Genomic DNA, 57,671 nt, shown 5'->3' with positions numbered 1-57,671 from the left:
TCCATCAGGTTCGACAGGCGGACGTTGGACGGCCGTTCAAAGCGCCCCAGCGCCTTCTGCTCCTTCGAATAGTTATCCAGGAAGGTGCGGTAATCGGCGGCCTTGTCTGCGCTTTGCAGTTGTACCCAGAACTGCAGCCATACGCAGGTGGCGACTTCGAGGTGTTCATCGTCGTTGCCGCCGCCCTTGCCCCAACAATTCCTGCTGCCGTTTCGCGCAAGGTTCAGGTCGCGCGATGTGGCAAGCGGCAGAAATACGTCCTCGGCAACGGAGTATTGGCCCATATTGAGGTCGTAGAAATGCGGATTGGGGCGCCAGTTATCGAGCACGCCGATCACTCGGAACGCCGTGTCCTTCATGCGCAGTATCTGATTGGTACTGTCCTTGCCGTCGAATAGCTTGTCGTTGAGCGACCTTGAAATCACTGCCACACGAGCCTTGCCATCGTCTTCTGCCTCGCTCCAGCCGTGACCATAGAGAAACGGTGTCTCGAACATCGGAAAGAAATCGGCCGTGGTATAGCGCGCATCGCTGAAGAACGGGTCCATGCTCGATTGCGTCGGCTGTACCGGCACTGCGCCACCCGTCATCAGCGCCTGCCGTTCGCCGCGCTTGGCCTTGAGCAGGTTCATGCCGTCGATCCAGGTGACCTGCCGCTCTGGCTCCTTGCCGGCCTCATAGCCGTCCATATCCAGCGGGTCGACCTGCGGATAGAACAGTCGCGCGCTCTTGTCCGGCAGCGGATCGCCAGACAGCACATGCAACACGGTGAACGTGGTCATGCAGGCGCCGATGCCGAGCGCGATCGCCAGCACCATCAATGCGGTGAGCATCTTGTTGCGCCTGAGGCTGCGCAGCGCCAGGTCCAAGTAATAGCCGAACATTTACATCTCCCAGGACGCCCCCTCCGCTTATTAAGAAGAGGGCCAATAGTCTTTACACCGTTCGCGTAGCTTCCACTGGCGACACCTGTGCAGCACGCATGGCCGGCGCCAACACCGCGCACTGGCCGAGCAAGAGCAAGATCGCCACCCCTATAAAGACGTACAGAAGAGACAGATGCTGCATTTCAAAGCGAATGACCAGCCAAAGATTCATGGTGACGGCGAGCAGTACGCCCAGTAACGCGCCGCCACTGCTTATCAGCAGGTTCTCAGTCATGAAGTAACTGAGAATGTCCCGGCGTGTCGCGCCCAGCGCACGGCGCACACCGATTTGCCGCCGGCGCTGGCCGACCCAGAAACTGGTCAAGCCGACGATGCCTGCTGCGGTGATCGCCAATAGCACGACGCAAACAATGCCCATCAACACGGCCATGCCATAGTCGCTGTCATAGGCGTGGGCACGAACCTCGGCGAAGCTCAGCAGGCCATCCTTATCGCTGATGACCCGCTTGCGACTTTGCGCAAGCAACGTCGGCTCGGCGGCATGCATGGCAGCGTCAAGCTGTCCTGGCTTCGCCTGAATCAGATAATAGGTGCCTTGCGGCGACACCAGGCGCAGCGGCACTAACACCGACCGATGCGCGAAATCGGCCGCCCAGCGCGCCACACTCTGCGATTGCAGTTGATCGACGATGCCGATGATGGTGGTCCGATTGCTCATCAGGTAAACGGTTTTACCCAGGGCCGCATTCGCATGACCATCCACTGATGGGAAAAGCTTTTCCGCCAGTGCCTTGGTGATGACGATGACCGGTGGCGCCAATGCATCGCGGATGCCCATATGGCCGATTTCGTCAGCACGAAAATTGCGCCCGGCGATCAGCTTCAGGCCCAGGGTCGCCAGCATGTGCTCATCGGCGAAATAGATGGCCGCTTCAGTGGTGGCGTTAGCCTGGTCGGGCTTGAGCTTGAGGCCATCGTCCCAGCCACCGCCGTGTAGCGGATAAGAGTTACTGACCGATGCATCCTGCACGCTGGATAGTTGCCGCAGCGCACTCAGGTCGGCGCGTATCTGCGCATCGAGCTGGTCAGGCGATGGTTTGCCTACCCACTGATTTTCGACCACGAAAAGATGCGTTTCGTCGATGCCGCTGGGCTCGGACAAATGCGCGAGGCGCTGCTGGATAATAAACAGCGCATTGCAGACGATGGCCAGGGTCAGGGCGATCTGCATGGCGATCAACACTGTGCCGGCCTTGTGCTGGCGCAATGCGGAAAGAATAGGTTTGATCTGCATGATCGATCCCTCAGTTGGACTTGAGCTGCCAGGCCGGCTGCACTTGCGCCGCCCGCCAGGTGGGATAGAACGCCGCCAATACAGTGGCCCCTATGGCGACCAGCAAAGTCAGCGCGACCAGCGACATATCCAGATGCGCCAGCCGAGCGATCTGAGGCTCGAACACCATGCCCGCTCCCGCCATGCCAAGGCCCGTCAAGAACAGCCCCAAGACACCGCCCGCCAGGCCGACCATGCCCGCCTCAGCCAGAAACTGCCGATAGATGTCCGCGCGCGATGCACCCAGCGCGCGGCGAATGCCGATCTCCGGCGCGCGGCGCATGAACTTGGCCAACAACAAGCCGATGGTGTTGACCAGGCAGATCACGAAAAAGCCCAATGCAACCGTCAATGAAAGGCGGCTCTCCGGCGGTACTGCATGCTGGAATTCGAGCCATGCGTTGACGTCGCGCAAGCGCACATTGGGTGCCCAGCTAAAGCGGCCGGCACGTTGCTGCTCCTGCGCATAGGCATGCAAGAACTGCAGGTATTCATCGGCATCGGCCTTGCTGTCCAACTCCACCCAGGGGCTGATCCACACGCACTCGCCGCGAATCCAGCCATCCCAGCCGACACCGCGATTGCCGACACCGCTGCAACTGTTATTGCCGCCGGTATCCATCTTCAAATCGATGGCGTGAGTGAACGGGATGTAGACCTCCGATGCATCGGTATACGCATTGCCGTTGAACATGTCGAAGAAGCGCGGCTTGGGATCCCAGTGCTCGGTAACGCCGACAATGCGATAGGTTTGCTCTTCCAGCTCGATCTCCCGCCCTACGCTGTTGGCGCCGCCGAACAGCTTCTGGTTGAGATCGCGACTGATGACCGCCACCGCGGCGCGGTTATCGTCGTCTTGCGCATTCCAACCCTGGCCGTATTGAAACGGCACGTCGAACATCGAAAAGAAATCGCCGTAGGTGGCGTAGCCCGCCGACTTGAATGGAAGGCCGGAACCCTGTGTCGGCATGACCGACATCAGCACCTGGAACAACACCGTTTGCCGCTTCGCCTTATGTGCATGCATCAAGGCCATCGCGTCGGTATAAGTCATGGCCGAAGCCGGCTCGCCCTTGCGGTTGTACTGCGGCCCCCAGTTATCCACTTGCGGAGCGAACAAGTGCGCCGATTTTTGTGGAATTGGATCACCCGACACCGCCCGAAACACCGCATAAGTGACCATCGATGCCGCCACGCCGAAAGCAATCGACATAATCATCAAGGCAGTCAGCAGCGGGTTGCGACGCAGGCTGAGTAATCCGAGCTGGGCATAGTGCACAAACATTCATTGCTCCGTGATGCCCCCCTTGCAAGCAAGGGAGGAGGGAAAACTAAACCGACCGGGTGGCTTCTACGGGGGATACGCGCGCGGCACGCATCGCCGGCGCCAGCACCGCGCCCTGACCCAGCAACAACAGCACGATCACGCCGGCGATCACATACACCGGCGACAGGCGGGCCATTTCAAACTGCTGCATCAGCCAGAGATTCATCCCTACCGCCAACATGGCGCCCACGACCACGCCGCCGATGCCGATCAGCAGATTCTCGGTAAGGAAATAACTGAGGATGTCGTGCTTGGTTGCGCCCAGGGCACGGCGCACGCCGATCTGCTTACGCCGTTGCCCGACCCAGAAACTGGTCAAGCCGACGATGCCCGCGGCGGTGATCGCCAGCAGCACCACGCAGATGATGCCCATCAATATCGCCATGCCGCGATCGCTCTTATAAGCCTGCTCGCGCACATCTGCGTAAGTACGCACGCCACGTTCGCTCGGAATCACCCGCATGCGATTGGCTTTGAATAACGCCGCCGGTGCTGCCTTGAGAACACTGGCGAGCTGGCCTGGTTTGCTGCGGATCAAATAGGCGCTGAAGTTGCCGCTGAGCTGTATGGGCAACAGTGTGGAGTTGCCTTCGAATTTGTTGGCGAAATTGCCATTCCACGGCACCTGCAGACGCTCGACGATGCCGATCACGGTGCTTGAGGGTGCGCCCTCGGTGATATAGATCTGCTTACCCAGCGCCGAACCATCAGGAAAAACTTTGTCGGCCAGCGCCTTAGTGATAATGACGACCGGCGATGACTCGAACACCTTGGGATCTATCGTGACTACTTCGTCGGCACGGAAATTACGTCCGGCGATCAACTTGGCGCCCATCGTGGGCAAGGCATGATCGTCGACGAAGTAAAGCGTGGTCTGCGTTATCGGCTTCTTCGCCGTGGGATTAAGGCGAACACCCATCGACCAACCGCCGCCGCGCAGCGGAAACGAATTGGTCGACACCGCATCTTCCACACCAGGTAATGAGCGCAGTATCTGTATATCGGCCTTGACTAACGGCGCGGTCGCCTCATCGTCGATGCCCACCCAGCGGTTCTGAATCGCCATCAGATCGGTCTCGATCATGCCGGTGGGCCGCGACAGTCGATCCACGCGCTGTTGAATGATGAACAGCGCATTGCAGACGATCGCCAAGGTCAGGGCGATTTGCAGGGCGATAAGAATGGTGCCGGCCTTATGACGTTTGAGCGCGGCGAGAATCGGTTTGATCTGCATCATGGTCGTTTCGCGCTCAGTTGGATTTCAGTTGCCAGGCGGGCTGCACTTGCGCCGCACGCCAGGTCGGATAGAACGCCGCCAATACCGTGGCCAATACCGCCACCAGCATGGTCAGCGCCACCAGCGAAGCATCGAGCGTGGCCAGTCGCGCGATCTTCGGGTCGAACACCAAGGACACACCAAACACACCCAGGCCGGTGAGCAATAAGCCGAGCAGGCCGCCGGCCAAACCGACCGTGCCGGCCTCGATCAAAAATTGCCCGTAAATTTCACGGCGCGATGCGCCGAGCGCACGGCGTACACCGATCTCCGGCGCGCGCCGCATGAATTTAGCCAGCAACAAACCGACCGTGTTGACCAGGCAGATCAGCAAGAAACCCATCGCCACCAGCAATGAAATCTTCGATTCGGCCGGCACTACATTTTGATGATCGAGCCAATCCATGACATCGCGGGTACGCACGTTGGGCGCCCAATGAAAACGCCCCGCGCGCTGCTGCTCGGCGGCATAGCCCTGCAAGAACTGTCGATAGGTATCGACGTCGGCCTTGCTTGGCGCCTCGACCCAGAACTGTGCCCAGATGCACTCCGAATGCAGCCAGGCATCCCAACCATCGCCCGGATTTTTGTTGCAGTTGTTGTTGCCGTTGGTGCTCATCTTCAATTCGATGGCACGCGTGAACGGAATGAATAAGTCCACCGGATCGTCAAAACCCGAGGTGTTGACCGGATCAAAGAACAAGGGCTTTGGGTCCCAGCTATCGAGCACGCCGGTGACACGATAGTTGTGTCCATCGAGATTGATCTCGCGCCCTACGCTGTTGGCGCCGTTGAACAATTTGTCGTTGATGGAGCGGGCGATAACCACGACAGCCGCATGACCGTCGTCCTCGGCCGAGCTCCAGCCGCCACCGTAGAGAAACGGCATATCGAACATCGGAAAAGCATCGCCGTAAACGGCGTAGCCGTTGGTACGAAACGGCAACAGATTGGCGTCGGCAGGTACTGCCGCCAGGCCCACCGGATACAGCGCGGTTTGCCGTTTGGCCTTATGCGCCTTCATCAACGCTATGGAATCGGTGTAGTTCAGCGAACTCGCCGGCTCGCCCTTGTCGTTGTCTTCCGGCCCCCAGTTATCGATTTGCACAGCGAATAGCTGCGACGATTTCTGCGGAATCGGATTATTCGACGTAGCTCGAAAGACCGAGTACGTGGTCATCGACGCCGCTACGCCGAAACCGATCGCCATCACCATCAGCGCGGTCAAGATCGGGTTGCGGCGCAAGCTGCGCAGGCCAAGCTGAAAGTAGTAAGCGAACATGGATGATTTCCGAATAGCTGTTGCTGCTTCCCCCAACCTCTTCCCCGACACCGCCGGGGAAGAGGCCCTTCTCGATCAACGGCCGTGCGTGGCTTCCGCCACTTGCGCCACATGCGCGTGGAAGCGCGGGTCTTCCGCCAGGTCGACCACTTGACCATCGATGACATGCACGTTGCGCTGGGCGCGTGCGGCCAGCTCGGGATCGTGGGTCACCATGACGATGGTGGCGCCTTCGCGATGGATCTCTTCGAGCAGCTCCAGCACGCTGCGCGCCATCTGCGTATCCAGGTTGCCGGTCGGTTCGTCGGCGAGCAGCAGGCGCGGCGAACCGGCCAATGCGCGCGCGATAGCTACACGCTGCTGCTGACCGCCGGAGAGTTCGGCCGGATAGTGCTTGGCTCGCGAGGCCAGGCCCACGCGCTCCAGCGATTCCATGATGCGCTTCTTGCGTTCGGCCGATTTCATGCCGCGATAGCGCAGCGGCACTTCGACGTTATCGAACACATTGAGGTCGGGAATCAGGTTGAATGCCTGAAAGATGAAGCCGATTTTTTCGTTGCGGATCTTCGAACGCGCGTTGTCGTTCAAATGACTTACTTCGACGCCATCGAGGTGGTACTCGCCACCGGTGAAGGTTTCCAACAATCCGGCGATGGTGAGAAACGTCGTTTTGCCCGAGCCCGATGGCCCGGTCACGGCGACGAACTCGCCTTCTTTCACATCGATATTGAAATCGCGCAGCGCATAGGTCTCCACTACTTCGGTGCGGTAGACCTTGGACAGGTGAGTCATCTTGAGCATGGCTGAATCCTTCGTGGTGGTTTTAACTCCTCCCCTTGTGCACAGAGGGAGGCTGGGAGGGGGTGAAGGCTTGCCGCAAGGCTCACCCCACCCCAGCCCTCCCCCGCATGTCCCGAAGAGGGGCTCTCTTCGGTCGCAGGGAGGGAGAAATCATTAGCGGCTGATGGCTACGCGGGCCGCGTTTTTGAAACTGTCGGTGCCGGAGGTCACGATGCGGTCGCCTTCTTTGAGGCCATCGAGAATTTCCACTTTGTCGATGCTGTTGGCGCCGACGCGGATCGGGTGTTTCTCGGCGATGCCGTCGCGCACCAGGTAGGCATAGCTGCCACCGGATTCGTCGACAAAGGAACCGCGCTGCACCATCAGTACGTTGTCGCGCTTATCGAGCAAGATGCGCACCGACAGACGTTGATTCTGCCGCAGTTGCTTCGGCGTCTCGCCGTCGAAGCGCAGCCGCGCCGCCACTTCGCCATTGACCACTTCAGGCGAGATCGCACTGACCAGGCCCTTCCAGGTATTGCCGTTGCCGGTGATCTCGCCGCCCATGCCGATGCCCAGATCGCGAGCGAAACTTTCCGGCACTTTCATTTCCACTACCAGCGCGGAAAGGTCGATGACGCTGAGCAACTGCGCATCTTTGGCCACGGTGGCGCGCTCGGCGATAAATAGCTGGCCGACCTGGCCGTCGACCGGCGAACGCACATTGAGGTCGTCGACCTGGCGCAGCAGGTCTTTCACCAGCAGCACCTGGCGATCGTGCGCAAGCTTCTTCGATTCGATATCGAAATTCTGGCTGTCGCCGTCCATGCCCAGATCGGTCGTGGCATGGCGTGTGGTGATCTGCGCTTTTTGCAGCGTGTCTTTGGCCTTGTCTACATCGCGGCTGGGCACGGCGCCTTGCGCGAAGGCCTTCTGGTAGCGCACCAGGTCGCTCTCGGCCGACTTCTGATCGATCTGTGCGTTATCCAGTGCTTTCTGCAACTCGCCGCGCTTCTTGCGCGCGTCGATCTGCGCCCGCTTGTAATCGACTTCCATCGCGTCGGCGGCACTCTGCTCTTGCGCCAGCTTGTTGGTCAGCTCGGGGCTGACGATCGTGGCAAGCACCTGGTCTTTCTTGACTGAATCGCCGGCGTGCACCTTCAAGGTCACCGCACCACCCGAGGTGGCATAAAGCGTGGGGCTTACCGCCGCCACCACTTTGCCCTCGGCGGCGATGTCGCGCACAAATAAGCCGCGCTCGACCACGCCGAACGCCAGCCGCGACGTACTGACCGACGCATCGGCGGAAAACAGGCGACTGGCCTGCGGTAGCACCAGCGCCAGCACGGCAAGCACGGCCACGCCGCCACCGATCATGATTAGACGCTTACGATTTGGCTTGACCTCGACCAGGCGGTCTTGAGCGGAAGTATCGCGAATCATTGAATAGTCCCTAGCCGCGAACGGTGCGGCCCCTGACCAGTATCAGCAAGCTGCGTGCCAACCCGACTCGCTTGCGATAAGTACATTAATTCAATGATTTACAAATGACTCGCACAATGCGGTCACTGTCCGCGGACAGTCTCACGGACAGACGGACATTGTCCGCCGAGGCCAAGCGTCTGCTAGAGCCCGGCTTCCGCGCGAGCCACATCGCGGGCGATGCCCTGGCCCAGGGTAGATAGCCGTGAGGGCGCGATGCTGCTCAAGATGCTTAGACCCGCCAACCGGCGATGCTGAAAAACCATCACCGACGCACTGGCCAGACGCAAAGGTTGTTGTACGCGCCGATGCGGCGGCAACGCCAGCGGTTTGCCCTGGGCAAGCAAGGCATCCCAGGCGAGGTAGTCGGTATCGGGCAACAAATGCAATCGTGCCCGCAGGCATCCCTGCGCATCGATACATTCCAGCCATTCGCGCGGGCCATCCACATTGATCGCACTGGCGGCGATCAACCAGCAGGTATGCAACAGCGGCTCCAGCTCCGCGCGTTCGACCAGCCAACCGTTCGGTAACATTCCGGTCGTCGGGTGTTTTGCGCGCGATGGTAGATACAGCACACTGCCGAGCAAGGGTAGATACGCCAGCAATGACTCCGGCGTGATCCGCAACCAACGCCGACTGGCCGAACCCGCACCAGCATGTGGACAGACCGCAGTAAGCGCATGTGCAAACCAGCCGAACATCGTTGTGCTCCTCTCGAAGGAGACCCGGCTGGCCATGCCTCGGCAACAACCGAAGCACATGGCACTGGCGATAGGCCAAACATGGAGCGTCGGCCATGGCCGGCGACGCGGGGTGCCTCGACTTGAATGAGCGAGGCTCGGGGGCATCCATGCCCCGAGGTATTACTTGGTAAGAATGAGTTTGTCGTTACGGGTCAGACGCAGGTGGTACTCGCTACCCTGGTGTTGGATCACCAGCTCACGCGCGCCTTCCAACAGCACCTGACTGGAAATGCGCCGTGCCAGCGTTACACCGGCAGGGGCTGGTTTAAGGCTGAGCAAGCGCATAAGACGAGCCGGCGCTTCAACGTGTGCAGACGACAAAGACAAAGTAGACATCGACATGAGAGGTTCCGCTATCAGCCAAGGGCGGAGTTGATGATAATGATTCTCATTTGATAGTCAACACCTATAGGCCCCATCGCTTCCGCCCATCGATTACGGCACCCCGCCGGGACCTAGGCCGTGGCTTGCTCGATTCGTTTCAGCACAGTGGCATCGAGCTTCGGCAACAGATCCAGCGCCGCAAAATTGTGCTCCAACTGCTCCAGCCGGCTGGCGCCGAGCATCACCGTGGACACATGCGGATTGACCAGACACCAGGCGATGGCCAACTGGGCCAAGCTGACCCCCAGCTCATCGGCGACCGGCTGCAGCCGGCGCACCTTGGCGATGCTTTCATCGCCCAGCCCCAGCACACCTTGGCGCAGCCATTCGTAACCGGGTTGCGCCAGCCGCGCGTCGCTCGGCACACCGTTGTTGTATTTGCCGGTCAACACGCCCGAGGCCAACGGCGACCAGATCGTGGTGCCCATGCCATAAGCGTCGTACAGCGGCGCGTATTCTTGCTCGACCCGCTCACGATGCAGCACGTTGTATTGCGGCTGCTCCATCACCGGTGCGACCAGGTGATTCTCCCGCGCGACACGATGCGCTTCGTGGATAGCCTCAGCCGGCCATTCGCTGGTGCCCCAGTACAGCACCTTGCCTTGGCGCACCAAGGTATCCATCGCGGCGACAGTTTCTTCGATCGGTGTATCGGGATCGGCGCGATGGCAGAAATACAGATCCAGATAGTCCACGCGCAAGCGATGCAGCGCCTGATGACAGGCTTCGATCACATGTTTGCGCGACAAGCCGCGCTGGGTCGGCAGCGGATTTTTCACCGCACCGAAATACACCTTGCTCGACACGCAATAGCTATCGCGCGGAAAGCGTAGATCGGCCAGCACATCGCCCATCAAGGTTTCGGCAATGCCGTTGTTATAGGTTTCGGCGTTGTCGAAAAAATTCACCCCGCGCTCGTGCGCCAAGGCAAGTAAATCGCGGGCGAGCGAGCGCCCCACCTGTTGGCCGAAGGTCACCCAGGCACCGAAAGACAATGCGGAAAGTTGCAGACCAGACTTGCCGAGGCGACGGTATTGCATGGGAGCGCTCCTGAAGGGGGATGGGACAGCATGCCAACACCGGCGTGTTGTCGTCCATGCATTCCCTACTCTGCCAACATGAAGTGCCTGCATGCGTACGCGGCAAGACCCGGCTCAGCACACCTCGACCGGGCCTGGATGCATACCAGGCCCGGCAAGCGAAGCTCAAATCATCACGGCTGTTGATAGGCACCGATGTCGATGCGGCCATTGCTCATGCGCGGCTGACCATCGTAGTCCACGCTACCCACCACCGTCGCCGGCAACACCAGCCCTGCACCGCGTACCAGTGAAGCCGTACTCACATGCAGATCGAGTGTCGTCGTATTGACGAACTGCGGGTCGGCAACAAGCGTAGCGGCATCGTTTTGGCTCGCATTGCGGTAAGAGCCCACATCGGTATAGGACGTGCCCAGCCAGGTCCAGTTGGCGTTGTCCAAACTAGCCGCCGCGTTATACAGGTTATGGTCGATGGTGCCGGGGTTGCCATAGCCGGGATTCTGCGCCGAACTGGGCCAGAAGTTGACCAGCAATCCATTGCTGTTGGCATAGATCACATTGTTCTCGAAAACGGTGCCGCTGGCGTGGTACTGAATCTGAAACTCGCCGCTGCCGGTGCCTTGGCTATCGTTCTGGAACAGCGTGTTGTTGACGATGGTGGCATTCAACGTGCCACCGTTTTTGCTGCCGGCACCGCCGATCGAAATACCTGCCGAGTTCGAGAGATATACCAGGTTATTGCGCGCGATTACCTCGCTGGTGAGCTTGCCGAGGGTTTCGCTAGCCAGCTCGATGCCGATATCGACGTGATGCACCAGGTTGCGTTCTACGGTGACTCGCGTGCCGCCCTCGACATAGATGCCGTCGCTGGAGAAATCCCCAGGGTGGTATGCGCCGTTGGTCTGCGAGCTGATGTTGTAGACGGTATTGCCTGCGATGACGCCGTCGCGTGCCTGATCGTAGATGACGCTGCCGATATTCGGCGCGGCCTTTTCGAAACCCAGTGCGGCAATGCCGATATTGTCGTTGTCATGCACCACGTTGTTGGAAATCGTCCAATGCTCGACGTTACCGGTGAGCGATAGCGATTCACTGCAGCCGGTGCGCAAATGATCGACTTCATTGCCGCTGATGGTCAGGTTATTGATCGAAGCTGGTGCGCGGCTGCCATACACTTCGATGCCGAATGCGTTGCCGTTAGGGCAGCTCTCGACCGTGTTTACGATGTCGTGGACGCGATTATTGAGCAGGCTGATATTGCTGCCGGCGCCGGAAATATAAATGCCGATCGGCGTCTCGGTGGTACTTGATGCGGTGTAGTAACCCACATCGAAACCCTGGATGGTGATGTAACTGCGGTCGCTGAGATTCCACACCCCGCGCGTGGTACCGGCAGGTACTAGCAGACCCTTGCCGCTGAGCGTGGCCGTTTCGCCGGGATAGCTCGAAAAAGTGATCGGGCCGATCGCCGCGGAACCCGACGTGGGCACATCCACGGTCTCGTTATAAACGCCGCCACGCACATACACCGTATCGCCCGGCACGACGCTGTTGGCCGCGCGCTGCACGGTGAGCCATGGCGCATCCTGGGTACCGGGATTGCTGTTGAGACCGTTGGTGGCCACGTAGTACACATGGCCCGTCAGCGGCACCGCGGACGCCTGACTCAATGACGGATACAGCGCTGCTGCGAGTGCCAAACTCAAAGCTTGCATACCTGCCAAAACGCTTACGTTCTTCATGCAATCTCCATGTCACGTTTGCCTGGGGAGGGGAACCGCGGCAGTCGCCGTCGGCACGCCAGGGTGCGCGTCTTTGGATGGCTATACCGTGACAACGTCAACGAAATGAATGGAGGACCATGCAAGCTTTGAGCAAGCTTTGCCGCGCAGCGGAAAGATTTCCGATGCCGGATAAAGGAGTTATCGAAAGCTGTCGGTCATTAAGCCAGCAAGCGCATCAGCACGCCGAGCACGATGGCGGCAAAGATGCCGGCCACCACATCGTCCACCATCACGCCCAGGCCACCTTTCAGGTGCCGGTCAAGCCAACGGATCGGCCACGGCTTCCACACGTCGAAAAGACGAAACAGCGCAAAGCCTGCTACGACGATCCACCACGGTGCCAACAGTGCCGGTATCAGCGCAATCCATTGACCGATAAATTCGTCCCACACGATGCTGCGATGATCGTCCACGCCGATCGCCCGGCCGGCGACGTTGCAAGCCCATACACCGATAACGAAACCCAACACCAGGACCACACCGTACCAGGGCAGGCTCAGCTCACGCAGCCATAACCATGGCAGCAGCGCGGCCAATGAACCGAAGGTGCCTTGCGCGACCGGCGTCAGGCCCGAACCGAAACCGCACGCCAACCAGCCCGCAGGCGTGGCAAGCAGCGCGCGACGTTGTTCGACGGTGAGAATTTTCTTGGCGCTCATGCGGCGAAATGATCCCAGCCTTGGCGGGTGGATTCCAGCCACTGGCCGTCGACATCGCGCACGCGCACGCCGCTACCCTCGACGATGCGGCCGATGCGCGTGGCGCCGCAGCCGAGCCGGGCCAGGTCGGCTTGCACTTCGGCCACGCGCGCCATGGGCACGGTGAAGCAAAGTTCGTAATCGTCACCGCCGCTTAGCGCGAAATCGCGCGCAGTGGTCTCGTCGAACAAACTCAGCAAGGCCGGCGAACGCGGCAACAGCACTGACTCAATCTCGGCAGCTACATCGCTAGCCGCGCAAATATGACCTAGATCGGCAAGCAGGCCATCGGATACATCAATGCAGGATGTCGCCCGCTCACGCAACGCCATACCGCTAGCTAGCCGTGGCGTGGGGCGATTTAAGCGTTCGGCAAGAAACCGGTATCGCGCATCGCTTTCATCGACGGGTCCGCCCCGCTGGAGCAACTGCAATCCGGCGGCGGCATCGCCCAGCGTTCCCGTCACCAATACCGCATCGCCAACGCAGGCGCCTGCACGTAACAACGCTTTACCGGGCGCCACGAAACCATGCACCGCCATGCTGATGGTCATGGGGCCGCGTGTGGTGTCGCCGCCGATCAAGGCAAGACGATACGGTTGCGCCAACTGCGCAAAGCCCTCGGCAAAACCTTCGATGAAAACCGGGTCGGGGCTGGGCAAGGTCAATGCCAGCAAAGCCCATGCCGGGCTGGCACCCATCGCGGCGAGATCCGACAGATTTACCGCCAAGGCCTTCCAGCCGATATCGGCCGGCGCGGTACCCGGTGGAAAATGCACGCCCTCGACCAGGGTATCAATCGCCACCGCCAACTCCTGCCCCGGCGGCACCGCGAGCACCGCGGCGTCGTCACCGATACCCATACGCACATCATCGCGGCTTTGCGCGGTATGACGGCGGATCAGGTCGATCAGGTCGAATTCCATTTAAGAGCCGCCCTAAAAAGTTCTTGATTGCCTCGAACTACCCCCTCCCCTCCTGGGACGAGCAGGGGGAGGGGCTTAAATCATTGAGGCTTGAATCATTAGCGAGTGAAAACGAGGGTCGGGTTACCGTGATAAATCGTTTCCTGCCAGCGCCGAAACCCGGCTTTCTCGGCTACGCGAATCGAGGCGAGGTTATTGGGCGAGATGATGCATACGGCACGATGGTCGCCAACATGGGCCTGCCCCCAGGCGGTAACGGCGGTGACGACTTCGCTCGCATAACCTTTGCCATGCGCGTGCGGCGCCAACACCCAGCCGAACTCCAGCATGCCGTGCAGGCTCGGCTCGATGTCGCGTTTGAGATCGGCAAAGCCGACATCGCCGATATAACGACCGCTGTCTTTTTCCTCGACCGCCCAATAGCCATAACCGAGCAGACTCCAGGATCCAGCGTAGCGCAGCAGGCGGTCCCAGACTTCCTCGCCGGTGAATGGCCGGCCGCCTATATAACGAGTGACCTCGGGATCGGACCAGGTCGCCAGGCAGGCATCGAAATCATCGGCCCTATGCGCCCGCAACCGCAGCCGCTCGGTTTCGAGCGTCGGCACCTGCCGGGCAGGCAGCGGTGCGGCCGAACCTTGCATCAGCCGCGCTTCTCGGTCGCGCGCCAACTGCTGGCCAACTTATCCAGCACGCCGTTGACGTAGCTGTGACCATGATCGGCACCGAAGCGCTTGGTGACCTCAATGGCCTCATTGAGGATCACGCGATACGGCACATCAGGGCGAAACTTCAGCTCGTAAGCGGCCAGCCGCAGCACCGCGCGTTCGATCGGGTCGATTTGCGCGACCTCGCGATCGACAAACGGCTTAAGCCCCTCGTCCAGCTCGTTGAGATGCTTGGCAACGCCTTGCAGCAGATCTTCGAAATAACCGAGGTCGGCCACTTCCATATCTTGCTCGTGACGAAACTGCTCGATCACCGCAGTCATGTGGCTACCGCTCAACTGCCAGGCATATAGCGCCTGCAAAGCGCGGCGACGGGCGCGTGAACGCGCGGCAAGATCGATACCTTCGGGACGCTGGTTCATCACTTCAGCCGCGCATAGAGGTTGACCATTTCCAGCGCGGCAATGGCGGCATCGGCACCCTTATTGCCCGCCTTGGTGCCCGAGCGCTCGATCGCCTGCTCGATGCTGTCGGTGGTCAGCACCCCGAACGCCACCGGCACGCCGGAGCTATAAGCGGCCTGGGCCAAGCCCTTGGCGCATTCGCCGGCGACATAATCGAAATGGGGGGTGGAGCCACGGATGACCGCGCCCAACGCGATCACCGCCGCGTATTTGCCGGAGTTGGCCAGCTTATGCGCCGCCAATGCGATCTCCCACGCACCGGGCACGCGAATCAGCTCGATCGCCTCGTCCTTGACGCCATGGCGCACCAGCACATCGTGTGCGCCAGCCACCAGCGGCTCAACGACAAAACCGTTGAAACGGCCCGCGACAATGGCAAAACGGCCTTTCGGCGTGGCGAAATCGCCTTCGATGATCTTCATTGCAGAATTCCTTGAGGGCCACAAACCCATACAGGGTCGGGCATTTTACGGGTTTTACCGCCGCGGTGCCGGATCACTCCCGCCCTGGCGGTTTAGCTAAGAAAAGTGAGGGTAATCGTGAAAGCTCAACGCCGCCTGCCCGCCAGTCACCCGCAATCGTGCCGGCGCGCCGAACGGCAGGGTGAATTTGTTCGGCGCATGGCCGAACGGCATGCCATCGAGCACCGGGATACCAGCCACCCGACGCAACTGCGCGAACCCTTCCGTCAACCCATAGCCGTTGTCGTAAGTGCTGGGCCGGCAGTCGGTGAAGTCACCCAGTATCAGGGCGCGCTGCCGCCCCAGCACGCCGGAAAGGTGCAATTGGTACAGCAAGCGTTCGATGCGGAACGGCGGCTCGCCTACGTCTTCGACAAACAGGATGCCGCCGTCGATACGGGGGAAATACGGGGTACCCAGCAGGCTGCATAACACCGCAAGATTGCCGCCCCACAGCGGGCCCTGCACATCGAGATCCGACTCGCCGCTGCTCTGCCAAAGCGCTTGCGATTGGGCCGAACGTACCGTGCTCCAGAAATGCGGCAGGGTCAGCCCGCTCGGCGCTTCGGCGCCGAAATCCGGCCCCAGCATCGGCCCACCGAAGGTACACAAACCGCTCTTGGCATATAACGCCAATTGCAACGCGGTGAAATCGCTATGCCCCACCAGCACGCTGGACGCACCGCTGAGACGCTCGCGTAGCGCGTCGTAATGCAGGTGTTCAAGCAGTCGCGTGGCGCCATAACCGCCGCGAATCGCCAGCGCGATATCGGGCAGGACATCGCAGGTCGCCAAGGCGTTGATGTCCGCAGCGCGCTCGGCATCACTGCCGGCATAGCGCAGCTCGGTGCGATCAAGAACTTCCAGGCCTTCCAACGTGCAGCCGGCGTCACGCAGTCGCGCGACGCCGCGCGCCATCGCGTCGCGATCATGGGGGTAACCCGAAGGAGCGATCAGACGGACTTTAGTCATGGGTGTCGACTTTGCAGTGATGGGGCTGAAGTATGGCCGGCAGCGTATGGCATCGAGAGGGCGAAAATGTGCCTAAACGTACTCGACCACCTCCAGGCCAAACCCGCCCAGGCCGACCAGCTTGCGCGGCGTGCCGAGCACGCGCAGGCGATGTACGCCCAGGTCGGTGAGAATCTGCGCGCCGAGGCCGTGCTGACGCCACTCCTGCTGCTGCAACTCCTCCGGCGCCTGCGTCTGCGGCTGGCGGCTGAGCCGGCGTAGCAGTGCGTCAGGGGTATCTTCGCCCGACAGCACCAGCAGCACCCCGCGATTCTCGTCGGCGATGCGGCGCAATGCAGCGGTGACGGTCAAACCGAGATCGTCGCGCTGCAGATGCAATACATCCGACAGCGTGTTGCGCACATGCACTCGCGACAATACCGGCAAACCGTCGTCCACCGTGCCGCGCACCAAGGCAAAGTGCAGGCCGTGCCGGATCACATCGCGATAGGCGATCAAACGGAAGGGGCCAAACTCGGTCTGCACTTGCTCTTCGTGCACACGCTGCACGGTCTTCTCGGTTTCCAGCCGATAGCGGATCAGATCGGCGATGGAGCCGATCTTCAGGCCATGCTTTTTCGCGAATACTTCCAGCTCGGGCCGGCGTGCCATGGAGCCGTCTTCGTGCAGCACTTCGATCAACACCGCCGCAGGCTCAAGGCCCGCCAATGCGGCCAGGTCGCAACCGGCCTCGGTATGTCCGGCACGAGTCAACACCCCGCCGGGCTGCGCGGTGAGCGGAAAGATGTGGCCCGGCTGGGCCAGATCCTGCGGCTTGGCATCCGCCTTCACCGCTACTTGAATCGTGCGTGCGCGATCATGCGCCGAGATACCGGTGGTGACCCCTTCGGCCGCCTCGATCGAGACGGTGAAATTGGTGTGGTACGACGAGGTGTTGTCGCTGACCATCGGACGCAGGCCGAGCTGGCGGGTGCGCTGCTCGGTCAGCGTAAGGCAGACCAGGCCACGCGCCTCGCGCACCATGAAGTTGATGTCCTCGGGCCGCACCATTTGCGCGGCCATAATCAAATCACCTTCGTTCTCGCGGTCCTCGTCGTCAAGAATCACTACCATGCGACCGGCGCGAATATCGTCGAGGATTTCGGGAATCGTGTTGAAAGACATGCGTTGTTCCTTGAATGATGTTTCCCCTCCCCTGCGCGCGCCGTAGAGAGGCTTCCTTCGGTCGCAGGAGAGGGTTAGGGAGAGCTGAGCCGGCGGGTAAAGTCAGGCGAAGCCGTGCTGCCTCAAGAACGCCTCGTCCAACCTCGGCGCCTCGCCACTGCTGAGCAGGCGCTCGATATAACGCGCCACCACATCCACCTCGATATTCACCGCATCGCCGGGCCGGCGTGCATGAAACGCGGTGTGTTCGACCGTGTGTGGAATCAGGTTGACGCCAAAACGATTACCGGCCACTTCGTTGACGGTAAGGCTGGTGCCGTCGATGCACACCGAGCCTTTCGCGGCGATGTAACGCGACAGCGTTGCCGGCACTTCAAAGGTCCAGCGCTGCGAACGGCCGTCCGGCGTCACCGAGACCACTTTGCCGAGCCCATCGACATGGCCCGATACGAGATGACCGCCCAGGCGATCAGCCAGGCGCAGCGCCTTCTCCAGATTCACCGGATCGCCGGCCTTGAGCTTGCCCAGCGTAGTCAACGAGAGGGTTTCGTTGGAGACATCGGCGCTGAAGCCACGCGTATCCAGCGTCACGGCGGTCAGGCATACGCCGGACACGGCGATGCTGTCGCCAAGCTGCACGTCGGTGAGATCGAGATCGGCCGTATCGACGGCTAAACGCACATCACCGCCGCGGGGCTCGATACGAGCGATACGGCCGACGGATTGAATGATGCCGGTAAACATCAGCACTCTCCCGGCAGGGAGGCGCGACGACTAGCGAACTGCTTGGTAGACATGAAACGTACTCCGCATGAAATGAAAGCGAGTACGCCCCAAGGCGTATGGCAGGCGCACACCGGCAAAGGCGAACGCCATACCGTCTTCTCTCATCCGGACTATGAGCCGGCCCCGTACAGCGAACCTGGCTTTACCGTCGGCCCCGGCATCAAACCGGATCTGCTGACCCTCCAGCATGTTGCTGGAAGCGCTCGCGGGCTCGTGCTTGCGCACCTACCGCCGGTGGGGAATTCCACCCCGCCCTGAAGACGTCGTATTGTGTTTGCCAGCGAACTGGCCGCCGGAGTTTAGCACCATCGCCAGGCCCGCCCGAACCCCATCGCGGGCATTAAACCGGACAGCGTGTTCCACCCAGCGTGCACAAACCACGGCCTGGCTCACTCCGTAGCCAGCTTCTCGATCAGATAATCGATCAATCGCCGCAAGGCCGGCGCACGGTCGGCGCCGGGCAGCCAAAGCAGGTGAATCGGCGAACGGGCCAGTTGCCATGCCGGCAACACTTCGACCAGGCGGCCGCTCGCGATCAGCGTATCGGCCATATAGTCGCCCTGCAGCGCAATGCCGACGCCGGCCAGCGCGGCATCACGCGCAGCCTGTGAATCATTGCTCGACAGCACCGGATCGATACGCACCGAACGGCGGCGCCGCTGCTGGGTGAACTGCCACAAGGTGCCGGTGCGCAACCCGCTGAACGCGATACAGCGATGAGCCTTCAGGTCGGCGGGATCGGCCAATACCGGCGCCGCGGCAAGATATTCCGGCGAGGCGCACAGATAGCGCCGCATAGTGCCGACCCGGCGCGCCACCAGTTGCGTATCGGCCAACCGCCCCACCCGCACCACCAGATCGATCTTCGCCGCGACCAGATCGACATATGCATCGTCGTAAACCGCTTCCACCCGAATTTGCGGATGCCGCCGCATGAAAGACGCCAGCACCGGCGCGATGCATTGACGCCCGTAGGCACCGGGCAAGTGCAGGCAAAGACGCCCGGACGGCTCTTCGCTACGCGGACGCAGCTCGGTCGCCAGCTCGGCGAGCACCGTCTCCAATTGCTGGCAATGCGCCAGCAACTGCTCGCCGCGTGCGGTCAGGCTCATGCGCCGCGTGGTACGCAAAAACAACTTGCTGCCCAGCGCATGCTCCAGCGCGGCAATACGCCTGCTCAGCACCGATGGCGTGCAACCGGCCTCACGCGCTGCCTGCGAAAAATTCAGTAGCCGGGCCGCAACGGTAAAGCCGCGAAGCTCGCGCAAGCGAGTCGGCGTCAGCTCGAATGATTTGTTCATAGATTGAATAAAAGATATGCCATTTCGATGGATTATCACCTCAAGCGGCCAGGCGGACCATGCCTCCATTCCCACTCAACAAGGACTACCGCCCATGCGCAGCATCCAATTAACCGCGTTCGGCCTGGAGAACCTGCACGCCGTCGACCTCCCCGCCCCACAACCCGGTCCGAACGAAGTACGGGTACGGATGGAAGCCGCATCGCTGAACTATCGCGACTACCTGCTGGTGAGCGGAAAGCTCTATCGCGGCGTGCATTTGCCGATCGTGCCGGTCTCCGACGGTGCCGGCATCGTGGTCGATGTCGGCAGCGCGGTCACACGCTTCAAGCCAGGCGATCGCGTCACCACGTTCTATAAATCACGTTGGCTCGCCGGGGCGATGCGGCCAGAGTGGGAAGGCGCCGAGATCGGCGGCCCTTACGACGGCGTGATGCGCGAGCTGGCCTGTTTCGATGCCTACTCGCTGGCACGAGCACCCGCGCATCTTTCCAGCGCGCAGTCCGCCACCTTGCCGATCGCCGCACTGACCGCCTGGCAAACCCTGGAGCAGGCCCGCGTGACCACCGGCCACACCGTATTAGTCCTCGGCACCGGTGGTGTTTCGTTGTTTGCTTTGCAGTTCGCCAAACTACGCGGCGCCAGGGTCATCGTGCTGTCGTCCAGCGACGAAAAACTTGCCCGCGCCAAGGCGCTGGGTGCCGATATCGGCATCAATTATGCGAACAACCCGCTATGGGGCGCCGCCGTGCGCGAGGCTAGCGGCGGCCTTGGCGTGGATGCCGTGGTCGAAACGGTAGGTCCATCCACACTCGCGCAATCACTGGAGGCCGTACGCATGCACGGCTTCATCGGCCTGGTCGGCTTTATGAGTGGTACCGAGGCCACATTTTCGCTGACCCAAGCCATACTCAAGCGCGTGCAGATCCAAGGCATTTCGGTGGCGTCGCTGGAAACACACGAGCAGATGATCCAGGCCATCGAAGCAACCCGCCTGGAGCCGGTGCTGGACACCGTGTTCGGCTTCGGCCAGTTGCGCGAGGCCTTCGATCATCTGGTCGCCGCCAAACACTTCGGCAAGATCGGTATCGACTTCAACGCGTAAGCGCGAAAACAGCCGGCGCGGCATGGCCGGCTGTCCCTCTGCCCTTCACGTTGCCGCTCCTCATCCACGAGGTAAGAGCCACGGCCCATTCGTCGACCTGACGGGCGTTGTGCTTCGTCGTCGATACAATTAATATTGCGAATCATTATCATTCAATGATTCCGATTGCAGGCACGCCAACTCCCCGGCCGACCTGGCACGCGCGGAACCCATCTTAAGGACTACCCATGCGATACCACGTCGGCCTAGCGGCCCTTGGTCTGGTCGCGGTGTGCGCGCACGCCCAGGCCGGCCCGATCGAAGCCCCCGTCTCCACGCTGCAATCGGTCGACGTGCATGGCAATAAGGACAAGGGTTACATCGGCCACACGGTGGGTGTGGGTGCGTTTCGCGATCAATCGATCATGGATGTGCCGGCCACCATTAACGTAGCGACCCGCGACCTGCTCGATGCCCAGGCCGACGTCAGCCTCTACGATGTATTGCGCAATACCGCCGGGGTGACCAAGCAACAGCTCAGCGGCGAAGTGTTCGACAACCTGGCCATGCGCGGCATCACGCTCGATAACCGCAGCAATTACCGACTCAACGGTTCGCTGCCGCTGCTCAACCTCACCGAGCTGCCACTGGAAGACAAAGAGCGCGTGGAGGTACTCAAGGGCGTATCGGCGCTTTACTACGGCTATACCGCACCCGGTGGCGTGGTGAACATGGTGACCAAGCGCGCCGGCAACCAACCGATCACCGCACTCGGCCTGAGCGTCGACAACAACGGCGGCACCATCGGCCAGCTCGACGTCGGCCGCCGTTTTGGCGATCGCCAGCAATACGGGGCACGCATCAACGTAGCCGGCGGCAGTTTGCCATCGCCGGTTGACGGTATCGATGGCGACAAGCGCATGGCCAGCGCGGCGCTGGACTGGCGGGTCAATGAACGCCTGAATCTGCGCGCCGATCTGGAGTATTTCCACAAGAAGATCGGCGAGCAAAGTGTGATTACCCAGCCTGCCGCGAAGAACGGAAGTATCACGCTGCCGCGCATGCCCGACCCCAGCAAGCGGTTGTCGCCCGAGTGGGCCGACTTTGCCGCGCACGGCCATAACGTGTTGCTGCATGCCGATTACGCTTTGAGCGAACGCTGGCTGGCCACACTCGAAGCCGGTCGCGCCGACGTCACTCGCGATCGCCGCGCCTTCACCGAGATCAAAAACTACAACCCGCTCACTGGCCAGGGCACGCTTAGCGGTAACCGCCAGAGTGACGCCAGTTGGAACAATCAGAATCTGCGTGCCGAGCTGTTCGGCAGCTTCGCCACCGGATCGGTCGGGCACGAGTTGACCCTGGGCGCGGCACAGACCAAGTCGAACCAGGACCAGACCGTGACAGGTCAATTCACCGGCACGCAAAATCTCTATGCCCCGATGACCGTGCCATGGCTACCGATCAGCAAGACCACGGTTACGCCTGCGCTGAACGCGGTGGATCGCGGCATCTATGTAACCGACCGGCTGAGTTTTTCAGAGCACTGGCAGTCGATACTCGGCGCGCGCTACACCCGCTATACCAGCGACCAGGGCAGCAATCACTACAAGGCGAGCAAGACCACGCCGCTGGCCGCGCTGATCTACAAATTCAATCCGCGGCTGATGGCCTACGCCTCGTATGCCACCGGCATCGAGCAGGGAGACCGCGCGCCGAATACCGCGAGCAACGTCAACGAAGCGCTACCACCCACGATCAGTAAACAAAAAGAGCTTGGTATGCGCTGGCAGCCCAGCGACCGACTGCTGCTCTCCGGCGCGGTATTCGATATCGACCGCGCGGCAAGCTACGTCAATGACAACAACCTGTTTGTGCAAAGTGGTCGGCTACGTTATCGCGGCATCGAACTGAGCGCGCAGGGCCAGTTGTCTCAGGCATGGTCGCTGCAACTCTCCACGCAGTACCTGCAAGCACGCTTCCACGACATCAATGCCGCGCTGGAAGACAAAACCTCGGAAAACACCCCCGCCGTTACCGCCAGCTTGTTCGCCGAATACGCCGTGCCGGCCATCCCCGGCCTCGCGCTCAATGGCGGCCTCTATTTCACCGGCCGGCGCCCGCTGAACAACGCCAATCAGGGATACATCGACCACTACACCTTGACCGGACTGGGCGCTCGCTACGCCACGAATATGTTCGGCAAGCGCGTGCTGTGGCAGCTCAATGTCGAGAACGCGACTGACAAACGCTACTGGGCAGCGACCGGCAACAACCGGCTGGCGATGGGGTTGCCGCGTACGACCAAGCTGACCATGAAGATCGACCTGTGAGGCATAGCGTGATGACTGCAAGAAAATCTCTCGTGCGCCACCTGATCGCCGTGACTTTGTGCTGCCTATGGTTCGCTTCGGCACAAGCCGCTACCAGCTCCGGTAAAAACGTCTTACTGGTCGTGCGCAAGGACGGTAAGAGCCTGGCCTATGACCAGAAGATCGAACAGCATCTGACGGCGCGTGGTTTTACCGTCACCTTGTATGACCAGTACCTGCCCGCCGCCAAGGCCAAGGATTTCGATCTCGTCGTACTCTCGTCCACCGTGCGCTCACGCGACTTGCTGGGCGCGTATCGCGATACGCCCACACCCATGGTGACCTGGGAAAGCGATCTGCTTGACGATATGGGCATGAGCGGCAAGCGCCCGGATACCGATTTCGGCAAGGCCGACAAGCAACACGCGCTCTGGCTGGTAAACGCACCGCATGCGCTGGCCGCCGGATTGCCGGCGGGCATCGTCAATGTGTACGTCAAGAACGCGCCGATGAACTGGGGCAAGCCGGGGCTCGGCGCGAGCATCATCGCCACGCTGGCAGGCGAGCCCGAAAAGGTCGCCATCTTCGGTTATGAAAAAGGCGCCACCATGGATTACGAGTCGCTGGCGCCGGCCCGGCGGGTGATGTTTTTCCTCGACAACGAAACGTTCGACAATCTCACGCCCGAAGGCTACCGGCTGTTTGACGCGGCGGTGGATTGGGCTATCCGATAATCCCGCATTACCTGATCCATCACCCAACTGGTGCGCATGCCGCTCTCGGCCGTCGAAGGGCAGGCACCCGCCTGTCCGGTCAGTTCGGCCACGATGGTTTCGATCAACGGCTGCTGGATATGCAGCGGGTTGTCGATTTTGAACTCGCTCACACCTGCCGCATTCTCCACACGGATCGGTCCATTGCCGAAGGTGGCGAACGATATGCGCCCGCGCGTGCCGATGACATCAATGCTGTCGTGGTGCGTAGCGCTGTCGAAATTCCACAACCCGGTGCCAAGCATGCCGTTGCCGAAAGCGAACGACATCGCCACGGTGTCCTCGACCGGATACGCCTTGAGCTGGTTGCTGGCGTGACCGCTGGCGGAAACGATCGGGCCGAATAGCCAGTCGAGGATGTCCAGGGTGTGGCAACCGATATCCATAAAGATGCCGCCACCGGAGATCTCCGGCTGCACATGCCAGGGCAGATTTTTTGGATCGTGATAGCGCGGATGGTGAGGCTCATACAGCACCGTGTTAACGATGCGCGGCGTGCCGATCGCATGCTCATCGAACAACAGCTCACGCACCTTGCGAAAACGCGGCAACATGCGCCGGTAATAGGCGACAAACACCGGCACGCCAGCCGCGCGCCCCGCCTGCACGATCTGCGCGCATTCGGCGGCATCCATCGCCATCGGCTTTTCCACATACACCGGTTTGCCGGCCGCGATACACATCAACGCATACTGTTTGTGCGTGGAGGGCGGCGTGGCAACGTAAACAGCATTCACCTGCGGATCGGCGATCAGCGCGGCGGCATCGTCATACCAGTTCGGCACCCCGTGGCGCTGTGCGTAGTCGCGCGCCTTGGCGCCATCGCGACGCATCACCGCAACCAGGGACGAATGCGGCGCCTTGCTGAAGCCCGGCCCGCTCTTGACCTCGGTCACTGCGCCACAGCCGATAATGCCCCAGCGAATGGCTTGCACTGATTCCATCGGAGTTGCGGTCATGTGGTCTTGAACTCCTGGCGAATGAATTGCTGATGGTAGGCGTGATAGACGTCTACTTCGGGATGACGCGCACGTTCGGCCAGGTGCGCCTGTAACGCGGCACGCACCTTGGCATCGAGAGTGTCCAGATAATCGCTGGTGAATTGTGTGTGATCGAGCACACCGAAGTGGCAGGTCGGTGGGTGCAGGGTCGAGTGGAAACCCAAATGGATGGTGATGCGACGTTCGCCCAGCACGCCGGCGTAGCCACGATGCACGGTGTAGTTGTTGTAGAACACCGCCTCGCCCGGTTGCAGCACGATTTGCCGCCCCTCGTTCAACTCGCCGGCATCGACCGGCGCCATCTTTTCGGTATCGCCGAAGATCGCCCGCTCTTGCGCATTCAAGGGCCGGCGATGGCTGCCCGGCACAATCCATAGACATGGATCGCGCGTCAGCGGCACGTTCACTTGCACGTAGTTGAAATGGTAGCTGTCGCTAAACCAGGCTTGGTCGATCTGCTCGTCCGGCACCTGCATCACATCGCGATGCCAGCCTTGACGATAATCGATGCCGGCCTCGCCGTAGAACAGCGAGGCGCCGTCGATCACCAGCCCTTCGCCAAGCAGGTCGCTGCCGATAGCGAGAATGGCTTCGTTGCAGATGATGTCTTGCAACCCCCGCACGTCTTTACCTGGCTGCAGAAATTGCAGATTGCTCATTCGCTGGGCATCGGCGCGTTCGCGGCGCGAAGCGTCTACGGCCGCTATGTAACGAGCAACGCTGGCAGCGTCGAGTACTTTGCGAATCAGATAGCCCTGTTCGCGGAAAGCCGCGCGTTCGGCAGGCGTCAGCGCGGTTGTCACCATCTCGTTGGCATGCGTCATGGTAAAGCCATCCCCTGCGGATCCTGTGGGCGCAGCAATAGACGCGTATCGTCGCCAAGCTGACGTCGATCGAGCGTATGCAACTGCCAGCGTGCCGCCATATCCGCCAATGGCGGCAAGCACAGCAGCGGCCGTGCACCATCGCCTAACAGCAGCGGCGCTATATAGAGCAATAGTTCATCGACCAGCCCCGCCGCGAACAGCGCGCCGCAAAGCGTGGGGCCGGCTTCCACATGCACCTCATTGCAACCGCGCTCGGCCAGCATGGCAAGTACCGCATGCAGATCGAGTGCACCATCCTGCTCTGCCACGGCCACACATTCGACCGCGGCGAAGCGTGAGTCATCCCGATTTGCTGTCGGCGCGTGCAGCAGCAAGGTCGGAGCGGCGCCGTCCAGGACATGGCTACCTGACGGCGTCCGTAGCTGACGATCGAGCACCACCCGCAGTGGAGCGACAAAGCCATCGCCAACAAGACGCACGGTCAAGCGCGGGTTATCCGCCAGCACCGTGCCGCTGCCGCTCAAAATCGCCGAACTACGCGCCCGCCAGCGCTGCACATCTTCACGCGCTGCCTCGCCGGTGATCCACTTCGATTCGCCATTCGCCAAAGCGGTACGGCCATCCAAACTCATCGCCAGCTTTACCCGCAGCCAGGGCCGGCCACGCTCGATTCGGCTGAAGAAACCGATATTGAGTTCGCGCGCCGCCTCGCGCATCAGGCCGGTGTCTACGCTGATGCCGGCGGCACGCAGCTTTTCAATGCCACGCCCGGCCACTTGCGGAAAAGGGTCTTCGGCGGCGATCACCACGCGGGCCACACCTGCTGCGACCAGTGCATCGGCGCATGGCGGCGTGCGACCGTGGTGCGCGCAAGGCTCAAGCGTCACATACGCGGTGGCGCCCTGCGCACGGGTACCGGCCTCGCGCAAGGCAAACACTTCGGCATGCGGCTCACCGGCGCGCTGATGCCAGCCGATACCGACAACATCACTACCGTGAGCAATGACGCAACCGACTCGCGGATTGGGCTGGGTGGTGTAGCGACCATGCTCAGCCAGGCGCAAAGCGTGCGCCATATGGGCGTGATCGAGCGAGGTGAAGGGCGATGAGGGCATAGGCATGCGAGTTATTGTCGCACTACAGGGCTAAGAGCCTGTTCAAAACCTTTAGCTTTTCTTGCCGCGCCGGCCGCCGCCCTCGCCCAGCAAGGACAACTGCAGATGCTCCAGCCCCGGCAGATCGCGTTCCAGCTTCTCGATCTCTTCGCGGAATGCCTGCACATCCTCGAACTTGCGATAAACCGAGGCAAAGCGCACATAGGCCACTTGATCGAGCTTTTTCAATTCACGCATCACCAGCTCGCCGACCTGCCGCGAAGGCACTTCACGCTCACCGCTCTTGCGCAGGTCGTTGATGATGGTGCGTACCGCCGCATCCACCGCATCGGAGGTAACCGGCCGCTTCTGCAGCGCGCGCTCGAAACTCACCCGCAGCTTGCGCTCGTCGAAGGTTTCGCGCCGCTCGCCGCTCTTGACCAGCGTCGGCAACTTCAGCTCGGCGGTCTCGAACGTATTGAAGCGCTCGCTGCACTGCGGACACTCGCGACGACGGCGCACGGTGGCGCCGTCTTCGGCAAGCCGCGAGTCGATCACGCGAGTGTCTTCGTGCTGGCAGAAGGGGCAGTGCATCTATAGCGGGGAACGGGGAACAGGGAACAGGGAACTGTTTGTCGCAAGCTTGTTACTCAGCGCTTTTCTCAGTGTCTGTAGTTGACGAGCCAGAGAGTGCATGGCGTTCAGTAGCGCCGCTGCGTCGCTGCTGGAGACATAGCCGAGACGCTCTGCAAGCAGAGTCTGTGTTTCTACTTCGGCCAACGATCCAGCAGACATGGACAAAAACCTCAAATAGTCGCGGGTGGAGCTACGCGCATTGCCTTCTGCGATGCAAGAGGCGATAGAAACCACCGCGCGCCGTAACTGTGCAGTCAAACCAAAACGCTCATCTACGGGCAATTGCCGAGTCATCGCATATATCGACTCCGCCAATGCCATGGCATCCTGCCACACCCGCAATTCCCGATAGTCTGAAATCACCGGAACCTCCATGTTCCCCGTTCCCCGTTCCCCGTTCCCGAATCAACCGTAGACCGGAAACTTCCTGCACTGCGCCGTGACGCTCTCGCGGACCTTGGCGATAACCGCATCGTCGCCCGGTGCGTCAAGCACATCGCAGATCCAGTGGGTCAGTTCGATCACATCGGCTTCTTTATAGCCGCGAGTGGTAACCGCCGGGGTACCGACGCGCAGGCCGGAAGTCACAAAAGGCGAGCGCGGGTCGTTCGGCACGGCGTTCTTGTTGACGGTGATGTGCGCCTTGCCGAGTGCGGCTTCGGCGTCTTTACCGGTGACATCGCGACCGATCATGTCGACCAGCATCAGATGATTCTCCGTACCGCCGGAGACGACCTTGTAGCCTCGTTCGATCAAGGTCTTGGCCATGGCCTTGGCGTTTTTCACGACCTGCTGCTGATAGGTCTTGAACTCGGGCTCCAACGCTTCTTTGAACGCGACTGCCTTGGCCGCGATCACGTGCATCAACGGACCACCCTGGATCCCCGGAAAGACGATCGATTGCAGTTTCTTCTCGTGCTCTTCGCTCAGGCCGGCAGCGACAATGAAGCCGCCACGCGGGCCGCGCAGCGTCTTGTGCGTGGTGGAGGTGACGACATGGGCGTGCGGTACCGGATTCGGGTACACGCCAGCGGCGATCAAGCCGGCAACGTGGGCCATATCGACAAACAGATAGGCACCGATCTTGTCGGCAATGGCACGGAAGCGCGCCCAGTCCATCACCTGCGAATAGGCGCTGAAACCGGCGACGATCATCTTCGGCTTATGCTCGACGGCGAGGCGCTCTACCTCGTCGTAATCGACCAGGCCTTGCTCGTTGACGCCGTACTGCACCGCTTGAAACAGCTTGCCGGAAATATTGACCTTGGCGCCGTGAGTCAGGTGGCCGCCATGGGCCAGGCTCATGCCCAGAATTGTGTCGCCCGGATTGAGCAAGGCGAAATACACCGCCTGGTTGGCCTGCGAGCCGGAATGCGGCTGCACGTTGGCATACGTTGCGCCAAACAACTGCTTGAGGCGCTCGATCGCCAGCTTCTCGGCGACGTCCACATACTCGCAACCGCCGTAGTAGCGCTTGCCCGGATAACCTTCGGCGTATTTGTTGGTCAGCACCGAGCCCTGGGCTTCCATCACGCGGGGGCTGGTGTAGTTCTCCGAGGCGATCAACTCGACATGGTCTTCTTGGCGACGGGCTTCGTCGGCAATGGCCTTGGCCAGTTCGTCGTCGTAGCCGGCGATCGTATCGTTCTTCGGGAACATCCTGACCTCTGTGAGTGGCAAGCGGGGAAGACCCGAAAGTGTAGCTCCCATGGGCATTTGCGGCCACTATCGCGCCGCCGGGCCTGGCCCCGGCCGATAAACCATACGAAGCAGCCTGAACAGCCCTCATGGCGCAAACCGAGCCCGGCACACGGCTGACCGGACACCTGGGCAGCGGCGCGCCTGCCTGAGCGTCACCGGCAGGTACCAACAAGCCGCTATAATGACGGGTTTTATACCCACGCCCTGTGCATGGCCTGCCCTTTTGAGACAGCGCTGTGCACGTCTTCGGAGGCTGCATGAGCTCGCAATACATTTACACCATGAACGGGGTGAGCAAGATCGTCCCCCCGAAGCGTCAAATCATCAAAGATATCTCGCTCAGCTTCTTTCCCGGCGCCAAGATCGGCCTGTTGGGCGTAAACGGCGCGGGTAAATCCACCGTGCTGAAGATCATGGCTGGCGTGGACACCGATTTTCAGGGTGAAGCCCGCGCCCAGCCCGGCATCAAAATCGGCTACCTCGCGCAGGAGCCGCAGCTCGATCCCGAAAAGACCGTGCGTGAAGCGGTCGAAGAAGGCGTCGCCAACGTGCTCGATGCGCAAAAGCGTCTCGAAGAGGTCTATGCGGCCTATGCCGAAGAAGGCGCCGACTTCGACAAGCTGGCGAAAGAGCAGGAGCAGCTCGAAGGCATCCTGGCGGTGAACGACGCGCATGCGCTGGAGCGCCAGTTGGAAGTCGCCGCCGACGCGCTGCGCCTGCCGCCGTGGGAGGCCAAGATCGGACCGTTGTCCGGTGGCGAGAAGCGCCGCGTGGCGCTGTGCCGCCTGCTGCTATCCAAGCCCGACATGCTGCTGCTCGACGAACCGACCAACCATTTGGACGCCGAGTCGGTCGATTGGCTGGAGCAGTTCCTGCAGAGCTACCCCGGCACCGTCGTGGCCGTGACCCATGACCGCTACTTCCTCGACAACGCCGCCGAATGGATTCTCGAACTCGACCGCGGCCGTGGCATTCCTTGGAAGGGCAACTACACCGAATGGCTGGAACAGAAAGGCGAGCGCCTGGCCCGCGAAGAAGCCGCCGAAAAGGGGCGTCAAAAAGCCCTCGCACGCGAGCTGGAGTGGGTGCGCTCGGCGGCCAAGGGTCGTCAGTCGAAAGGCAAGGCGCGTATCAACCGCTTTGAAGAACTGAACTCGGTCGAATACCAGAAGCGCAACGAGACCAACGAACTCTATATTCCGCCGGGCGAGCGCCTGGGCCAGGAAGTGATCGAGTTCGTCAACGTCAGCAAATCATTTGGTGACCGCCTGCTGATCGACGATTTGTCGTTCAAGGTGCCGCCGGGCGCCATCGTCGGCGTGATCGGCCCGAACGGTGCGGGTAAATCCACCCTGTTCAAGCTCATCATCGGCCAGGAAACGCCGGACAAGGGCGAGGTCAAGCGCGGCCATACCGTGCAGTTGGCCTATGTCGATCAGTCGCGCGACGCCCTCGATCCGAAAAAGAACGTGTGGCAGGAGGTCTCCGACGGCGCCGACATCATCACCATCGGCCGCTACGAGTTGCAGTCGCGTGCCTATATCGGCCGCTTCAACTTCAAGGGCACCGACCAGCAGAAGCTCGTCGGCAGCCTGTCCGGTGGTGAGCGCGGCCGCCTGCACTTGGCCAAGACCCTGATGCAGGGCGGCAACGTGCTGCTGCTCGACGAACCGTCCAACGATCTGGACGTGGAAACCTTGCGCGCCCTGGAAGACGCCATGCTGGAATTCCCCGGCTGCGCCATGGTGATCTCGCATGACCGCTGGTTCCTCGACCGCATCGCCACCCACATCCTGGCGTTCGAAGGCGACTCGCACGTCGAGTTCTTCCCCGGTAACTACAACGAATACGAAGCCGACAAAAAGCGCCGTCTCGGTGATGAAGGTGCGCGTCCGCATCGCGTGAAGTACAAGAAGTTGGTGTAAGGCTCGGGCCCCTTTGGCTTGGGGCAAAACGCACGACCCCCTCCCCTGCTCGCAGGGGAGGGTTGGGGAGGGGTCAACCCGCCTCACCCCGCACGACTGAAACTCAAGGAGCCCCCGATGCACTTCATGCAAGCACTACAACAAGCATGGACCCGCAACCACTCGCTGGTCTGCGTCGGCCTCGATCCCGAACCCACGAAATTTCCCGCCGAATTCCACGACAGGCCCGATGCCGTCTTTGAATTCTGCCGCGCCATCATCGACGCCACCGCCGACCTGGCCTGCGCCTTCAAACCGCAAATCGCCCACTTCGCCGCGCTGCGTGCCGAAGACACGCTCGAGCGCCTGATCGCGCATATCCATGCCAAACATCCCGGCATCCCGGTGATCCTCGACTCCAAGCGCGGCGACATCGGCAGCACCGCGCAGCACTACGTGAGCGAAGCATTCGATCGTTACGGCGCCGATGCAGTCACCATCAACCCTTATATGGGCCGCGATTCGGCGCAGCCGTTCCTGGACCGTGCCGACAAAGGCGTGATCCTGCTCTGCCACACCTCCAACCCAGGTGCGGCCGATCTGCAGGATCTCGACGTCGGCGGCAAGCCGCTTTATCAACACGTCGCGCAAATCATCGCGCGCGACTGGAACACCCATGGCAACTGCGCCCTGGTCACTGGCGCCACCTGGCCAGAGCAACTTGCCGAAGTGCGTGCCTTGATTGGCGATATGCCCCTGCTGGTTCCGGGCGTCGGTGCGCAAGGCGGCGATGTCGAAGCCGTGCTGCGCCACGGCCGCAGCGCCAACGGCACCGGCTTGATGATTAATTCCTCACGCGCGATTCTCTACGCCAGCAACGGCGAAGACTTCGCCCAAGCGGCACGAACCGCCACGCAAGCATTGCGCGACACGATTAATCGCTACCGCTGAACAAAGGCCGGGCAGGCGTGAGTCTGTCGTCGATCCCGCCCTGCAAAAAATGCAGCCGCGACTCGTGCGATAGTCGCAAGCATGGTTACCTCTAGCAAAAACGACGATGCGTTCAGCCCCGTACGCCGCCGGCTGTTGCAAGCCGCCGGCCTGACCCTCGCCGCTGCCGCCTGCCCGCTGCGGTTAGCCGCAAGCGAAACCACGCCCGCGCCGCGCTCCCGCCTGATCCTGCTCGGCACCGCTGGTGGACCGACGCCGAAGCCTAATCGCGCCGCCCCTGCGCAAGCGATCGTCGTCGATGGCGTGATCTATGTGATCGACTGCGGCAATGGCGTGGCCCGGCAGATGGTGCTTGCCGGGCTCAAGCTCGATGCCATCCGCAATGTCTTCATCACCCATCAGCACTCCGACCACAATGCCGACTACGGCAATCTGCTGTGGCTGGCCTGGGCCGCCACTTTGAAAACCCGCGTGGACACCTGGGGGCCGCCGCCGTTGAAAGAAATGACACGGCTTTTCCTGGCGATGAACGACAGCGATATCCAAACGCGCATGGCCGACGAAGGCCGCCCGCCGCTGGCGCCGCTGATCGTGCCGCATGAACTGACCACGGCCGGCGTTGTAATGCATGACGAGCGCGTGAAAGTCACAGCGGCCCTCGTACAGCATCCACCGGTCGTGCCGTCTTTTGCTTATCGCTTTGATTGCCCCGACCGCAGCATCGTTATCTCCGGCGACACCCGCCCGTCCGACAACTTGATCGAGCTGGCGCGCAACGCCGATGTACTGGTACACGAAGTGATGTACATGCCCGCGCTGGATCGATTGATCGCCAGCGAGCCTGATGCCAAGCGCCTGCGCGAACACCTGTTGGCCAGCCATACCACCGCCGAACAGGTGGGCCGCATCGCTACGGCGGCAGGCGTGAAAACGCTGGTGTTATCGCATTTTGTGCCTGGCGGTGTGCCGGCGGTTAGTGATGAGGCGTGGCGTGAAGCGGTCAGCCCACACTTCAAGGGCAGGTTGGTTATTGGGCGTGATTTGTTGGAGTTGTGAGTGACTGTGGCAATCGTATTGGCCCGGCGTTGGGCATCGCTGCGCTCAGCCCAACCTACGCCCAACCTACCCGGCGAACGCCTTGACGATGTAGTCGGTGTCGCGCCGTAGCAGGGTTTCGTTGAAACCCAGTTCCAGCTTTCCTGCTTCGATATCCTGGGTGAGGATATTCGCTTTATGCAGACGTTCTTTCAGGCCGGCCTGCTTATCGGCGGCGATCTGCAAAAAGTGAATATTGGTGCCGTGTTCCACGCGCTGAATCGTGAATCCTTCGACTGCCGATAATTTTTCAAGCAGTCGATCGCCTGCTGCGCGAACACGCGCGAAGCGCTGTTCAAAACCGTCGAGCGCACCCAGCGCCAATAGCGCAGGCTCCCAACCGTGATAGATCGTGCCGCCGAAAAGGTGACGGGTCTCGCGCGCCTTGGCAATCGTCGCCTTGGTACCAGCGAGAATCGCGCCATAGGGTGCGCCCAGATATTTGTACAGCGACACGTAGACGGTATCGAACAAGGCGCTGTATTTGCTGATGGAAAAACCCTCTGCCCCACTATTGAGCAGGAGACGGGCGCCATCCAGATGCATACCGATGCCTTTGGACCGCGCCAGCGCGGAGATCTTCGATACCAGCTCGTAAGGCACCATGGCGCCATCGGCACGACGCACCGGACTCTCCAGCGAAATAGCCCCCACCGACAGTGGATAGGCCCCCTTTTCGGTAAGCGTGACGGCCGCTTCGACTTCCTCGAAACTCGGTGAAGCCCGGCCCGGCGCCAACGGCAACAGATTGATATTGCTAAGCGTCGTTATCGCGTCGCTCTCATCTCGATAAACATGGCTTTCCTGTTGCACCAGCGCCCGTCGATGCTCGCCGCACAACAAGCGCAAGGCCACTTGATTGGCCAAGGTGCCGGTCGGCATAAATGCAGCATCTTCTTTACCCAACAAGGTGGCAAAGCGCTGTTCGAGGTCACCGACCGCACCACCCTTCAAATACGCATCGCTGGTTTTATCGCGCTGATCTAAAAGCTGATCGACTCTGGCGATGATGTCCCGGTTGTAGCGCGGCATGTAATCGCCGGCCAGCACCACCGCATCGTTGATGTGATCGGGATCCTGCGGGCTCTTGGGTGCGGCGTAGGCAACCGGTGCAAACAAGGTCGCCCCCGACAACAGACCCGTGGCAGCACCGGCCGAGAGAGATGAGCGAAGAAAGTCGCGACGATCCATGGTTATCGGTCCGTGCATGACAAAGCGGCGGTGGGCCGATCATAGCGACGTGCGACCTATCGGCTATCGGTCAAAGGTCACGGTAGGCCGGCACGGGAAAAGAACCTCCGCGCAACCACCGCTCGGCCGGCGTAGACAGCCAACGCTCCATCGCCGCACCGAGCAACCAACACAACGGCAACACCGGCAAGTACCAGAGAAACCCGTAAGCGACATCGCCGCCGGCGGCTTTGTAAGCACGCACTACCGCGAACACGACAAACATATGGATGAGGTAGATCTCGTAGCTCAAGCGGCCCCATGCACGCAGCCAGCCGAAGCCCGGCAGTAGCTTGGTCATGCCCAGCAGTGAACGTTGGTCGCACGCGATAAGCAGGCATAGCGCCGAGAAGGTCAGCACCAGCATGCAGCCCTCGCCCAGCCATGGCCATAGCAGACCTTCGAAAAGAAATACGGCGATAAGGCCGCAGACACCGACCCACTGGAATGCGTGGATCGCCCAGCGCGGCGCACGCCAATGCGCCACCAGCAAGGCGCCAAGTACGCCGGTGGCAATGGCGGCCATGCCGGGGAGATAAGCCTTTTCTTGCCAGATCTCATTGGCTTCCAAGGCGGCGCGCGTCCATGGCAAGGTCAGCGCAAAGGCCAACAGCAAGGGCGCCAGCACCCAACTGCGCCGAGTCAACAAGCACACCAGAGGAAAGCCGAGGTAGAACACTTCTTCGATCGACAACGACCACAGCACATCCCAACCACCGGGCAGATAACCGGTCATGCCTTCGTACCAATTCAAATGCAGGCCGAGCGCGGCGAAGATGGCACGCGGCAGGCTTTGACCATCTCGATTGATGACATAGTCGCCGACGCCGAGCAGGTGCATCACGCTGAGCGTCGCGACGATGGCCAGCAGGCACGGCACGATGCGGGCGAAACGGCGTGCGTAGAACGCGCGCATATCGATTTGGTCGAGACTGCCCCAGCGGCGCAATGCGTTGCCCGTGATAAGAAAGCCAGAGATCACGAAGAATATGAAAACGGCTTCGTAGCCGTTGTAGTTCAACGCACCGAGTAAACGTGCAGGCAAGAATTCAGCAAGCACGCTTTTTTTCAGCGGGATGCGTAAGCCCGTGTGGTGCAGCACCACCAGCAGAATGGACAGGCCGCGCAGCAGATCGATACCTGGATTGCGGGCAATGGCTCTCGTGTGCGTCGTCTGCATGGCGGACTTACTTTTGTACGAAGCGGCGATCATCGACGTAGCGTTGTGGGGTGACAAGCGCCATGAGGCATGCCGGCTGCAAAATGATTCAGCGGAGAAGAAGGGCTTGCCATCAGCCAAGTCGATCCACCACGAAGTCGACAAAGCTGCGCAGCTTCGCCGTCGGCCGCACCTCGCTACGCCGCACCAGATGGATAAGGCGTGTGGACAGATGCCAATCCGACAGCAACTGCACCAGTTGGCCGGCGGCGATAGCCGGCGCCAGCAGCACATCGGCCTGCACGACCACGCCGATATGGCTCAAGGCCGCCGTAAGCAAAGCCTGGCCGTTGTTACATACGAAGGCACCACCTACCAATACAGACACCTGCTGTTCGTCGCGGGTGAAACGCCAATGGTGGTCGCGTCCCCATGGCATAAAGCCCAGGCAGTTGTGGCGTTCCAGATCGGTCGGATACGTGGGCAGGCCATGAACCTGTAGATAGGCCGGGCTGGCGACCGCAAACATCTGTGACGAACGCAGTGGCCGGGCGATCAGTTGATCGTCGCGCAGCGGGCCGGAACGGATAGCCACATCAAAGCCTTCTTCATGCAGATCCACCACGCGATCATTGAGGCTCAACTCGATCTGCACAGCCGGGTACATGGACATATATTCGCCGATGACCGGTACCAGCCGATGCGCACCCCAGCTCACCGGCGCCGTCACGCGCAGGGTGCCCTGGGGTACCGCGCGCAGCGCTTCGGCGACCTGTTCGGCAGCCTGCACGCTGCTCAGCACATCGCGGCAGCGCTCCAGGTAAGCAGCACCGATTTCAGTAAGGCTATGCCGCCGAGTGGTGCGGTCGAGCAGGCGTGCGCCTAGCCGTTGCTCCAACGCCCGCACATGGTTAGCCACCATCGTCGCGGAAAGTCCGAACTCGTCGGCCACGGCGGTAAAGCTGCCTTTTTCGACCACACGGGTGAAGACAGCCATGCTGGTCAACCGATCCATTACAAAGTCCTGGTGTGGAGTGAAGAAATTTTAGCCATATTTATTAGCCCTACGGCGGAATGGACCATAGCGTCATCGCAACCGCCGGGAAGAAGAACGATGAAGATGAAGAGCTTTGGGTATCGCGCTGCGCTGTTTGCCGTGCTGGCGTGTAGCCAAGGGATGGCCGCCGCTGCGGCCATAGGGCCAGCTACGCGCGCGCTGCCGTCCGACTGGTATCCAGAAAGTCTTGCCGCAGGGCCTGACGGTTCGCTCTATATCGGCAGTTGGCGGCAAGGTGCCGTGGCCCGTCTGCGGCCGCAGGCGGAGCAGCCAGAGATCTTGGTTACCCCAGGGTCTAATGGCCTGGCCAATGGTCAGGGCGTATTGGTCGATGCGAAGCGCAAGCTGCTATGGGTTTGCTCAGGCACGATCGGCTTCACCACGGTGCCGATGACCCCTAGCGCGCTGAAGAGTTACGACCTTGCCAGTGGCGCACCGCGCGGCAGCTATCCCATGCCGGACAAGGGCTATTGCAATGATCTTGCCCAGGACAGCCACGGTAATTTGTACGTCACTGATTCACTGAACCCGCGCGTGCTGCGCCTCGCACCCGACGACAAGGCGCTACATATCTGGAAACAAGACCCGGCCTTCAACGCCGGCAAGGAGGGCTATAACCTCAATGGCATCGCGATCGATCGCGATCAACATGTTTACGTAAGCCTGGTAACGGCGGCGGCGCAACTGTTGCGCATCGACGTGCAAGCCAATGGCGATGCCGCCGCCGTGACGCAAATCGATATGCCACGGATGTTGAAAAATGCCGATGCCATTCGCATGGGCGAGCCCGATCGGCAAGGGCGTGCGCGGCTGGTGATTTTCGAGAGCAATGCGTTCGGCCATGACGGGCCGTATGGCGGACAAATTTCAGTAGCCAGCCTGGATGGCAACCGCGCCGCCACGTTGCAGACGATCGTCAGCGGCCTCAATGACCCTTCGTCGGGAGTGATCGTCGGCCGTCGGGTGTACTACATCGAATCGAAGTACAGCCTGCTGTTCAAATCCAAAGACGACGCCCATATTCCGCGCGGTGTGCCGTTCGATGTGCAGTCGGCAGAGTTGCCGGAGTGAAGGCTACCCCCCTCCCAGCCTCCCCCTGCCAGCAGGGGGATGAGTTCAAGCCTGCCTCATTCGGCCCCTCCGTGCGACCGAAGGGAGTCCCCTTTTCGGGACTTGCAGGAGAGGGTTGGGGAGGGGTGCAGCCCAACGCAGCAAACAAAACCACCGCTTTACTGTCTAGCAGCAGCCGGCAAGTCGGCGATCATATGTTTCGCCAGCGCCTCGTAATCACCGTCGAAATGGTGATCGCCTTCTTTCGCAACGACCTGTATCCACGCCGGCAGTGACTTCTCCGCGCATACGGTGTCATCGCCCTCGTCTTTGCCGTAATAGCAAACCACCGGCGGGTGACCTTGCAGGGCAAGCAGCGGCGGCAGGGCGTCGGAGTGCTTCACCGGGTTGAGCCACTGGAACAGCATCTGCGTGTTGGTTTTCCACCAGCCCTCACGCATATAGCCTTCCATTTCAATCTCGAAGTTCACGTCTTTGGTCGGCGACAGCAGCACGACTTGAGCGAGATGGGCGCGATTGTCGGGGCTTAGTTTGTTGATGATCGAGGGCAGCACATCGGCACCGAACGAGAAACCGATCAGCCATACGCGCTGCTTGCCCCACTGAGCCCGATACTGGGTCATCAGCGCATCGAGGTCGGCGGCAGATTCGTCGGCGGACCGGTCACGCCAGAAGTACGCCAGGGCGCTCACGCCAAGCACGGGAATGCCATGGTTGGTCAACGCGCCGCCAAGCTGCTGATCCAGATCGCGCCAACCGCCATCGCCGGAGTAGACGATGGCAAGCACATCGTCTTGCCCGACAGGCGGGGCCACGCCGGTTTTTGCCGGTATGACGGTAAGGGATTCCTGCATGCTGGCGTGGTGCCATGGTCGCCATATCGCCAGGCCGACCACGATGACAACGACGAGCAGCAACAAAATTTTCTTCATGACTCGTTTCATCGACGCACCATGCCTGATAAACCGCCCGAGATCAGGCTGGCTACGTTAGCCAGCGCCATCGGCAAAGCGATGTTGGTGGGCACCGCCAGATAGCGCGATTCCCATTCGGGATCGAACTTATCTTTGTAGCGATACAGCCCACGGAAATTGTAGAAACGCTCGCCGCGACCAAACACCATCGCGCCGAAACGACTCCATAGTGTGGCCGTGCGCCGACTGTGCAAACCCGACAAAGGCGCCATGCCGAGATTGAACCAGCGATAGCCTTCTTGCCTGGCCCACAGCATCAACTGCACGAACAGATAATCCATGATGCCCGCATTGCCGTCCGGCATATGTCGCATCAGGTCGAGCGAGGCTTCTTCTTTGCTGTCGGTGAGAAACAGGTTGGCGAAGGCCACCGGCTCGTCGCCCTGCCACACCACGGCCATCGGCGTGCGGCATAGATAGTGCGGGTCGAAGGTGCCTAGGGAGAAGCCTTTTTCACGCACTTTCTTGTCGCGCATCCACGCATCCGAAATCGGCTTGAGTCGCGGCAGCAAATCCGCCACGGCTTCGACCGGTACGATCTCCAGCCGCAGACCATCGCGAGTGAGTTTGTTGACCGTGTTGCGCAGTACCTTTTTCGACTTGCCGTCGAGATTGAAGCCATCCAGGCGCACCCGCGCCTCTTCGCCGAGCTTGAGCAAATTCATGCCTACTTCGAGATACAGATCGAGATCTTCCGGACGCACTTGATAGAACAACGGCCAACCACCGGCGCGCTCGCATTGTTCGCGGAAGGTCCATACCAGTTCGCGACGTGCCTCATCGGATTCACCGACCGGGTCACCCATCGCCACCCAGCTACGGCCTTCGATGTCGTACATGATGAAGGCTCGTTCCTCGGGGTCGAACAGCAAGGTCTTGTCACCGGTCAAGGCAAGATGTGCTTGTGCGGAGGAGTAGTGCTTGATAAGCGGCAAAGCCTTGACCAACTCGGCCTCGGTCGGCAGGTGTATCCGCGGCCGCGCCGGACGCATCAAGTGCGCCAGCGCGAACAGCAAGCCGGCAGCCGTCGCGCCTACCAGGGCACGTAGCGCACGCGGCGCACCGCCATGGTAGAAGCTGAACTCCCACCACAGGTTGCGGCTGTACTCGACGTGCTTGTAACTGAACATCACCAGCCAGCCGGCGCATCCCAGCACCGCGAGAATGGCAACGACCCAACGCACCGAGAAACTGGTGTCGAACAGCGAGGCACGGCGATAAAACAACTGATGCGCCGGCGCCAAACCCAGCGCCAGGATCGATAGCAGCATCGCTTCTTCGTAGTCGATGCCTTTAAGCAGCGACAACACCGCGCCGACCACCAGCAGCACCAGGGTCAGCACATAGGCGGCATCCAGCCGACGCAACAGGCCACGCGCAAGAATCAGCAACAGCATGCCGACCACGCTGCTCAAGAAATGCGAGACCTCCACCACCGACAGCGGCAATACGCCACGCAGAATATCCATGCGGCTGTGCAATGCCGAGGTGGCGCCGGAAAACAGCAACACGGCGCCGGAAACCAGGGTGAGCACGGCGAAAAACGGCGGCAACAAATTGGTGAACCAGGGCGCGAGCAGGGCCTTGCTGCGCAAGCCGCGCACTTCACGCACCACTACCAGCAACGTGGCGGCCAGCAGCGGCAAGAAGTAATAGATCAGACGATACGCGGCCAGCGCGCCGAGGATGGGCGCTTCCAGGCCTTCGTTGCCGGTGGCGCCGAAGCCAGCCAGCATCACCGCTTCGAATACACCCAGGCCGCCCGGCACGTGGCTGATTAAACCGGCGATTTGCGCCAGCGCGAAAATCGCCAGGAAGTGGCCGAAGCCGGTATCCACTTCGTTGGGCATCAACAGATACAGCACGGTGGCGGCCAAGCCCCAATCCACCGCACCGGTCACGACCTGACGTGCCGCGCTGGCCGTGCTCGGCATGCTTAAGCGCCAGCGCCACACCCGCAGCGGACGCGGCATCAGGCGATTGCCGAAAAGCCATAGCAACGGAATCAGCGTAAGCAGCACCGCCACCGGCAAGCGCAGTTGCGCCAGCGGCAAGGTCAATGGCACCGGCACCAGCAAGAGGGTGACGCCGGTCAACGCGGACAGGCCCAGCCAGAAACTGACCGTGCAATGCAGCACCACCTTGGCCACCTCGGCGGTGGACAGGCCAGCCTGAATATAAAAGCGATAGCGGATAGAGCCAGAGATCAGCAGCGCCATGCCCAGCGCGTTGCTGAAGGCGTAGCTGATAAATGAGATCAGGCTGACTTGAGCCCGCGGCAAGCGCCGGCCGATGGCCGCCAGGCCGAACCAGTCATAGAGGGTCATCACGCCGTAGCTCAACGCCGTAAGCAATACGGCCAGGGCGATGCGCCAATCTTCCAGGCCATGCACGTAGCGAGCGACCTGGCGATAACTCACATCGCTGCCCAGATTGCGCAGCGCCCACAGCGCCAGGCACAGCATGACCAGCGACAACATGGGCCCGGCGAGTCGGCGTAACCAAACCGCGCCCCGACTTGGAGCGATCAAGGTATCTATCGGCCCGGCATCTACTGGATCCGGATTCGGGGCCCCTGTCCCTGTTTGTTCCACCACGCGCCAACAACCTCCATGATATGAATCAGTGCGTTGCGCGTCGCCAGCTCATCACCGGCAGCGCCTTCGCTATCAAACACCGCCCGCCTGAAAACGGCATCCACAACATAAGGGGTCAGGTCGCGGATGCGCGGCAGTCGGTAAGCATAGCCGGTCGTAACGGTATTAGGCCTCTTTCCCCCACCGGCAGTCAGCTCCCTCCCCTGCTCGTCCCGGCAAAGGGACTCCCTCCGGGTCACGGGCAGTAATGGGAAAGGGTTCAGCCTCATCGCAAGGCGTCCCCCTCCCGACTTCCCCCTGTTAACAGGGGGAGGAGCAACGAAGCTCGTCCGGTTAACGCGCCGGGACAACATCCCCCGCCCGCCCCAGGCGAGTGATCCAAGCATAGAGAACGATCATGACAGCCGCGAATGCGATGCCACCGATCCAGATGGCTGCCGTGGCAAAGCCATCGCCGACCAGGCCCAGCGGCGCCGCCTTGCCGGAGAACACCACCAGCGCCGCCAACAGCACGCCGATGATGCTCTCGCCGACGATCATGCCAGAGGCCAGCAATACGCCCAGTTGCTTGACGGCCTCGGGCTTGGCGGTGCGATCCGCGCGCTTGTCGAAATACCAGCCGACGAAGGCGCCCACGACGATCATCAAGGTGGTCGAGGTCGGCAGGTAGATACCCAGGCCCACCGCCAAGGGCGGCAGGCGCACCGACTTGCTGGTACGCGAAAACACTTCGTCCAGCGCGATGATTACCGCCCCGACCAACGCGCCGATGCCGATCAGGTTCCAATCGAGATTGCCCTGGATCACGCCCTGGGCCAATGCGGAAATCAATGCCGCCTGAGGGGCCGGCAACGCGCGTGCCGGGTCTGCACCGGCCACACCGGCAAAGCCATAAGCGTGATTGAGCAGATCGAGCGTGGGCGGAATGATTGCCGCACCCACCACCACACCGACGATCAAGGCGACCTGCTGCCGCCACGGTGTCGCATCGACCAACTGGCCGGTTTTCAGATCCTGCAGATTGTTATTGGCGATGGTCGCGACAGCGAACACCACGGCAGTGGCGAACAGTGCGAACGCCACCAGCGCCTTGCCGGCATCGGCAGGCAGCAGGGGCTTCACCCCGACCACCAGCAACAGGGCCGCGCCGATCACCACCAGGATGCCCACGCCGGAGAGCGGGCTGTTCGACGAGCCGATCAGGCCCGCCATATAGCCGCACACGGCAGAGACGAAAAAGCTCATCAACACGATATAGATCAAGCCACCGGCGACCAACAGCACCACGTGATCGCCCAAGTGAGCGGTGATACTGAAGTCAGCGAGCAGCCAGGCGATCGGCACCAGGCAAACCAGCGTGATGATGCCGACCAGGCCGATCGGAATATCGCGTTCGGTGCGCGGCAAGGTATGCGCCGCACCGGCAGCACGCACACGCGACGCGGCCATGGCCGAGGTCAGGCCGCTGACCACTGGCTTGACCAGTTTCGCCAAGGTCCAGATGGCTGCGATGCCGATGGTGCCGGCACCGAGAAAACGCACCTTATGGCTCCACGTGGCCTGCGCCACATCGGCCGCCACACCGGCCAATGGATTGAGCCAGGAGTAATACGGCACCGCACCGCCCCAGGCGATGAAGAAACCGACCAGCAGCGCCACACCGACCCACAGGCCCACCAGGTGACCGACGGCGAACAGGGCAAACGAGAGATTGAAGTCGTAGCCGCTGACGCTGCCTTTGCTGCCCACACGGAAATACTGCGCCACATCGCTGGCGAATACCTGGGTGGCAACTACCACGGCGAACAAGGCCGAGGTGATCGAACCCCAGACGACGGCAAGCAGTCCGGCGCGACTGCTTTCCACGCCAGCGGCCAGCTCCTCGGCGGTGCAGTTGGGGTCGACTTCGCCGCCACCGACCTTGAGCACCTCGGCACAGGCGACGCCTTCGGGGTACGGCAGATCGGAGTTGGTCACCAGCGCACGGCGCAGGGGGATCGAATACATCACGCCGAGAATGCCGCCGAGCGCGCAGATACCGAACGAAACCCAATACGGAAACCCGTTCCACCAGCCGATCATGATGAGGCCGGGCAACACGAAGATGATCGAAGACAAGGTGCCTGCCGCCGAGGCGACGGTCTGCACGATATTGTTTTCTTGAACCGTGACGCCCTTGAACTGCCGCAGGATCGCCATCGAGATCACCGCCGCCGGAATCGACGTGGCGAACGTGAGGCCCGCCTTGAGCCCAAAAAACACATTGGCGGCGGTGAACACCAAGGTGATGACAACGCCCAGAATCAGGCCACGGAGGGTTAGCTCTTTGCGCGACTCGGCGCTGGTCGAAAGGTTCGCACTCACAAAAGCACATCCTGCATGGCTGGTTCCTGGCGGCTAAGACAAGCGCCTAGGATAGCGTGCCGATAGGCGTACCGAGTCTGGCGGTGCAGCACGAACGCCCTCGGCCGGGGACAGGCCCCGAACTGGATCGTGTAAGAGCCCGTTCAAAGCCACGCCAGACTCAATGCCTGCAACCCGGCCTATAACCCCGGATACTCATCCCTGGCGCAACTCTCGCCCAGCCAATGACGAGCATGTTCGCGTGCCAGCTCCGGGTTTAGCAGGTAAGTCGCCGCGCGCTCGGCCAGCAGTCGCCAGCGCAAACTCTCTTCGCGTAACTGGTTTTGGTGATCGAACAGCACGCGCGCCGACTGAGTGCCGGTCCAGGCATCGGTCCCTTGCATGACATCGCGCAACGCCTGTTCGGCTAGCCAGGCCGCCGCCGATTGCGCCAGGGCATTGGTGCGAATAGCGCGTAAGCGCGATTCGCCAAAACGAGCCAAGCCGTCGTCGCCTGCCGCCACCGCGGCATTGCCTTGCAGGTCGTTGAGCAATTGATCGAGCTGAGTGATCGGATAATCGATATCGCCCAGCTCGGCAGTTTCTTCGGCGTATTCGCCGTTAAGCTGGGGTGTCGACGGTTGCAGCCCTGTCTTGTTACCTTCCATGTGCCTCTCCATGTGTCACCACGTGTATCGTCGTAAACGAATGCACTGCCCGGAAATACAATCACAAATTGTCGGAACATACAATCCGTGATTGCATATCCAGGCAGACGAATACATAACAATACCGACTCTTGTTTCCAGCACCGCCGACTAAAGGAATGTCGCGCGCGGCGTACGAACGGAGTCGCTCTTGGCATCATCCCAACACGAGTTTTCACAGCGTCTGCACATCTCGCTTGATCTGGCGGGCGTGGGAAAACGCGGCCGCACTGGGCATGTCGCCGCACGCTTCGATGTTTCTGACGAAACCGCACGCAAATGGCTCGGCGGCCTGTGCCTGCCGACCCTGAGCCGCATGCTGGATTTAGCCCACCGCCTCGGCGTGAGTTTCGAGTGGCTGGCTACTGGACGCGGCACACCTACTGAGTACGGCAAAGTGCAAGATGTCGCGGCGCTCTACCATATCGAGAGTCGCGAGCAGTCCCGTTTGATCGGCTTGATCGGCAACCTGCCGCGAGAGCAGCGTAAAGCCATGCTGCTCTTGCTCGAACATCTGGCTGAAAGAGACTAACTCTAAGAGCCTGTTCAAAGGCTCCCCGTGGCCCGCGCCGGGAAGCCGTTGAACAGGCTCTTACAACGAGTGCAAGCAGCCGGCTGCCGCCCTCACTTGTCAACTCATCCATCCGGTAGCCTATCCGCTCCCAGAGAACCTGTTTACGATCGCTGAGCAGCTCGCGTCGAGTTGCTTGAGAAGTCTTGAACAGGCTCTAACACCACAACGGATACGCCACATGCATGCGAACGAACAAGCGCTGAAACGCGGCCTTGGGGAACGTCATATCCGCTTGATGGCCTTAGGCTCGGCCATTGGCGTAGGCCTTTTCCTGGGCTCGGCCAATGCGATCAAATTGGCCGGCCCGGCGATCCTGCTGTCGTACATCTTGGGCGGCGCGGCGATCTTCATCATCATGCGCGCGCTCGGGGAAATGGCGGTACACAACCCGGTCGCCGGCTCTTTCAGCCGCTACGCACAGGATTATCTCGGCCCGCTGGCAGGCTATCTCACCGGCTGGAACTACTGGTTCATGTGGCTGGTGACATGTGTTGCCGAAATTACCGCGGTCGGTATTTATATGAGCGTCTGGTTTCCAGACGTGCCGCAGTGGATCTGGGCATTGGCGGCGATGGCCGCGATGGGCGCGGTCAACCTGGCAGCGGTGCGCGCCTATGGCGAATTCGAGTTCTGGTTCGCGATGATAAAGGTCGTCACCATCGTGCTGATGATTGTCGGCGGCGCCGGCATGATCGTGTTCGGCCTGGGCAATCATGGAACCCCAACCGGCATCAGCAACCTGTGGACGCACGGCGGCCTTTTCCCCAACGGTGCGCGCGGCATGCTGATGGCGCTGCAGATGGTGATGTTCGCCTACCTCGGGGTGGAGATGGTCGGCCTGACCGCGGGCGAAGCGGCCAATCCAAACAAATCGATTCCCCAGGCGATCAACTCCGTGTTCTGGCGCATTCTGATTTTCTATGTCGGCGCCTTGTTCGTAATCATGTCGATTTACCCATGGAACGAACTGGGAACGCATGGCAGTCCGTTTGTCATGACCTTCGAAAGGCTAGGCATCAAATCGGCAGCCGGCATCATCAACTTCGTCGTGCTGACGGCGGCGCTGTCTTCTTGCAACGGCGGCATCTACAGCACGGGCCGCATGCTCTACAACCTCGCCCAGCAAGACCAGGCGCCGCGCGCCTTCGCCACGACATCGAAAGGCGGCGTACCCAGCCGCGCCGTGCTGGTATCGATCGTCGCCCTGCTACTTGGGGTACTGCTCAACTACCTGGTGCCGGAAAAAGTATTCGTCTGGGTAACGGCTATCTCGACCTTCGCGGCGATCTGGACCTGGGGAGTGATCCTGATCTCGCAGATGAAATTCCGCCGCAACCTGACGGCTGCCGAGCGCGATGGGCTGGTGTTCCGCATGCCGTTCTATCCCTACGGCTCATGGATTGCGCTGGCATTTCTGGTTTTGGTGATCGGCCTGATGGCCTACTTTCCCGATACGCGCGTTGCGTTGATCGTCGGCCCGCTGTGGCTGGTGCTGTTGACTGTGTTGTACCGCGTGTTAGGACTTGCTGCGCGCCCACAACCGGAAGCCAGCGCCTAGCCAACACCACCTCCCTTAGAACTTGTTCAAGGGAGGTGGTGCAGTTTTCACTCGTCCATGCCCGGATCCATGCCGGGAAACAGCACTTCAGTGTAGCCGAACTTGCTGAAATCGGTGATACGCGATGGATATAAGCGGCCGATCAGGTGATCGCATTCGTGCTGCACGACCCGCGCATGAAAGCCTTCGGCGGTGCGCTCGATACGCTCGCCCTTGGGGTCAATACCTTCGTAGCGAATCAGCGTGTAGCGATTCACCGCACCGCGCAAACCCGGCACCGACAGGCAGCCCTCCCAGCCTTCTTCCATGTCTTGCGACAAAGGCGTAATTACCGGATTGAGCAGAATCGTCTGCGGCACCGGCGGCGCGTCGGGATAGCGCTCGGAGCTATCGAAACCGAAAATCACCAATTGCAGGTCCACCCCGATCTGCGGCGCAGCCAGGCCCACGCCGCCGGCATCGTGCATGGTCTCGAACATGTCGGCGATCAGCGTATCCAGCTCCGCGCTACCGACCATGTTCGGCGGCACTAAGGGTGCGATGCGCAGCAAACGCGGATCGCCCATTTTCAAAATCTCGCGAATCATTGCGGTCTCGCTATCAGGAAACGTTGTGAAGTGGACTGTGGTCGATACGTACCAAATACAAGCCCTTCCAGACCGCGGACGACTAGCCGCCGAAGACCTTCTTCAACAGGTCCGTGCTGCGCGCCGCCGGGTTATCGCGAATCGACTTCTCTTGCGAGCCGATCGTGGTGAATAAGCCGTCAATCGTCTTCGAGGTGACGTAATCATCCAGATTCAGCGAGTTGCCGCCCTTGCCCGCCTTGCCGCCAGTGAGCGCGCCCAGCGAACCCAATGCACCGCCAAGCCCGCCGCCGCCTTCGCCCGCACTTGAAGTGAGCGCTTTGTACTTCTGGGTCACGCCGACGCTGTCGGTGGCCTGAGCCACGATGGGATGAATGCGTTGGGTCAACGCATCACCGGCGACCCGACGGAAATAATCGGTGGCCGCATGATCGCCACCGGTAAGGATGCCGCGCGCGTCGTCAAGCGTCATCTTGCGAATCGCATCACCGAACAGATCCGCCACCTGCGGCACCGCTTTCTCGGCGGCGCGGTTAAGACTCAGCTCAAAATCGTCCACCCGCTGCCCCTGCCCGAGCTTGCGCGCCAGATCGCCCACTTGCTTGAGCTTGCCAGGCAGTGGAATGCGCACCGCCGCGTTCTTCCAGAAACCATCGTTGCGGCCAAGGCTATTGATGGCACTGGTAGTACCTTTGGCCAGCGTTTCCTTGAGGCCGGCGGCGATATCGCTAGTGGGCAGATTGGCCCCCAGATTCGACGAGGCATTCGGAGATTGCGTGGCCTGCGTTGCCTGCTTGAGCAGATCCTTGAGCTGATAGGCGCCGGCGGCAACTGGGATGGCGGCAAAAGCGATGGTGAGTCCAAGCAAGCTATAACGATGGGAAGCACGCATGACGTATGCACTCCGACGGGCCGAAGGAGGAGGCAGTGTACGCCGAGCCGGTGTTGCCAGTGTGACTATGGGAAAGCCTCGCAAAGAGCCTGTTCAAAAAGGGACCGGCTGCCGTAACCGCTCCTATTCGACCAAAGGCTAATGCCCGCAGAACCGACATGGCATTGACCACTGCGGCCATGGGGGCGACTCTTGCAAGGTCTGTTCAGGGAGAGGCCATCATGCAAACCGTCGCTACCCCTTCTGGGAATACTCCAGCGGTAGTTACCCCCATGAGCCCAGCAAGCAAATTGCTTTGGGCTGTTATCGCCGTTATCGGTGCGTGCTGCCTGGGCGTGGTGGCGCTACGCCGCGACGAGCCGATCAATGCGATCTGGCTGGTCGCCGCCGCGATCTCGGTATTCGTTATCAGCTATCGCTTCTATAGCAAGTTCATCGCCTACAAAGTGCTGCGGATGGATCCCAGCCGGGCCACGCCGGCGGTGCTGCGCAACGATGGCCTGGACTACGTGCCGACCGACCGCTGGGTGGTGTTCGGCCATCATTTCGCCGCCATTGCCGGCGCCGGTCCACTGGTCGGCCCGGTGCTTGCGGCGCAAATGGGTTATCTGCCCGGCACGCTGTGGATTCTGTTCGGCGTGGTGTTCGCCGGCGCGGTGCAGGATTTCATGATTCTCGGCCTGTCGCTGCGCCGCGATGGCCGGTCGCTCGGCAACATGCTGCGTGACGAACTAGGCGCGCTACCGGGTATCGTCGCCATGTTCGGCGTACTGGTGTTGATGATGATCGTGCTGGCGGTGCTGGCGCTGGTGGTAGTGAAAACACTCACGCATAGCCCCTGGGGCACCTTTACCGTGGCCTGCACGATTCCGATCGCTTTGCTGATGGGTGTCTATTTGCGCTGGCTGCGCCCTGGTCGAATTCTGGAGGTATCGATCATCGGCCTGGTGCTGTTGCTTACCTCGATCTGGTCGGGGGCTTACGTAGCCGCTTCGCCAACATGGGCGGCGGCGTTTAATTTCGATGCCAAGACCATGGCCTGGCTACTGATCGGCTATGGCTTTTGCGCGTCGGTGCTGCCGGTATGGCTGTTGCTGGCGCCGCGCGATTACCTCAGCACTTTTCTCAAGATCGGCACCGTACTGGTGTTGGCGCTGGCAATCTTCATCGCCGCACCGAACCTGCAGATGCCGGCAGTGACCAAGTTCATCGACGGCACCGGCCCGGTGTTCCAAGGCAATCTGTTTCCGTTCCTGTTCATCACCATCGCTTGCGGCGCGGTATCAGGCTGGCATTCGATCATCGCCTCCGGCACCACACCTAAGCTGCTCAGTAACGAGGGCGAGGCCCGCATGGTCGGCTACGGCGGCATGTTGATGGAGGCCTTTGTCGCCATCATGGCGTTGATCGCTGCCGCCTCGCTGCATCCGGGTGTGTACTTCGCGATGAACTCCCCCGGCGCATTGATCGGCACCACCGTGCAAGACGCCGCCGCCACGATCAGCCAATGGGGCTTTGTGGTGACGCCCACCGAGCTGCTCGATACCGCCAAGAATATTGGTGAAGCGACCGTCCTCAGTCGTACCGGCGGTGCGCCGACCTTGGCGGTCGGCATGGCGCAGTTGCTGCACAATATTCTTCCCGGCCAGGGGGTCATGGCGTTCTGGTACCACTACGCCATTCTGTTCGAGGCGCTGTTTATCCTCACCACCGTGGATGCCGGCACGCGCGTGGGCCGCTTCATGATTCAAGAGATCGCCGGTCTGATCTACGCGCCGCTCAAGCACACCGAATCATGGATCGGCAACTTGCTCGCCACCATGATCTGCGTCGGTCTGTGGGGTTACTTTCTGTATCAGGGCGCCGTCGATCCGCTGGGCGGCATCAATACCTTGTGGCCCTTGTTCGGCATTGCCAACCAGATGCTGGCAGCGATCGCGTTGATGCTCGCCAGCGTGGTCATGGTGAAACTCAAACGCGAGCGCTATCTGTGGGTACCGGGCATCCCGGCGATCTGGCTGGTCACATGCACCCTCACTGCCGGCTGGCAGAAACTCAGTGGCCCGATCAGCTTTACCGCCGCCGCGCAGAAATATTCGCAGGCACTGCAAGACGGCAAGCTGCTGGCGCCCGCCAAGAGTGTGGCCGAGATGAATCAAATCATCACTAACAACACAGTCGACATGGTGCTCACCGGCTTATTCATGCTGCTGGTGCTGAGCATGGCCGGCTTCGCCCTGCGTGCGCTTGTCAAAGCCTGGCGCGCCAACCACCCCACCGCGCAGGAAGAACCCTACGTGGCGCTATCCAGCGTCAGCTCTTGAGGCCATGTCGATGAAGATCGCGCCGATCAAGCGGACCCTGCAGGCGGCATGGAAGCGAGCGGTGCAAACCGCCCGCCTCTGCTGCGGGGTTCCCGACTATGACGTTTATGTGAAACATCTGCGCGAGCATCATCCCGAGCGAACCGTACCGAGCTACGCGGAGTTTTTCCGCGAAAGGCAGGTGGCCCGGTACAAGGGGACGGGTGGGCGCTGCTGCTAGGAGCCGGCTCCGGCTTCTGGATAGTCCGCCCCCCTCCCAGCCTCCTGGGATGAGAAAAGCTCGCCTCATTCGTGCCCCCTCCCTTGCTCGCTGGGGAGGGGTGCTGGCTCGCCACAAGACTTCACTCACTCCCAAAAGATTTTTAGAGGCTCTAAGCTTCGTCCCCATGCCCGACTCCCCTAGCAGCAAACCCGTGAAGCACACCCCATTCGCCGAATCGCAGCACAATGTCGGCTTACGCGTCATCGCGATCTACAAAGCCATCAAAACGGTTGGCCTGATTTTGATCGCCATCGCGGCTTTTCGCCTGGATCAACAACAAAATTTCGAGCGACTGGTGCATTGGCTGGAGCACTTGTCATTGACCGACAGCAGCAGCCTGCGCTGGAAGCTGGTCTCGATTCTGCAGGCACTTGGCCCCAGCAAATTCGTCGCCATCGGCATCGTGGCCCTGGTTTATGCGGCGATCTTCGCTACCGAAGGCATCGGCTTGTGGCTGCGCAAGCACTGGGCGGAGTGGTTCACCGTGATCGCCACCGGCTCGCTGATTCCCTTGGAGCTCTACGAAGTGCTGGAGCGCTTTAACTGGATCAAGCTGGCCGTGCTGGTGGCCAATATCGCCATCGTGATTTATCTGGTGCGCATTGCCATGCAGCCGCGCGCACCCAAGGTCAGCGCCGAAGTCAGCCACTGACCACCGGTAACGGCTCACTTCGACGGCGGAAACCACACATTGAGAATCTTGCCGTCACGCACTTCATAGACGGCAATGGGGTCCGGCTTGCTCTTGTCTTCGGGCACGCCGATCACGTGCTCGCGGTCGATCACGATCGGTCCGTTCACCATGCGCGTGACGACTTTCGCGGCAAAGGTCTTTGGCACCTTGGCTAGAAAGGCATAGGTCTCTTTCAAGGCCGGGATACCCTTGATCGGAGGACGTTTACCACTGAGGTCGACAATCGTCACGTCGTCCGCGTAGCAGGCCGCCATAGCTTCGACATCATGCTTGTTATAGGCATCCAACTGGGCCTGAACTACTTGCTCGGGATCGCTCGATTTGCCGCAGGCCAAGGCGGACAAGGGCAGCAGCGTACATACAGCGAACACAACGATGATTCGATTGAACTGCAGCATGATGCCGACCCGTGGCGACGTTGAGAGACGGCCATTCCAGCAGACGCATCGTTGCCCACACCAGTGCTGAAGGTCCGCTGCCTTAGAGCTCGTGATGCAACGCCTCTGCCGAAGGGTCCTGTGCAGCGACAACCTTGCGGCGCGGCGCCAACTCCACCAGATACATCGCCGCCAAGACCAGGGCGCCGCCAACAAGCATGCGCCAAGTCAAGGTGTCGTTCCCCAGGCTCACCGCAAAAGCAGCGGCAAACACCGGCTCCAGCGTCATGACAATGGCTGCTCGGGTCGCCGAGAGATGGGCCTGTGCCCAGGTCTGCATCAGCATCGCGCCGGCACCGGCGGCGAGGGCCATATAAACCACCGCAATCCAGGCGCCGCGATCGGGCGGCCATGTAGGCCCATGCGGCAAGGTCGCCAACAGGCAAACCACCGCGACCGCGATCATCTGCACCGTGGTCAACGCAAACGCACTGCCAGGTCGTGACCACTGCCCCAGGCCCACGATATGCAGGCCGTACAGCAGCGCCGAGGCCAGGGTGATCCAGACGCCGTAGCCGATGCTGAGCCCATGCAAGGCCAGCAAAGCAAGCCCGCCCAGCGCCAGCAGCACGGCGATCCAGGTTATCGGCGGCAAGCGTTGGCGCAACAGCACCGTGCCGAGCAGCGGCGTAAACACCACATACATGCCGGTGACAAAACCACTGACGCTGGCCGAGGTATGTTCCAACCCGGCGGTCTGCAACAACTGACCCACGCCGTACACCACACCCAGCGCCAGCCCCTGCCACCACTGGCGGCGGCCAAGCTGCAGCAGCGGCTTCAGAAACAACAGCAGCATCGCCAGCGCGGCGATCACAAAGCGCACGGCCAGAAAATCCGCCACCGGCATGCGCTCCACCAGATCCTTGATAAGGAAAAAAGTGGAGCCCCAGATTGCAGTGACCGAGATCAGTCCCGCTGTGGCAAGCGCCGGTGTGCGCGCATGACTCATGGCTTACTGGCGGCAGCGCGTTTACGCAGCGCCAAACGTGTCAACTGCGCAGGTATCTGCAGTAAAAAATGCAGCCAGATACCCGACCAGACCATAACTGCCAGCAACGGATTACGCGCCGCCGGATCGAACTTGCGAAACCATCGCCACATGCCACGATGCTTGTGCCGGCTGACAAACACCGGCCGGTGCCGGCTGGAACTGCCCTTGCCGTGCAACACCCGCACGTCGCCGGCGAGCAGCACCTGATAACCGGCATCGCGCACACGGCGGCACAGATCCAGATCTTCGCAATGCAGAAAATACGCTTCGTCGAACCCACCCAATTGCGCAAACACCGGGCGCGGCATCAGCATCAACGCTCCCGATACCGCCTCGGCCTCCACCAACTGCTGTGGCATCGGCCCCGCGATATTGATGCCATCGCCGCTGCGACCAAGCAAGGTATTCAACGAACGGCGCAGCAATGGATCACGTCGATAAGAAGCCGGATCGGCCACCCCCTGCTCATCGCAGACCACGGCACCGATCACGCCTGCTTTGTGGTGCGCAGCCAACGTATCGAGTAAGCGGCGCAAGCTATCGCTCTCTAACAAGCAATCGGGATTGAGCACCAAGAGCGCATCACCACGCGCTTGTGCGGCACCACGATTCATGGCCGGCCCAAAACCGAGATTGGCGCGGTTGTAGATCACCCGCAGCCGTGCATCGGCTTGATGCCGCTGCTCGATCAACTGCGGCACACCATCGCCAGAACCGTTATCCACCAGAATCAATTCAAGCGGAACATCGCAGGCCAAAACCCGCCGTGCGCAATCGAGCAGCGAAGGACCGCTATCTGCGGCCACCACGATCACACTGACTGCGAACGGTCCGACCAGAGGCGAAGCATGAGAGGCAACTGTATTCACCGCGCAAGTATAGATGGGGACGCTCCGATCTATTCGATGCAGGCGTCACTGAGGCCGAATGCTGCAGGCGCTTTTGAGAGAACTTGGGTTGCGCTTATTGATTTATTTGTAGCCGCAGAAAGCTCACCCCCTCCCAGCCTCCCCCTGCAAGTAGGGGGAGGGGCAAAAGCAACGCTCGCAGCTTTTGACGTTGCTTTTGCTTTTGCTTTTGCTTTTGCTCTTGACCTTGGGGCCCCTGTGCGTCGGTGAGGGTCGGCCGGGCTTTTCGCCAGGGCAGGAAGCCCTGTCGAAAAGCCCGGCCGACCCTCACAAGCCCGAAGGGCGGCGCGCGGGGTGGCCTTCTCTTTGGTTACTTTCTCTTGGCCACTCAAGAGAAAGTGACTCGGACCCCGGCAGGGGTTCGAAAGCCCGCCGCAGGCGATCCAGGTCGCCCAACCCCAGCGAACCCACCAAACCAAATCACTCCCCCAAAACCTCCCCCAACCCAACCGGCACCCCATCCTCCCCCCGCACCAGCCAAGGCAACTCCCCCTCCCACCCACACAACTGCCACCCACCCAGCCGATGCAACCGATCGCCATCGCGATCCCACAAAACATCCCCCAGCCCATCACGCATGCTGGCCACGAACCAGCGCCCGCCCGGACTAAAACAACAACGCGGGCTCAGCCCATCGATAAGACGCCCCGCAGCAAATCGATATTGCCCAGCCTGGTAATGAACCAGGCCACCCAGCGGATCGGTAAGCACGCTTTCGATTTCCCGCCAACTGACCCGCTGAAGTTCAATGATGCTGGCGCGCGGCCCGAGCGGCGCCATCGCCAACTCGCTCCATTCCGGCGAGGGCTTCGCCTGCGGCGTGTGGTTGACCTGGTGGTCAAGCAAAGATTCCAGCAACGCCAGCAACGAAAAGCCGACCAAGGCACCGAGCAGGGCCATGCCCCAGGCGAGTAGATCGCCACCCAGCGAGCGTTGTACGGCAAACAGCAGACCGGGCAGACCCCACCTCAGTCCACGGCGACACCAGTTGGCATAGCCGACAGCACTATGGGCAAACGCGATCGCACTGATCGTCAAGGCCACCAATAAGGTCAGGCCCAGCCACCATGGCAACATCGCCAGCAGGGCAATCCACACAGCCAGTAGCAGCCAGGTGGACCACCGCGCGACGAGCGGGTTCATGTCAGTCCCGCGCGTTAGCCGCGGGACCGTTCATCAGCCGCACCACACCCGCGCATTGCGGAACATACGCATCCACGGCGAATCCTCGCCCCACTGCTCTGGATGCCAGCTCATCTGCACGCTGCGGAATACGCGCTCGGGGTGCGGCATCATGATGGTCACGCGACCATCGGCGGCGGTGAAACCGGCCAGGCCGCCGGGCGAGCCGTTCGGATTGAGCGGATAGTCTTCGGTGGGGCGGCCGCGATTGTCGACAAAGCGCAGTGCAGCGCTGGACTTCGACGGGCTGCACGCTTGCGGAAAGCTCACGCGACCTTCGCCATGCGCTACCGCCACCGGGATGCGCGAACCGGCCATGCCCTTGAAGAAGATGCTCGGCGTATCGAGCACTTCCAGCGTCGCCAGGCGCGCCTCGTATTGCTCGGAGGCATTGCGCAGGAACTTCGGCCAATGCTGCGCACCGGGGATGATCTCCTTGAGCTGGCTCATCATCTGGCAGCCGTTGCAAACGCCCAGCGCAAATTTCTCGGGGTCGGCGAAGAAGGCGGAGAACTCGGCACGCAGGTAGTCGTTGTACAGAATCGATGTCGCCCAGCCGCGGCCGGCGCCGAGTACATCGCCGTAGGAGAAACCGCCGCAAGCGGCCAGTCCACGGAAATCCGCCAGCTTGATCCGGCCGCTGGCTAGATCGGACATATGGACGTCTACCGCTTCGAAGCCCGCGCGGGTGAACGCGGCGGCCATTTCGACTTGCCCGTTGACACCTTGCTCGCGGAATATCGCCACGCGCGGTCGCGAGTTCATGCTGGCGCCTGCACTGATAACGTCATGGACGTTCAATGGCGCAGCGATATCTTCGGCGGGATTAAACGTGAGCTTGGGGCTGATACCTGGATCGGCATCGTCCAGCCGCCATTTTTGTTCGGCATCGGCGCTGAGCGGGTTATCGCGCAATCGCTGCATCGCGTAGCTGGTTTCGTTCCAGGCTTCGAACAAGGTGGTCCAATTCCATTTGAATAACGTGTCGCCGGCCAGGAAAAGCTTGATGCCGAGTTTTTCTTTCGGGCGCCCGATGCGCGTGCACAGACCGGCCAGGCCGTACTTGACCAACAGCGCCTCGAAGGCCTCGCGATTGGCGCTGGCCACCTGCATAACCGCACCGAGTTCTTCGTTGAACAAAGCGCGCAAGGTCGCCTCGCCCCAACCGTCCAGATGAATCTCCAGACCGCAATGACCGGCAAAGGCCATTTCCAGCAAGGTGACGATGACACCGCCATCGGAGCGGTCGTGATAAGCCAGCAGCAGACCACCGCGATTCGCCTCTTGCACCAGATCGAACAGCGCCTTGAGCTGCTTGGCATCGTCCAGATCCGGCGGCACACCGCCACTGCGGTTGAACACTTGCGTCAGCGCGGAGCTACCGAGACGATCGTGACCCGCACCAAGGTCGAGCAACCATAGATCGGAATCGCCACGATCAAGGCGAAGCTGCGGCGTAAGCGTGCGACGCACATCGTCGACGCGTGCAAAACCGGTGATAACCAGCGACACCGGCGACACCGTGCGCTGCGGCGTATCGCCGTCCTGCCACACGGTTTGCATCGACAAAGAGTCTTTGCCGACGGGAATCGAGATATCGAGTTCGGGGCATAGCTCCATGCCGATCGCTTTGACCGCATCGAACAAGGCAGCGTCTTCGCCCGGATGATTCACCGCGGCCATCCAGTTGGCCGACAGGCGCACTTCGCCTAGCGAGGCAATCGAGGCCGCCGCCAGATTGGTGATCGCCTCGCCTACCGCCAAGCGCGCCGCATCGGCACTGCTGAGCAAGGCCACCGGAGCGCGCTCGGCAATCGCCATCGCTTCACCGGCATAGCCGTCGAAATCCGAAATGGTGACGGCACAATCGGCCACCGGCACTTGCCACGGACCGACCATCGGATCGCGATGATTGAGGCCGCCGACCGTGCGGTCGCCAATGGTGATGAGAAAACTCTTGCTGCCTACGGTGGGCAGGCGCAGCACGCGCAACAACGCCCCGTCCATGCCGATGCCGGTCAGATCGGGCACCACATCGACACGTGGTTTTACCCGCTTGGCATCGCGATGCATGCGCGGCGGCTTACCGAACAGCACATCCATCGGCAAATCGATGACGGTGAGGTCACGGCGCGGATCGCGCACGCGCAGATGACGCGCCGCCGTGGCATCGCCGACAACGGCATACGGGCAGCGTTCGCGCACGCAGTACGCTTCGAATTCGGCCAGCTCGCCGACACCGATCGCCAGCACATAGCGCTCTTGCGATTCGTTGCTCCATACCTGCATCGGCGACAACTGCGGGTCATCGCAAGGGATCGCGGACAAATCGATATCGCCACCGACGCCGGCATCGTTGAGCAGTTCGGGAATCGCGTTGGACAAACCGCCTGCGCCGACGTCGTGGATGCTGACGATAGGGTTGTGCTCGCCACGTGCCCAACAGGCGTCGATCACTTGCTGGCAGCGTCGCTCCATCTCGGCGTTATCGCGCTGCACCGAGGCGAAATCGAGCTCGGCGCTGGACGCGCCCGATGCTACCGACGAGGCGGCACCGCCACCCAGGCCGATCAGCATCGCCGGGCCGCCCAGCACGATCACCTTATTGCCCGGCTGCACGTCGCGCTTTTGCACATGATCGGCGCGCATATTCGCCAGACCGCCGGCAATCATGATCGGCTTGTCATAGCCGCGGCGCAGGCCGGCTTCACTGGTCTCGTGCTCGTAGGTACGGAAATAGCCACCCAAACAAGGGCGGCCGAATTCGTTATTGAAGGCGGCGGCACCGAGCGGGCCATCGCGCATGATTTCGAACGCCGTAGCCATGCGCGGCGGCAGTGGGCGATTCACCTCCCACGGCTGCGGGTGGCCGGGGATGCGCAAATCGGACACCGAGAAACCGGTGAGCCCGGCCTTGGGCTTGGCGCCACGGCCGGTAGCGCCCTCGTCGCGAATCTCGCCGCCGGCACCGGTGGCCGCGCC

Annotated in this window: 52 protein-coding genes and 1 riboswitch (2 of these 53 only partly in view); of the genes, 12 read left to right on the top strand and 40 right to left on the bottom strand. The window is 61.2% G+C overall.

Translation table 11 applies throughout. The annotated features are described in order from the left end of the window. The 20 genes from DVJ77_RS05350 to DVJ77_RS05255 form a co-directional block, all read right to left on the bottom strand. A protein-coding gene (locus DVJ77_RS05350) for an ABC transporter permease (RefSeq protein WP_114844447.1) crosses the window boundary here: on the bottom strand, positions 1 to 884 show its 5' portion. It extends 424 nt beyond the left edge of the window; the window shows 884 of its 1,308 coding nt (coding positions 1-884); the start codon lies at positions 882 to 884; its stop codon lies off the left edge, out of view. Positions 885 to 936: 52 nt separating this feature from the next. Then, entirely contained in the window at positions 937 to 2,181 is a 1,245-nt protein-coding gene (locus DVJ77_RS05345; protein WP_114844446.1) for an ABC transporter permease, read from the bottom strand. A 10-nt stretch (positions 2,182 to 2,191) separates the two neighbouring features. Further along, the gene (locus DVJ77_RS05340; RefSeq protein WP_114844445.1) at positions 2,192 to 3,505 is read right to left on the bottom strand and encodes an ABC transporter permease; all 1,314 of its coding nucleotides are present in this window, start codon (positions 3,503 to 3,505) and stop codon (positions 2,192 to 2,194) included. Positions 3,506 to 3,551: 46 nt separating this feature from the next. Continuing rightward, the gene (locus tag DVJ77_RS05335; RefSeq protein ID WP_114844444.1) at positions 3,552 to 4,784 is read right to left on the bottom strand and encodes an ABC transporter permease; all 1,233 of its coding nucleotides are present in this window, start codon (positions 4,782 to 4,784) and stop codon (positions 3,552 to 3,554) included. A gap of 13 nt (positions 4,785 to 4,797) precedes the next feature. Next, entirely contained in the window at positions 4,798 to 6,105 is a 1,308-nt protein-coding gene (locus DVJ77_RS05330; RefSeq protein WP_114844443.1) for an ABC transporter permease, read from the bottom strand. Between the two features lie 75 nt (positions 6,106 to 6,180). Beyond that, entirely contained in the window at positions 6,181 to 6,906 is a 726-nt protein-coding gene (locus tag DVJ77_RS05325) for an ABC transporter ATP-binding protein (protein WP_114844442.1), read from the bottom strand. 153 nt (positions 6,907 to 7,059) lie between these two features. Next, a complete protein-coding gene (locus tag DVJ77_RS05320) occupies positions 7,060 to 8,328 on the bottom strand; it encodes an efflux RND transporter periplasmic adaptor subunit (RefSeq protein WP_114844441.1) in 1,269 nt (422 codons plus the stop codon). Positions 8,329 to 8,510: 182 nt separating this feature from the next. Beyond that, positions 8,511 to 9,071, bottom strand: coding sequence for a hypothetical protein (locus DVJ77_RS05315; RefSeq protein WP_114844440.1), 561 nt, complete (start codon positions 9,069 to 9,071; stop codon positions 8,511 to 8,513). A 162-nt stretch (positions 9,072 to 9,233) separates the two neighbouring features. Further along, positions 9,234 to 9,455, bottom strand: a complete 222-nt coding sequence (gene hemP, locus DVJ77_RS05310) for a hemin uptake protein HemP (protein ID WP_380037140.1) — start codon at positions 9,453 to 9,455, stop codon at positions 9,234 to 9,236. Positions 9,456 to 9,568: 113 nt separating this feature from the next. Further along, a complete protein-coding gene (locus DVJ77_RS05305) occupies positions 9,569 to 10,537 on the bottom strand; it encodes a potassium channel beta subunit family protein (RefSeq protein ID WP_114844438.1) in 969 nt (322 codons plus the stop codon). Between the two features lie 173 nt (positions 10,538 to 10,710). Further along, the gene (locus tag DVJ77_RS05300; protein ID WP_114844437.1) at positions 10,711 to 12,279 is read right to left on the bottom strand and encodes a right-handed parallel beta-helix repeat-containing protein; all 1,569 of its coding nucleotides are present in this window, start codon (positions 12,277 to 12,279) and stop codon (positions 10,711 to 10,713) included. 200 nt (positions 12,280 to 12,479) lie between these two features. Further along, complete coding sequence (locus DVJ77_RS05295; RefSeq protein WP_114844436.1) at positions 12,480 to 12,980, bottom strand: phosphatidylglycerophosphatase A family protein; 501 nt, start codon at positions 12,978 to 12,980, stop codon at positions 12,480 to 12,482. Beyond that, complete coding sequence (thiL, locus tag DVJ77_RS05290) at positions 12,977 to 13,945, bottom strand: thiamine-phosphate kinase (RefSeq protein ID WP_114844435.1); 969 nt, start codon at positions 13,943 to 13,945, stop codon at positions 12,977 to 12,979. Before thiL ends, DVJ77_RS05295 begins: the two co-directional genes overlap by 4 nt. Positions 13,946 to 14,043: 98 nt before the next feature. After that, a complete protein-coding gene (locus DVJ77_RS05285; RefSeq protein WP_114844729.1) occupies positions 14,044 to 14,589 on the bottom strand; it encodes a GNAT family N-acetyltransferase in 546 nt (181 codons plus the stop codon). Beyond that, entirely contained in the window at positions 14,589 to 15,035 is a 447-nt protein-coding gene (gene nusB, locus DVJ77_RS05280; RefSeq protein ID WP_114844434.1) for a transcription antitermination factor NusB, read from the bottom strand. Before nusB ends, DVJ77_RS05285 begins: the two co-directional genes overlap by 1 nt. Next, on the bottom strand, positions 15,035 to 15,499 hold the full coding sequence (gene ribH, locus DVJ77_RS05275; protein WP_114844433.1) for a 6,7-dimethyl-8-ribityllumazine synthase: 465 nt from the start codon (positions 15,497 to 15,499) through the stop codon (positions 15,035 to 15,037). Before ribH ends, nusB begins: the two co-directional genes overlap by 1 nt. A 96-nt stretch (positions 15,500 to 15,595) precedes the next feature. After that, complete coding sequence (gene ldcA / locus DVJ77_RS05270; RefSeq protein WP_114844432.1) at positions 15,596 to 16,510, bottom strand: muramoyltetrapeptide carboxypeptidase; 915 nt, start codon at positions 16,508 to 16,510, stop codon at positions 15,596 to 15,598. Positions 16,511 to 16,582: 72 nt separating this feature from the next. After that, the gene (ribBA, locus tag DVJ77_RS05265) at positions 16,583 to 17,674 is read right to left on the bottom strand and encodes a bifunctional 3,4-dihydroxy-2-butanone-4-phosphate synthase/GTP cyclohydrolase II (protein WP_114844431.1); all 1,092 of its coding nucleotides are present in this window, start codon (positions 17,672 to 17,674) and stop codon (positions 16,583 to 16,585) included. Between the two features lie 102 nt (positions 17,675 to 17,776). After that, positions 17,777 to 18,418 (bottom strand): riboflavin synthase, encoded by a 642-nt coding sequence (locus tag DVJ77_RS05260; RefSeq protein ID WP_114844430.1) that lies wholly within the window; start codon positions 18,416 to 18,418, stop codon positions 17,777 to 17,779. A gap of 131 nt (positions 18,419 to 18,549) precedes the next feature. Next, positions 18,550 to 18,726, bottom strand: a riboswitch (FMN riboswitch). Between the two features lie 123 nt (positions 18,727 to 18,849). Further along, positions 18,850 to 19,761, bottom strand: a complete 912-nt coding sequence (locus DVJ77_RS05255) for a LysR family transcriptional regulator (RefSeq protein ID WP_114844429.1) — start codon at positions 19,759 to 19,761, stop codon at positions 18,850 to 18,852. A 94-nt stretch (positions 19,762 to 19,855) separates the two neighbouring features. Here DVJ77_RS05255 and DVJ77_RS05250 point away from each other — a divergent pair, with 94 nt between their 5' ends. From DVJ77_RS05250 to DVJ77_RS05240, 3 genes are all read left to right on the top strand, one after another. Further along, a complete protein-coding gene (locus DVJ77_RS05250) occupies positions 19,856 to 20,866 on the top strand; it encodes a zinc-dependent alcohol dehydrogenase family protein (RefSeq protein WP_114844728.1) in 1,011 nt (336 codons plus the stop codon). Positions 20,867 to 21,093: 227 nt separating this feature from the next. Beyond that, positions 21,094 to 23,178: a TonB-dependent siderophore receptor gene (locus DVJ77_RS05245; RefSeq protein ID WP_114844428.1), complete on the top strand. Its 2,085-nt coding sequence runs from the start codon at positions 21,094 to 21,096 to the stop codon at positions 23,176 to 23,178. A gap of 32 nt (positions 23,179 to 23,210) precedes the next feature. Continuing rightward, a complete protein-coding gene (locus DVJ77_RS05240; protein WP_225427827.1) occupies positions 23,211 to 23,891 on the top strand; it encodes a hypothetical protein in 681 nt (226 codons plus the stop codon). Here DVJ77_RS05240 and DVJ77_RS05235 read toward each other — a convergent pair. Genes DVJ77_RS05235 through glyA form a run of 6 tightly spaced genes read right to left on the bottom strand, consistent with a single transcriptional unit; the run spans position 23,849 to position 29,147 of the window. After that, entirely contained in the window at positions 23,849 to 24,889 is a 1,041-nt protein-coding gene (locus DVJ77_RS05235) for a Gfo/Idh/MocA family protein (protein ID WP_114844426.1), read from the bottom strand. The genes DVJ77_RS05240 and DVJ77_RS05235 overlap by 43 nt on opposite strands. Then, entirely contained in the window at positions 24,886 to 25,755 is an 870-nt protein-coding gene (locus DVJ77_RS05230; protein WP_114844425.1) for a phytanoyl-CoA dioxygenase family protein, read from the bottom strand. The genes DVJ77_RS05235 and DVJ77_RS05230 overlap by 4 nt, the downstream gene beginning before the upstream one ends. Beyond that, complete coding sequence (ribD, locus tag DVJ77_RS05225) at positions 25,752 to 26,873, bottom strand: bifunctional diaminohydroxyphosphoribosylaminopyrimidine deaminase/5-amino-6-(5-phosphoribosylamino)uracil reductase RibD (protein ID WP_263853816.1); 1,122 nt, start codon at positions 26,871 to 26,873, stop codon at positions 25,752 to 25,754. Before ribD ends, DVJ77_RS05230 begins: the two co-directional genes overlap by 4 nt. A gap of 51 nt (positions 26,874 to 26,924) precedes the next feature. Further along, positions 26,925 to 27,446: a transcriptional regulator NrdR gene (nrdR, locus tag DVJ77_RS05220; protein ID WP_114844424.1), complete on the bottom strand. Its 522-nt coding sequence runs from the start codon at positions 27,444 to 27,446 to the stop codon at positions 26,925 to 26,927. Beyond that, complete coding sequence (locus DVJ77_RS05215; RefSeq protein ID WP_225427826.1) at positions 27,447 to 27,851, bottom strand: four helix bundle protein; 405 nt, start codon at positions 27,849 to 27,851, stop codon at positions 27,447 to 27,449. A 42-nt stretch (positions 27,852 to 27,893) separates the two neighbouring features. After that, positions 27,894 to 29,147: a serine hydroxymethyltransferase gene (gene glyA, locus DVJ77_RS05210; protein ID WP_114844422.1), complete on the bottom strand. Its 1,254-nt coding sequence runs from the start codon at positions 29,145 to 29,147 to the stop codon at positions 27,894 to 27,896. A gap of 299 nt (positions 29,148 to 29,446) precedes the next feature. On the opposite strand from glyA, the gene ettA reads away from it, so the two are divergent. The 3 genes from ettA (at position 29,447) to DVJ77_RS05195 (ending at position 33,100) form a co-directional block, all read left to right on the top strand. Continuing rightward, positions 29,447 to 31,114, top strand: a complete 1,668-nt coding sequence (gene ettA / locus DVJ77_RS05205) for an energy-dependent translational throttle protein EttA (protein ID WP_114844421.1) — start codon at positions 29,447 to 29,449, stop codon at positions 31,112 to 31,114. Between the two features lie 117 nt (positions 31,115 to 31,231). Then, positions 31,232 to 32,044 carry an orotidine-5'-phosphate decarboxylase gene (gene pyrF / locus DVJ77_RS05200; RefSeq protein WP_114844420.1) on the top strand — a complete coding sequence of 271 codons (813 nt, stop codon included), beginning with the start codon at positions 31,232 to 31,234 and terminating at the stop codon, positions 32,042 to 32,044. Between the two features lie 81 nt (positions 32,045 to 32,125). Then, entirely contained in the window at positions 32,126 to 33,100 is a 975-nt protein-coding gene (locus DVJ77_RS05195) for an MBL fold metallo-hydrolase (protein WP_114844419.1), read from the top strand. Between the two features lie 66 nt (positions 33,101 to 33,166). Here the strand turns inward: DVJ77_RS05195 and DVJ77_RS05190 are convergent, their stop codons facing one another. The 3 genes from DVJ77_RS05190 to DVJ77_RS05180 all read right to left on the bottom strand — a co-directional run bounded on the left by DVJ77_RS05190 (position 33,167) and on the right by DVJ77_RS05180 (position 36,543). Beyond that, a complete protein-coding gene (locus DVJ77_RS05190) occupies positions 33,167 to 34,330 on the bottom strand; it encodes a threonine aldolase family protein (RefSeq protein WP_114844418.1) in 1,164 nt (387 codons plus the stop codon). A 70-nt stretch (positions 34,331 to 34,400) separates the two neighbouring features. Then, entirely contained in the window at positions 34,401 to 35,549 is a 1,149-nt protein-coding gene (locus DVJ77_RS05185; protein ID WP_114844726.1) for an acyltransferase family protein, read from the bottom strand. Positions 35,550 to 35,661: 112 nt separating this feature from the next. Further along, positions 35,662 to 36,543, bottom strand: a complete 882-nt coding sequence (locus DVJ77_RS05180; protein ID WP_114844417.1) for a LysR family transcriptional regulator — start codon at positions 36,541 to 36,543, stop codon at positions 35,662 to 35,664. Positions 36,544 to 36,642: 99 nt separating this feature from the next. On the opposite strand from DVJ77_RS05180, the gene DVJ77_RS05175 reads away from it, so the two are divergent. Beyond that, positions 36,643 to 37,656, top strand: a complete 1,014-nt coding sequence (locus DVJ77_RS05175) for an SMP-30/gluconolactonase/LRE family protein (protein ID WP_225427825.1) — start codon at positions 36,643 to 36,645, stop codon at positions 37,654 to 37,656. 158 nt (positions 37,657 to 37,814) lie between these two features. Here DVJ77_RS05175 and DVJ77_RS05170 read toward each other — a convergent pair whose 3' ends face one another. The 4 genes from DVJ77_RS05170 to DVJ77_RS05150 form a co-directional block, all read right to left on the bottom strand. Then, positions 37,815 to 38,588 (bottom strand): AcvB/VirJ family lysyl-phosphatidylglycerol hydrolase, encoded by a 774-nt coding sequence (locus DVJ77_RS05170; protein WP_225427824.1) that lies wholly within the window; start codon positions 38,586 to 38,588, stop codon positions 37,815 to 37,817. Positions 38,589 to 38,596: 8 nt separating this feature from the next. Beyond that, a complete protein-coding gene (gene mprF / locus DVJ77_RS05165) occupies positions 38,597 to 41,161 on the bottom strand; it encodes a bifunctional lysylphosphatidylglycerol flippase/synthetase MprF (RefSeq protein ID WP_263853810.1) in 2,565 nt (854 codons plus the stop codon). Between the two features lie 399 nt (positions 41,162 to 41,560). After that, on the bottom strand, positions 41,561 to 43,591 hold the full coding sequence (locus tag DVJ77_RS05155) for an OPT family oligopeptide transporter (RefSeq protein WP_114844413.1): 2,031 nt from the start codon (positions 43,589 to 43,591) through the stop codon (positions 41,561 to 41,563). A 179-nt stretch (positions 43,592 to 43,770) separates the two neighbouring features. After that, the gene (locus DVJ77_RS05150) at positions 43,771 to 44,238 is read right to left on the bottom strand and encodes a hypothetical protein (RefSeq protein WP_114844412.1); all 468 of its coding nucleotides are present in this window, start codon (positions 44,236 to 44,238) and stop codon (positions 43,771 to 43,773) included. A gap of 190 nt (positions 44,239 to 44,428) precedes the next feature. Between DVJ77_RS05150 and DVJ77_RS05145 the strand changes: the two genes are divergently transcribed. Further along, on the top strand, positions 44,429 to 44,809 hold the full coding sequence (locus DVJ77_RS05145) for a DNA-binding protein (protein ID WP_114844411.1): 381 nt from the start codon (positions 44,429 to 44,431) through the stop codon (positions 44,807 to 44,809). A gap of 220 nt (positions 44,810 to 45,029) precedes the next feature. Continuing rightward, positions 45,030 to 46,409: an amino acid permease gene (locus tag DVJ77_RS05140; RefSeq protein WP_162791373.1), complete on the top strand. Its 1,380-nt coding sequence runs from the start codon at positions 45,030 to 45,032 to the stop codon at positions 46,407 to 46,409. A gap of 47 nt (positions 46,410 to 46,456) precedes the next feature. On the opposite strand, the gene def is transcribed toward DVJ77_RS05140, so the two are convergent. Further along, the gene (gene def, locus DVJ77_RS05135; RefSeq protein ID WP_114844410.1) at positions 46,457 to 46,996 is read right to left on the bottom strand and encodes a peptide deformylase; all 540 of its coding nucleotides are present in this window, start codon (positions 46,994 to 46,996) and stop codon (positions 46,457 to 46,459) included. 82 nt (positions 46,997 to 47,078) lie between these two features. Further along, positions 47,079 to 47,888, bottom strand: coding sequence for a DUF4197 domain-containing protein (locus DVJ77_RS05130; RefSeq protein WP_114844409.1), 810 nt, complete (start codon positions 47,886 to 47,888; stop codon positions 47,079 to 47,081). 272 nt (positions 47,889 to 48,160) lie between these two features. Between DVJ77_RS05130 and DVJ77_RS05125 the strand changes: the two genes are divergently transcribed. From DVJ77_RS05125 to DVJ77_RS05115, 3 genes are all read left to right on the top strand, one after another. Further along, on the top strand, positions 48,161 to 50,212 hold the full coding sequence (locus tag DVJ77_RS05125; RefSeq protein ID WP_114844408.1) for a carbon starvation CstA family protein: 2,052 nt from the start codon (positions 48,161 to 48,163) through the stop codon (positions 50,210 to 50,212). A 4-nt stretch (positions 50,213 to 50,216) separates the two neighbouring features. Beyond that, the gene (locus DVJ77_RS05120) at positions 50,217 to 50,432 is read left to right on the top strand and encodes a YbdD/YjiX family protein (RefSeq protein WP_191983663.1); all 216 of its coding nucleotides are present in this window, start codon (positions 50,217 to 50,219) and stop codon (positions 50,430 to 50,432) included. Between the two features lie 166 nt (positions 50,433 to 50,598). Then, the gene (locus DVJ77_RS05115) at positions 50,599 to 51,126 is read left to right on the top strand and encodes a DUF2127 domain-containing protein (RefSeq protein WP_114844407.1); all 528 of its coding nucleotides are present in this window, start codon (positions 50,599 to 50,601) and stop codon (positions 51,124 to 51,126) included. A 14-nt stretch (positions 51,127 to 51,140) separates the two neighbouring features. On the opposite strand, the gene DVJ77_RS05110 is transcribed toward DVJ77_RS05115, so the two are convergent. From DVJ77_RS05110 to purL, 5 genes are all read right to left on the bottom strand, one after another. Continuing rightward, on the bottom strand, positions 51,141 to 51,566 hold the full coding sequence (locus DVJ77_RS05110) for a nuclear transport factor 2 family protein (RefSeq protein WP_114844406.1): 426 nt from the start codon (positions 51,564 to 51,566) through the stop codon (positions 51,141 to 51,143). 82 nt (positions 51,567 to 51,648) lie between these two features. Beyond that, complete coding sequence (locus tag DVJ77_RS05105; RefSeq protein ID WP_114844405.1) at positions 51,649 to 52,557, bottom strand: DMT family transporter; 909 nt, start codon at positions 52,555 to 52,557, stop codon at positions 51,649 to 51,651. Then, complete coding sequence (locus DVJ77_RS05100; protein WP_114844404.1) at positions 52,554 to 53,468, bottom strand: glycosyltransferase family 2 protein; 915 nt, start codon at positions 53,466 to 53,468, stop codon at positions 52,554 to 52,556. Before DVJ77_RS05100 ends, DVJ77_RS05105 begins: the two co-directional genes overlap by 4 nt. A 459-nt stretch (positions 53,469 to 53,927) precedes the next feature. Beyond that, entirely contained in the window at positions 53,928 to 54,650 is a 723-nt protein-coding gene (locus tag DVJ77_RS05095; RefSeq protein ID WP_114844403.1) for a hypothetical protein, read from the bottom strand. A gap of 33 nt (positions 54,651 to 54,683) precedes the next feature. Beyond that, positions 54,684 to 57,671, bottom strand: the 3' portion of a protein-coding gene (gene purL / locus DVJ77_RS05090) for a phosphoribosylformylglycinamidine synthase (RefSeq protein ID WP_114844402.1). It continues 900 nt past the right edge of the window; the window shows 2,988 of its 3,888 coding nt (coding positions 901-3,888); its start codon lies off the right edge, out of view; its stop codon occupies positions 54,684 to 54,686.

This window comes from Dyella tabacisoli, assembly GCF_003350925.1.
Taxonomy (GTDB): Bacteria; Pseudomonadota; Gammaproteobacteria; order Xanthomonadales; family Rhodanobacteraceae; genus Dyella_C; species Dyella_C tabacisoli.
The sequence above is the reverse complement of the archived record's forward strand: the minus strand, read 5'-3'. Positions and strand labels throughout refer to the sequence as shown.

Excerpts from the sequence above, each read along its gene's own strand:
- DVJ77_RS05345 (WP_114844446.1), bottom strand. The coding sequence starts at position 2,181 with ATGCAGATCAAACCTATTCTTTCCGCATTGCGCCAGCACAAGGCCGGC.
- DVJ77_RS05340 (WP_114844445.1), bottom strand. The coding sequence starts at position 3,505 with ATGTTTGTGCACTATGCCCAGCTCGGATTACTCAGCCTGCGTCGCAAC.
- DVJ77_RS05335 (WP_114844444.1), bottom strand. The coding sequence starts at position 4,784 with ATGATGCAGATCAAACCGATTCTCGCCGCGCTCAAACGTCATAAGGCC.
- DVJ77_RS05330 (WP_114844443.1), bottom strand. The coding sequence starts at position 6,105 with ATGTTCGCTTACTACTTTCAGCTTGGCCTGCGCAGCTTGCGCCGCAAC.
- DVJ77_RS05325 (WP_114844442.1), bottom strand. The coding sequence starts at position 6,906 with ATGCTCAAGATGACTCACCTGTCCAAGGTCTACCGCACCGAAGTAGTG.
- DVJ77_RS05320 (WP_114844441.1), bottom strand. The coding sequence starts at position 8,328 with ATGATTCGCGATACTTCCGCTCAAGACCGCCTGGTCGAGGTCAAGCCA.
- DVJ77_RS05315 (WP_114844440.1), bottom strand. The coding sequence starts at position 9,071 with ATGTTCGGCTGGTTTGCACATGCGCTTACTGCGGTCTGTCCACATGCT.
- hemP (WP_380037140.1), bottom strand. The coding sequence starts at position 9,455 with ATGTCGATGTCTACTTTGTCTTTGTCGTCTGCACACGTTGAAGCGCCG.
- DVJ77_RS05305 (WP_114844438.1), bottom strand. The coding sequence starts at position 10,537 with ATGCAATACCGTCGCCTCGGCAAGTCTGGTCTGCAACTTTCCGCATTG.
- DVJ77_RS05300 (WP_114844437.1), bottom strand. The coding sequence starts at position 12,279 with ATGAAGAACGTAAGCGTTTTGGCAGGTATGCAAGCTTTGAGTTTGGCA.
- DVJ77_RS05295 (WP_114844436.1), bottom strand. The coding sequence starts at position 12,980 with ATGAGCGCCAAGAAAATTCTCACCGTCGAACAACGTCGCGCGCTGCTT.
- thiL (WP_114844435.1), bottom strand. The coding sequence starts at position 13,945 with ATGGAATTCGACCTGATCGACCTGATCCGCCGTCATACCGCGCAAAGC.
- DVJ77_RS05285 (WP_114844729.1), bottom strand. The coding sequence starts at position 14,589 with ATGCAAGGTTCGGCCGCACCGCTGCCTGCCCGGCAGGTGCCGACGCTC.
- nusB (WP_114844434.1), bottom strand. The coding sequence starts at position 15,035 with ATGAACCAGCGTCCCGAAGGTATCGATCTTGCCGCGCGTTCACGCGCC.
- ribH (WP_114844433.1), bottom strand. The coding sequence starts at position 15,499 with ATGAAGATCATCGAAGGCGATTTCGCCACGCCGAAAGGCCGTTTTGCC.
- ldcA (WP_114844432.1), bottom strand. The coding sequence starts at position 16,510 with ATGACTAAAGTCCGTCTGATCGCTCCTTCGGGTTACCCCCATGATCGC.
- ribBA (WP_114844431.1), bottom strand. The coding sequence starts at position 17,674 with ATGTCTTTCAACACGATTCCCGAAATCCTCGACGATATTCGCGCCGGT.
- DVJ77_RS05260 (WP_114844430.1), bottom strand. The coding sequence starts at position 18,418 with ATGTTTACCGGCATCATTCAATCCGTCGGCCGTATCGCTCGTATCGAG.
- DVJ77_RS05255 (WP_114844429.1), bottom strand. The coding sequence starts at position 19,761 with ATGAACAAATCATTCGAGCTGACGCCGACTCGCTTGCGCGAGCTTCGC.
- DVJ77_RS05250 (WP_114844728.1), top strand. The coding sequence starts at position 19,856 with ATGCGCAGCATCCAATTAACCGCGTTCGGCCTGGAGAACCTGCACGCC.
- DVJ77_RS05245 (WP_114844428.1), top strand. The coding sequence starts at position 21,094 with ATGCGATACCACGTCGGCCTAGCGGCCCTTGGTCTGGTCGCGGTGTGC.
- DVJ77_RS05235 (WP_114844426.1), bottom strand. The coding sequence starts at position 24,889 with ATGACCGCAACTCCGATGGAATCAGTGCAAGCCATTCGCTGGGGCATT.
- DVJ77_RS05230 (WP_114844425.1), bottom strand. The coding sequence starts at position 25,755 with ATGACGCATGCCAACGAGATGGTGACAACCGCGCTGACGCCTGCCGAA.
- ribD (WP_263853816.1), bottom strand. The coding sequence starts at position 26,873 with ATGCCCTCATCGCCCTTCACCTCGCTCGATCACGCCCATATGGCGCAC.
- nrdR (WP_114844424.1), bottom strand. The coding sequence starts at position 27,446 with ATGCACTGCCCCTTCTGCCAGCACGAAGACACTCGCGTGATCGACTCG.
- glyA (WP_114844422.1), bottom strand. The coding sequence starts at position 29,147 with ATGTTCCCGAAGAACGATACGATCGCCGGCTACGACGACGAACTGGCC.
- ettA (WP_114844421.1), top strand. The coding sequence starts at position 29,447 with ATGAGCTCGCAATACATTTACACCATGAACGGGGTGAGCAAGATCGTC.
- pyrF (WP_114844420.1), top strand. The coding sequence starts at position 31,232 with ATGCACTTCATGCAAGCACTACAACAAGCATGGACCCGCAACCACTCG.
- DVJ77_RS05195 (WP_114844419.1), top strand. The coding sequence starts at position 32,126 with ATGGTTACCTCTAGCAAAAACGACGATGCGTTCAGCCCCGTACGCCGC.
- DVJ77_RS05190 (WP_114844418.1), bottom strand. The coding sequence starts at position 34,330 with ATGGATCGTCGCGACTTTCTTCGCTCATCTCTCTCGGCCGGTGCTGCC.
- DVJ77_RS05185 (WP_114844726.1), bottom strand. The coding sequence starts at position 35,549 with ATGCAGACGACGCACACGAGAGCCATTGCCCGCAATCCAGGTATCGAT.
- DVJ77_RS05180 (WP_114844417.1), bottom strand. The coding sequence starts at position 36,543 with ATGGATCGGTTGACCAGCATGGCTGTCTTCACCCGTGTGGTCGAAAAA.
- DVJ77_RS05175 (WP_225427825.1), top strand. The coding sequence starts at position 36,643 with ATGAAGATGAAGAGCTTTGGGTATCGCGCTGCGCTGTTTGCCGTGCTG.
- DVJ77_RS05170 (WP_225427824.1), bottom strand. The coding sequence starts at position 38,588 with ATGAAGAAAATTTTGTTGCTGCTCGTCGTTGTCATCGTGGTCGGCCTG.
- DVJ77_RS05150 (WP_114844412.1), bottom strand. The coding sequence starts at position 44,238 with ATGGAAGGTAACAAGACAGGGCTGCAACCGTCGACACCCCAGCTTAAC.
- DVJ77_RS05140 (WP_162791373.1), top strand. The coding sequence starts at position 45,030 with ATGCATGCGAACGAACAAGCGCTGAAACGCGGCCTTGGGGAACGTCAT.
- def (WP_114844410.1), bottom strand. The coding sequence starts at position 46,996 with ATGATTCGCGAGATTTTGAAAATGGGCGATCCGCGTTTGCTGCGCATC.
- DVJ77_RS05130 (WP_114844409.1), bottom strand. The coding sequence starts at position 47,888 with ATGCGTGCTTCCCATCGTTATAGCTTGCTTGGACTCACCATCGCTTTT.
- DVJ77_RS05125 (WP_114844408.1), top strand. The coding sequence starts at position 48,161 with ATGAGCCCAGCAAGCAAATTGCTTTGGGCTGTTATCGCCGTTATCGGT.
- DVJ77_RS05120 (WP_191983663.1), top strand. The coding sequence starts at position 50,217 with ATGTCGATGAAGATCGCGCCGATCAAGCGGACCCTGCAGGCGGCATGG.
- DVJ77_RS05115 (WP_114844407.1), top strand. The coding sequence starts at position 50,599 with ATGCCCGACTCCCCTAGCAGCAAACCCGTGAAGCACACCCCATTCGCC.
- DVJ77_RS05110 (WP_114844406.1), bottom strand. The coding sequence starts at position 51,566 with ATGCTGCAGTTCAATCGAATCATCGTTGTGTTCGCTGTATGTACGCTG.
- DVJ77_RS05105 (WP_114844405.1), bottom strand. The coding sequence starts at position 52,557 with ATGAGTCATGCGCGCACACCGGCGCTTGCCACAGCGGGACTGATCTCG.
- DVJ77_RS05095 (WP_114844403.1), bottom strand. The coding sequence starts at position 54,650 with ATGAACCCGCTCGTCGCGCGGTGGTCCACCTGGCTGCTACTGGCTGTG.